The sequence below is a fragment of the Mesorhizobium sp. M7A.F.Ca.MR.245.00.0.0 genome, from assembly GCF_003997415.1.
Taxonomy (GTDB): Bacteria; Pseudomonadota; Alphaproteobacteria; order Rhizobiales; family Rhizobiaceae; genus Mesorhizobium.
Genome location: NZ_RZTE01000043.1, coordinates 1 through 51,267, shown reverse-complemented (window position 1 = coordinate 51,267; position 51,267 = coordinate 1). Strand labels below are relative to the sequence as shown.

Here is a 51,267-nt window from a genome sequence, read left to right as displayed (position 1 = left end):
GTAGAAGCCATGCAAGACGCCTCATTTGAGGTCACCTGTCGTATCTAGCTGCTTGAGGGGCGGGGCATTGTGATACAGGGAGAGCTGTGGGGTCCCTCCTTCTCGGCCTCGACGATGTGGAAGGAGCCTGTGCGGCGAAACGGGCTAGACGCCCCCCAGGCCCAGAACTTGGGCGAAACCAACACCAAAGGACAGCCGGTTTAGTAGCCGAACAATGAACCCTCGCTCGACGAGCCGCCGTCTCTACTGTCTCCGGCCTCACGCGGTTGACAGCGCAGCGGCTACTGTTCCGCACAACTCGGATGGCAATTGGGACAAGTCCGCACATGTCGTCACGTACGCTGAACGCCGCAGATACAGCCAAATTGGGGGCGGGGCGTTTCTGCCGTTTTGATAGAATTCTATCAAACTGACAATTTTCCTTGCATAAATGCAAGGAAAGCTCGGTTGACTCCCCTCCTTTCTTGTCAAGGATGAGTTTGCAGGCTGCGGTGCGGCAGAAGCCGGACAGAACAGCGACCGGTCGAGTAAAGGCCTGCGCAAACCGCATACTGCGAGCGCCCGCGCGGAGGAAGACGCTCGTCCTGGTGAAAGGCAACGATGCTCAGGCGCCATTGCCATTGCCGAGGGCGTCCGCGCGCCGGAAATTTCGAAGCAACAAAGGTGAGATCGAGAATGATGATGACGAAATACAACACAGCTCACCGTCCAGTGCAGTTCTACCGGCGGGTGGCGGAGTGGGATGGGCTGCCAAATGGAACGTAAAAAGATCAGCAAGGAGATGCTTGGCGATAGTCAGGCGCTGCGCAAGCTGCGTGAGCACCTTGTCAAGGTGGCCAAGGCGAAGACTACGGTCCTGTTGCGAGGTGAATCCGGAACCGGCAAGGAGCTGGTTGCCAAAGCCATTCACGAGCTCTCGCCTCGCGCCAAGCAGCCCTTCATCAAGGTCAATTGCGCGGCGCTCACCGAGACGCTTCTGGAATCTGACTTGTTCGGTCATGAGAAGGGTGCCTTCACCGACGCGAGCAGTTTGCGCAAGGGGCGCTTTGAGGCTGCCGACAAAGGCACATTGTTTCTGGACGAGATTGGCGAAATATCAGGTTCGTTCCAGGCTAAGCTGCTGCGTGTCCTGCAGGAGCAGGAGTTTGAGCGCGTCGGCAGCAACCACACCATTAAAGTTGATGTTCGCGTGATTGCCGCAACGAACAGGGACTTGGAAACGGCAGTTCAACGCAAGGAGTTCCGGCAAGACCTCTATTATCGCATCAACGTCGTCACTTTACGCGTGCCGGCATTGCGCGAAAGGCGAGGTGATATTCCGCTCTTGGCCGCTCAGTTTCTCAAGAATTTCAATACTGAGAATGATCACACGCTGACCTTCGCTCCCGAAGCGATTGAGGTGCTAATGAACTGCGAATTTCCAGGCAACATCCGAGAGCTCGAAAACTGCGTTCAACGGACGGCAGTTCTGGCGACGGGTCCATCAATCCTCAGAACTGACTTTGCCTGTTACGCGGATCAGTGCTTGGCCGCGGCGCTGTGGAAGAACGGACCGCCGACGTCAGAGAAGTCGACTACGATCGAGCCTTCCGCCGCCTGTGCCGCCCCGCCCGTCGGCGACGGGCAAGCGCCGATAGGCCCTGCCACGAGTCGTGGTAGGGTGCCCGATGCCGATACGGTCATTGCTGCCATGGAAAAGTGTGGCTGGGTGCAGGCAAAGGCGGCGCGCCTGCTCGGTTTGACCCCGCGCCAGATCGGCTACGTGCTGAGAAAACGCGGTATCGAGATCAAGCGTCTCTGAAAAAACCCGCCGAGCAAGAGCTGGAGCAGGCCAAGCATTGGTGCTCTGGCGCCGAGCCCATCGGCCAGGCTTACGAAGTGGGTTTGAACAGCGCTCCCAAGATTCCGGCCGTGTGCTTTCTACCACGCAGTCATACTGGGGCTCTGCGACTGACAAACTAAAGAGGAGTAATCCTATGGCTAGTAACTTCGCTCTACACCGCAAGGGCAAATCAATTCGACGTGCCTGGAATCCAGAAATAATCGATGTATCATTGGTGACACGCCAGCATGCGTAGAGGCGACGCGCAGATCTCCGCTGGCGGGACCTGGTCGATACATTAGCTGATGGCTTACCGCTCGATATCACGCAATCTGAGATGGGCATGAAAGTGAGTTCGACCGCTGGACAGTTGCCGACCTCGTCAGGTATTGGCCCTGCGACCGGTTGATCTGCGATATCCAAATTCGCGGAAGTTGGTCGAGACGAAACTGTCGCCCCGGCTCGTGACCGACCGCGCGCCCAGCAAGACCGAGTTACAAAGTTGCCGAGGCAGTTTGATGTGCGTTCCTGCATCACTGTACGGGACACGACCTGACGGGAGACTATGATGCGTAGCCAAAAAGAAAAGATGCTCGCAGGCGAGTTTTACAATGCGGCGGATCCGGAGATCCAAGCTGACCTGTTGGCCACCGGGGCTTGGCTCAAGCGGTACAATGATACGCTGGGGCAGACCACGGGGCATTGGCATGAGCTTTTGTCCGAGCGGCTGGGAGAGGTTGGGCGCGGAACGGTCATCCGTCCGCCCTTTTTTTGCGACTACGGATTCAATATCCGCATTGGAGCCAATGCCTACATCAACTTCAACTGCGTTATTCTTGACGTGGTAGAGGTCAAAATCGGGCAAGGAACGGCAATTGGGCCTGCTGTGCAGATTTATACCGCCGATCATCCACATGATGCCGAGCAGCGGCAGGCCGGCCTGCAGGTCGGGCGTCCTGTTCACATTGGCAGCCGTGTCTGGATCGGCGGTGGAGCAATCATTCTGCCTGGCGTCACGATTGGTGATAATGCAGTGGTAGGCGCTGGCTGCGTGGTCACACGAGATGTTCCCGCCGGGGCAAAGGTAGTGGGAATTCCTGCTCGCGTGGCCGACCCACATAAACAGGCATAATCACCTCGTTGACCCTGGAGGTGCATGCGAACTGTCGAAACTGTGCCGAATTTTTGTCGAAGCCATTGAGCGCTGCATATGTTGTCGCGACTCGGGCGCTTCAGTTCTTTTGCCACGGGGGTCACAAGATCATGTGCGTAATGCCGCCGCAACGTGCTCACGTACCGCAGCAGCGGACCCTTTCACATGGCCCAACGAATTCAGAGCCTACGTTGTGCTGCCACTAGCATTACTGCTCACGAATGTATTCCCAACTGAGTTTTCGCCCTTGGAGGCAAGCAGCGACTCACCAGCAATCGCTGGCCATTAATCCTGGCTAGCATCGACCCCGACGAGGCGAGCCGCGGCGTTGCGGATCGGCATGTCGATGACCGTGATTGCGCCTTCGGCAAGGAAACGACGTTCGTTTCTGGTCAGCGTAGCCGAATCGATCACCGCAAAATGTGGGCCAGTGGAGCGCTTCATCAGCTGTCTGGCATATGTGCGCAGCATCTGATCGTTGAAGCGGCAGCCCACGAAGAAAAAACCCCGGTTGACGCGCCGTTGCTTCACCGCGTCCGGGATCGGCGTCTGGATATCAATTTCGGTTAGGACTTCGACGTAATCGGAATCAGCCACGAGGAAGTTTGCCGCCGGCCTGACGCTGCCGTGCGGCGCATAGAGCACCGTCCTAGCCACTTGCTCGGCCTCGAGTTCTGTTCCTGACAAATCGTAAGTTCTCGTCCAGATGTTACCGATCCCGGTTGCGCGCGTCGTTCCTTGTATCTCGACAACGTCTGTTTGGCCGGCCTCTGCAAGGGCTGCTCGCATGGCGCCATCGTACCAGCTGTCGATGATGACAGACAGTTGAAGGGTTGCGAGCCAGGCGTGAAGAACGGTCGGCTCGGCGGGGGCTGCGAATATCTCCGCCATCCACGCTTGGAGAGTCCGACGATGTCGGCGCTGCTCGATAAACTGCGCGACCGACCACATATTGGTGCGAATCCTGGAAGGGGCAGGCGCCCGCTTGTTGAGGGCCGCGGCGACATCTTCAGGGGTGCAAGGTACAGGTGATTCCTGTGGGTTAAGCTGCAGAAGACCAGGACCGAGATAGGGGATCACTCGATCGGCCTTGAGAGCGCCGTTCAGCAGGTCAATCAGTTTTTTGGCAAAACTGCCCCGGACGACGACGAGATGGTCCCAGCTCAGCATCGTGTTCATACGCGTTTCCTCTCCGCCACTGAACCCACCGGCATCAGGCCCCGTCGGAAATCTTCATCGCCTCGACGGTGATCGGCAAACGCGTGTCGCGCGGAAGGTCGGGCAGCATGAGCCGCCAACCGTTCCTGAGCGTCACGGTCCCGCCCCATAAGTCAGCGTTCTCAATCTCGGTGATCGGCTCTTCGAGATCCTTCTTGGGGACATAAGCCGACAAACCAGTAGCGGTCCTGCGAATCATTACTTTCATCCGGCTGTTCCCCCGTTGGAAATGCCTTCAGCTCCGCAGGGAACCTCGACTTTGTCGAGGCTAATGAGTTCGCGCGCTCGCATGCCGACGACCGTGCCACGATCGATCCATTCGACCGCATAGATGAAGAATTGCTGGAGAAAGGTTCCAATGTCGCGCACGTAGCCTTCGTCGCCCTTCCGCACGAGGTTTTCGCCGATCTCCTTGCCGGGATAAGTGCCGTCGTTTTTTATGTGGCGTATCGCACGGACCCGCTCACCCTGCATGAACCGTGGCGGTCTGCCGATTTCCACCTCCTGTTCGCGTCTGGACCACATGCTGTCCATTCCTTTCTCGAGGCTTTTGTTGTGGTCGCGGGTTGCAGGCGTCGTCGTGCTGCGAACCCGACCGTTTCGGTAGGAATCAAGCGGGAACGCAGGTTTTCGGTACCGGACAGACCGACACGCATTGCTGCGTATCGAAGGCCTCCTTGCATTCGGTGCACTTGTTTGGATCGATCACATAGGCGTCACCCTTGAACTTGATCGCTTCCGAAGGACATTCGAACTCGCAGGCCCCGCATTGGGTACATTGGGATGCGATGATCTTTAAAGCCATTCTAACTCCTGGTTATCGGACACGGCTCAGGCCGTCGCCGCTAGTGGTCTGATCCCAAACTCTGCCGCGTAAAGTGCGCTTACTGCGGTCTCGATGTAGTCATGGCCATAGGCGTCGGTTACGCGCAGTCCAGCTCGCGAGAGTTGTTCCTTCGGGCGATTTCCGATCTTGGCGCATAGCACTATGTGTATGCCTTCGAGCGCTGCGATGACGCCCTCGAGGATGGCGTCTTCGCCCCCGCCTCCGAGGCAATACCGCTCGACCTTCCGATGCCCGACCAGGCTGATCCCTCTAGGCGAGACTTCATAAACCTGGAATTCCTTCGCGTGGCCGAAGTGTTCGTTGACCCGTCCACCTCCCTTAGTGGCCACCGCAACCAGAAGCGACTTTTCGGAGTCTGTTGCCTTGACCATACCGATGGCCTCGCTCCTCGCCGCCTCATGATCACGGCGCTCGTGTGCGACCACCTGCCGATAGGCCTGACGCTGGCCAGCATCGTAGGCGACATCGTCGGGAATCCCGTCCAGCGTGAATTCCTGGCCACGATCTTCACCGAGCAGGCCGACAGCATCTGCCCGGCACTGCCGGCAGTGGCGCATCAACTTGGCGCCACCTTCAAGTCGATCCTGAAGAGCCATCATCTCCTTTGCCGTTGGGCCGCGCTGCCCGATGAGTCCGTAGTGGGTACCGTGCGCCGGGTCCGAAATCAGAGGCATCACGTTGTGCAGAAACGCGCCCCGCTCCCTGACCATTTTGTTCACCTCAAACAGGTGCTGGTCGTTCACTCCAGGAATCATCACCGAGTTGATTTTGGTGAGGATGCCGCGCGCGCTCAGCATCTCCAGGCCCAGCATCTGCCGCGCGTGCAAGATTCGAGCGGCTTCGATGCCGAAGTAGCGGCGATTTTCATAAAAGATCCATGGATAGATCTTCGCGCCGACTTCCGGGTCGACCATGTTGATGGTGATCGTCACGTGATCAACATTCATTTCGGCAAGCTCGGCGACATGGTCCGGCAGCACGAGCCCATTAGTGGAGACGCACAGCTTTATGTCGGGGATTTCCCTGATGACGCGGTCGAACGTTGCCTTCGTTTTCTCCCAATCGTAACAGGCATCCCCCGGCCCAGCGATGCCAAGAACCGAAAGCTGCGGAACTTTGTTGGCAACGGCGATGACCTTGCGTAGCGCTTGGTCGGGCGTCAACTTCTCAGACACAACACCAGGCCGGCTCTCGTTGGCGCAATCGTATTTGCGATTGCAATAGTTGCACTGGACATTGCAAGCCGGCGCGACCGCCACATGCATACGCGCGAAATAATGATGCGCTTCCTCCGAAAAGCAGGGGTGATCCTTGATCCTTTCCCAAATAGCCGGATCCCCTTCGCCCGGGCTGGTCGGCGACGAGCCGTAGGAAGACGATGCGCAGCCACCGGATTTCGCGGCTGCCAGAAAACCCTCGGATGTCGTGCTAGTCGGCCCCTCAATCGAAACTGTCGGTGAGGACATCAAACGGCTCCGTTGCTGGTAACGTCGCGGTTCAAGGTGCAAGAGCCATACCAACTGAAAAAAGCGGCTTCAGTTCACTATTCGGGTCGATATCGCATTGTGTCAGGCCGGCGCGACACAATTTTGTCCTGCTTGCGACAGTGCAAGTCCAAATCCGTTCAGAAGCACGAAGCACTCCTTGTCGCGCACAGGGCGCGCAAGACCACTGGCCTGACGATTGGCTCATCAGGCTCTTAGAAGTTCCTTCACCTCGATACTATGCCGGCGTATCGCCTAGCCGACTTGTCGCAGCTTGAGGCCGAGAATTCGAGCCGCATTAGCCTGAACCCAGCCGGCCTTCTCCATTGTGTCGATCAGCCGTCACGCTCCGTCCGCCGCGGTCCCAGCCCCCGTCCGGCCGTATCGTTAGAATCGCAAGTGCCCATCTCGTGTTCAGGCGGGCGCCGATGCGCCGAACCGGCATCGTGCTGGCCCGTGAGAGCTCGTCGATGACATTGCCACGTTCCGAAAGATTGGTTCCATCCAGAGGAGAACGCCAAGCACGCAGTTCTCCGGCTCGCGGACGTTGCCGGGGAAATAGCATTGCGAGATCAGCTCAACTGCCGACGGCGCAAAGCCATGGTTCTCCATATTTCAAGGGTAAGCGCTGTGTCCTTCCAGGAGGACCCGCGATCTGTGGGCCTGCCGATTCTGAGGTGGATCGGAGATCGGCTTGTGTCTGAACTTGAACTTACGATTGACCCTGAGCGGCAGCCTCGGCGTTTTCGAGGGTGATCAACGGCGCTGTTGGTCGGCGGCATTGGTCGATGGACGACAAGGCACGGAGTCATCTCCGAGACCCTGGAGCCGACGCGGTGATCTCGGAGGTTGCCCGGCGCTACGGGCTGCGGCCGCGGCGGAACGCTCGCAAGCTTGCGACGTCGGCAGGACAGGCCACTCCCGCCTAGTGGTTTCGGTGGCGCCACCGGAACGACCCGTTGGGCCTACATCCTTGCACCAGAGCTCAAGGCCACGGCCTGAGAATCGGCCGCCGTTCCCCCTACTTGGTTCCTCAGCCGACAGCGCTAAGAAGGAGAGCAACTTCCGTCGGCGCGAGGATCATTGCGTCGTGGCCAGTGGCGAGTTCCTGCCACGCCCAGCCATCCTGCTTTGCGACCCATTCTCGCGCTCCCGCCATCGGCGGGTGGAGTGGATTAGTGCAGACGACATAGGTTCGGGGTCTGCCGTTGCCGAGCGGGTGCTCGAGCTTAAGTCCGCTTTCGTAGGTGCCTGCCGGATGCGGTGTTATCCGGCGCCGCACCCAGTCCGTGAGCGAGTGTCCCTCGGGAATGCCGAATGCTGTTGGCGGCGGAGTCGGCATGAAGATACCCCGTCCTTCCTCCGCAACCAATTTTCGACGGGCGGCGACGATGTCGGGGGGCATGGTACTGAATACACTTTGACCGCTCTCGACGATGGCGCCGTCGAGATAAACGAGATGGCTGATATGGTCGGGTATCCGGTCGGCGGCGCCGGTGATGCTGATGCCGCCTAGACTGTGACCGACAAGGATCACATCGCTCAGCTCTTCCGTTACAATGTGGTTGACGATGTCGGTCACGAATGTGTCGGGCGTGATGTCCTTGCACAGCAAATGTGCGCGTTCGCCGACACCTGTCTGGGTAGGCGTGGTCACGTGGTATCCCATCTTACGAAGATTGGCGGCCACGTCCCGCCAACACCATCCGCCATGCCAGGCACCATGCACTAGCACATACGTTTTTATCACGGATTGTGCCGTTCCATTTGCTCACCGGCCGTTGTGGCTGCCATCCGGCACGATGGCCGGACATTGTCCAAAGGGGCTCGACCACGTTACCGGTGGTAAGTCCGGCACAGGCGCCCCGTGGCCTGAGGATACCCCTACCAAGTCGAGGAAACTTGAATTGCGAAACCCAATATTCACTAGCTCTTTGCAAGTGGATGGAGAGGCTCATGGTGTGCCGCAGTTGCTCGCTGCCGGCATGCTCTTGGCACCGGCTGATCATCCGAACTTGAACAGGACACCAAAGCCGCCGCGCGGATAGTTCCACTCGATGTCGCCGCCTTTCTCGCACAATATCCGGCAGGTGCCGCATTCCATGCAGCCGTCGGCGGTGATCTCGACTTGACCCTTGTCATTCAACTCATAGCATTTCGCCGGACAGACGTAGGTCAAGGCAAGCAAGTTCGCGCTTGGCTTGTCGTGCGGTCGCACTATGATATGGGGGCGGCCGGAATCGACCAGATAGCGGTTCTGGTAAAGTTTGTCCTCGACACGAACCTTCGTCACTGCGATCGTCATCTTGTACCCTCTTCAGCGCCATGCCAATGCCAGGCGGACCGCGTCGCTGACCAACCCCCAGCGCGAGCGCGCGTTGATGAAGGCGGCCGTGGTGTTCTTTTCCTTCTCGATCTTCGGCGTGCCGTCGACACGCATGAAGTTCTGAGCGGCATGCGACATCAACCGCGGATAGCTGTCAAAAAAGTTGCTGGAATTGGTGTGGAGTAAGGCTGGCATGTCCTTGTATTTCTTAAGATCCTTGATCACAAAGGAGTCATCCAGCATCGTCTTGTAGAGCGCAAGGTTCGCTTTGGTCATAGGACCGTTGCGGCTTTTGACTTTGATGATCGCCTCAGCCGCGACGCGACCCGAGGTCATGGCAAGGTTCGAACCCTCACGGTGAATGGCATTGTTCAGTTGCGCTGCGTCGCCGACGATGACCCAACCGTCGCCGAAGAGCTGCGGAATGGCCCTGTAACCACCTTCGGGGATAAGATGGGCGGCATATTCTTTCACCTCCGAGCCAGCGATCAGCGGCCGGATCGAAGGATGGTTTTTCATCGCATCCAGGAGGGCGGACGGGCTCTCCATCGTCGCGGCGAAATCCGAGACCAGGCAGCCGATGCCGAGTGAAATCGACTCCTTATTGGTGTAAAGGAAGCCGAGCCCGGCCATGCTGCGAGAGATCGTGCCCACGGCCTCGATTACGCAGCCTTCATCGCCCTTGACACCGAACCGCTGGCCAATGACCTCTTCGGGCAAGAAATGCATTTCCTTGACGGCAAGCGCCACGGTCTCCGGCTTCGGCATCTCGCGCAGGCCTGCGCGAGTGCCAAGCAATCCCGACACCCCTTCTGCGAGAACGACCACATTCGCGAAGACCACTCCGCCAGCCCGGTCTGTGCGGACGCCGATCACCTTGCCATTGCCATCACGGACGAGTTCCGTCGCGGTCGTCTCACACAGGACCGTCGCGCCAGCCTCGCGCACCTTGCGGGAAAACCATTTGTCGAACTGGGCGCGGATGATCGTGTAGCGGTTGGGTTTCGCCTCATTGAAGTCGTCCGACCGGTAATGAATTCCGGTGTGAGACGTGTCGTCCATCACCCAAAGTCGCTGTTCGACCAGGTGCCGCTCGAGGGGCGCATCATCGCGGAAGTCCGGGATGATCTTCTCCAGCATGTTCGCGTACATTATGGCACCCTGGACGTTCTTGGAGCCCGGATATTCCCCGCGCTCCAACTGCAGTACCTTCAGCCCCTGGCTTGCCAAAGTGTAAGCAGCTGCGTTTCCAGACATGCCAGCTCCGACCACAATGGCATCGAATTGTTCAATCATGTCCTCTCCCTCAACTCGCAAGCTTGTCTCGACTGTGCGGCGACAGCCGCCGGGTGAAGGCTTCCGTCAGTGCGGGCAGGAAGCGGATTGCATCCGTGACGATCCCGAGGTGGGCGAACTCGAAAATCGGCGCGTTCGGATCGGTGTTGATCGCGACGATGAGATCGGCCCCCTCGACCCCAACTCGGTGCTGGATGGCGCCGGAAATTCCGGCCGCGATGTAAAGCTTCGGTCGAATGGTCTTGCCAGTTTGTCCAATCTGTCGATCAGCCGGCATCCAGCCCTTCTGGACCAAGGGGCGCGAACAGCCATGCTCGGCGCCGATCGCTCGGGCAAGATTCTTCACAAGCTGAAGGTTCTCCGCCGCTCCGAGACCGAGGCCTCCCGCAACCACGACATCCGCATAGGCAAGATTTGCCATTGCCGACTGGTTATCCGGTAGGAAGCCGAGGACTTTGGTGACGATATCGTCCTCAACGAGCGACAGCTTGTGCCGCATGACACGCCCGACCGGCTTATCCACCCGTTGCGGCATAGGCATGACCCTTGGTCGCACCGTCGCCATTTGCGGCCGGTAATTTAGTGTATAGATCGTACACAACAATGAGCCACCAAAAGTCGGACGGGTCGCGGCGAGTGAACCGTCGGAATCTACATCAAGTTCGGTGCAGTCGGCCGTGAGCCCCGTCTGCAGGGTCGTCGCTACCGAGCCTGCAAGATCCCTGCCCAGTGTGGTCGCGCCGAGAAGGAGGATTTCGGGTTTATGGGTATTGACCAGATCCGTGAGCGCCTTGGCGAACGGCTCGTTCCGGTAGTCGGCGAGCGGCGGCGCATCGACGATGTAGACAAGATCCGCCCCGTAAGCGAAGGCCTCGGCAACAGCGTCCTCGACCATCTCGCCCGGCGGTCCCAGCACGACGCCCGCGAGCTGGACTTCAAGCTTGTCGGCTAATTTGCGGCCTTCGCCCAGCAGTTCGAATGATACAGGATGCACATTGCCGCGTTCGAGCTCGAGGAAGACCCACACGTGCCGGTAGTCTTTGAAACGGTCGGGAAGTTCTTTCTTTACACCGGCACGGCCGGGGGCAATGCGAGGGGTAGTTTGGCTTGCGGTCGACATTTTCTGCTCCTGGCCGTCACGTGCCGCTGTTGAAGGCCAGCTCATGTTCCAGCGCCGGCCGGCGGGTTAAGATATCGGCGATGAGTTCATCGGCTATGTCCTGCAAGCCCCTTTCCGCGGTGTCGATCTGCGCCGCCCTTTCTGCCCGTGCGGTGGGGGCGAAAACACGCTTGACGACTGTAGGCGAGCCACGCAGACCGCACCGGGTGAGATCGTCAATGCCGGCGTCGGCTGCAGTCCACTTCACGACTTGGCTGCGCGCCGCGCACAGAGCCTGCTGGAGCGAGCCCCGGCGGATTTCGTTGGTGTCTTCCAGCATTGTAATGAGGCAAGGGAGTCTGCTCTTCAGCAACTGGGTGCCGCCTTCGGCGCGACGCGCGACTTCGATCTCTCGCGTATCGCGGTCGATGGAGGCAATCTTCGCGACATAGGTAAGTTGCGATAAATCTAGGCGCTTGGCTATGCCCGGTCCGACCTGGGCGGTATCGCCGTCAATCGTCTGCTTGCCGGTGAAGACGATGTCCGGCCTGCCGAAAGTCTCCCCAATTTTTGCGATTGCTTGCGAAAGAGCAAAGGAAGTCGCCAGCGTATCGGATCCGGCAAAATAGCGGTCCGTCAAGAGAACTGCTCGGTCAGCACCGTAACCGAGCGCCTTTCGCAGCGAGTCCTCCGCCATGGGCGGACCCATTGTGAGCACAGTAACCTCGCCACCATGAACGTCGCGCAGTTTGAGCGCTTCTTCGAGGGCGAACAGGTCGTAAGGATTGATGATGGTCGGAACACCCTGACGCATGATCGTGTTCGTCACCGGGTGCACGCGGATCTGTGCCGAATCCGGCACCTGCTTGATGCAGACTACGATATGCATTGGCGGTTTCTCTAAGCTCCCAGTCCGGATTCGTGCTTGGCGGTTCACCTCATTGCCTGCATCGTTCATGCCAAGTCGTCTTCCTGCCTCTATTCCAGAAGGTGGCTTCGTTTGCTTCCGAGGAGGCGTCATGAGGACTGGATTTGTCGACTTCTCGACATTGTCGCGTCGCAGCCGTGTCGGGCTCAATACTTTCCGAACCGCTTCAGTGCAGAGTCGAGCGGGACGAAGGCGCGGCCAGGTGCGGGACATATGTTTGGATCGTGGTCCCTTAGCACCTTGAACACACGTTGCGTGAGCGGCGGGGAAGTCGCGAAATCTTCGTAGGCGCGTTCCAGCTTGGCGCGCACCCGCGCGGCGATTACCTGGTTAGGCAGACCGGAGAAATCTTCTTCGGCAAGGTATTGGCCCACGCGCTTCATGATATGGAGCCGCGAGACATTCATCACTTTCGGGTCGTAGGAGACGTCAAGGCAGGCGAAGAAGTCCTCCGCGGCCGACAGGCCCTTCAGTCGCGCTAGGATATCGGTGCGATCGATCGGGCGGCTATCAGCGGAGCAGTTCATTGTATTCTCCCGGCGCGAAATTGTGGTGTCGATGCATTGGTGACATTGCTGACGGCGTGCCGACCTCTGGCACGGCGGCTGGGCAAGAGACTTGGCGATCTCAAGCTCTTCTTGAAGTGGTGAAGGCGACCCCGAGTTTGACTGCTCTCCTTGCGCAGGGTCGTCACGTTGAGGAAGACCTCACGGCTCGTCGGCTATTGTGCCGCTCGGACCCGGGCCGGAATGAAGCTGTTCTGCACCTCGCCCGCACAGTCCAGCACTGGGAACGGCCCGTAGCTTCTCGGTGATCGCAGGCAGGACCTCAAGCACGCGGTCTACGTCATCTTCGCCGTTGTCACGCGACAAGGAGAAGCGGACTGCCCCACATGCCGCGTTCATAGCGATCAGAACATGGCTCGGTTCCAGTGAGCCAGAGGCACAGGCGGACCCGGCGGAACAGGCGATTCCCAGCCGGCTCAGGACAATTGGAATTGCATCGCCTTCGATACCTTCGAATCCAATGTTTGCAGTGTTTGGCAATCGCTCTTGCGGATCGCCGTTGATGGATGTGTTTGGGATGCGCTGGATGATCCCGTTCTCAAGGCGGTCGCGCAACCATTTTATTCGTTTTGTCTCGTCCATGAATTTCAAGGCGAGTTCGGCCGCCATGCCCAGTCCGACTATGCCGGGTGTGTTTTCAGTGCCTGCACGCCGGTCGCGCTCTTGGTGCCCACCCTTGATCATGGAGGAGAAGCGCACGCCACGTCTTACATAAAGCGCGCCTATCCCCTTTGGACCATGCAGCTTGTGGGCGGAGAGCGACAGCATGTCGATCGCGGTCGATTTCAGCTCAATCGGAAGCCTTCCGACCGCCTGCACTGCATCAGTGTGGAAAAGCGCGCCGACTTCCCTGGCTAGATCGGCAAGCTTAACCACGGGAAAGATCGTACCGGTCTCATTGTTCGCCCACATTATCGAGACGATTGCCACTTGTGGGGTGAGGGCGGTTCTGTAGGCGTCCAGGTCGAGCCGGCCGTAGTGATCGACTGGGATAATGTGCACCTTGACGCCGCGCGTCTTCTCAAGGTGCGCGCACAACTTCAGAACGGCCGGATGTTCAACCGCGGAAGTCACTATTTCCGTTCGGTCGGGCATCACCTCCAGCGCCGAAAGGATGGCTGTACTGTCGCTTTCAGTCCCGCCCGAGGTGAAGATGATCTCGTCCTCGAATCCCGCGCCGATGAGGGCTTGCAACTGTTGCCTCGCCTTTCTCACGGCTTCAGCAACCGATGCGCCATAGGCGTGCATGGACGAATGATTGCCAAATTGCTCCGTAAAGAAAGGCAACATCGCTCCAACGACTGCAGGATCAACCCGCGTCGTTGCGTTGTTGTCGAGATAGACAGGGTTCATGGGAGTGATCCTTCAACTGCTGAAATGATTCAAGGGTAGGCGGGCGGCCATTGAACCTCTGGCGCATATCGTATCTGGTAAGGTGGGCGGCCGGGCGAGCGATGGCTTGGCTGACCGGTCGCTGTCGACATTGCCCTTTGGTGGCGGCATCCGCCGGGAATTCAGCTGTTTCGGGCAATTTTGTTTGCTTGCCCACGGCAACGATCGATGATCGCGATTTGGCGCATCACCGAACGCAATTGTTCCGGGCCGACAGTGCGTGTCGGCCGGTTCCAGAGCGCCGGCGGTTACCGGTTCGACGCAGTATTCCTTGGCGTCGCTATTGTCGAACATAGCCTGTTCCCTCGCAATCATTTGCAGGACTTGCCGCAGCCGCACGTCTCACGCGCATTGGGGTTATCGAAAACAAAGCCGGATGTTTCGAGCCCATTGACGAAGTCCACGGTCATGCCGGCGGCATGGGGTTGGGAGCCTCTATCCATGAACACCTTGAGCCCATCTCGCTCGATGATCGCATCGCCCTCACGTGAGACGCTCTCCAGGCCCATTGAGTATTGGAAGCCGGTGCAGCCGCCGGCATGGACCATGATGCGAAATCCTTCCGCCGGCTCGCTGGCGCGGTAAAGAGCGGCCTTGATGGCGGCAACAGCGTTGTCGGTGAGCGTAATCATGGCTCGATTTCTCCTCGGTCCGGCGTTTTCGCGGATCATCTCGCATGGACCGTGCCAAAGGGAAGACGTGTCAAAAACCGTAGGACATCCCGACGTCTCTTATGCTCGATTGCTGGGGAGACGTCCGACAACCGACACTTACTGTCGGGTTTGTCGCGTCCGCGTCACAGGAAGGGCGCCTGAGTTCGCGATGCACTCACGCGTAAAGCAATGAACAGAGCCAAAGATGTTCAGAGCTTGCCGCGGAGCAACTGGCACGATTTTTGTGAAGCCTTCGTTGCGGCGGCAAAATTGCCGGCCGATTCACCTTTGGGTTGCCCTCGCAATCGAAGAACGAAGGGAAGCAATATGATCCATCAGACCCGCCTTAAGTGGGAAAGCAGCACCGCCGGTGGTACCCGAATGCTCGATCGGCCGATTGGCGCCGACCACCCAACAATCGCTCTCTACCGGCGATTGGCCGCTGACCGCCCGGAGACAGGATTCGACTGGCATGTGCCTGACGATCGATCGCGTCCGCCGTGCACACCCCTGAGGCCCGTTTTTCGATCGATCGTCAAAAGAAGAACGGGGCAGGGGTAAAAACATGGATCAGCGCAAGAAGCGGTCGCCCAACGAAATCCGGCGTGCGTGGGAAGTCTGTCCGAACATTCCCGCGCGTGATTTCGCCGCCCAATTGGCCATTTCGGAAGCGGAACTGGTCGCGGCCCATTGCGGTTTCGGCGCGGCACGCATCGACCCGCGCATCAATCACCTTCTGACGGGCCTCGAATTCGTGGGCGAAGTGACGGCGCTGACCCGCAATCAAGGTGCCGTGCACGAAAAGATTAGCGTCTTCAACAGAGTGATAACCGGCAACAATCACGCCATGGTCCTTGGTGACGAATTCGACCTTCGCGTCTTCCCGCAGGCTTGGAGGTATGGTTTCGCTGTTGAAAGGCGCCATCGCGGCGGAATCCAGCGCAGTTTGCAATTCTTCGACGCCGCCGGCGCAGCAGTGCATAAGGTGCATCTCAGGCCGGTCTCCAACCTTCATGCCTATCGAAAGCTGGTGGCCGAGCTCGTATCCGCCAACCAGGAGCCGACCATGTCGCTTAAGGCGAGAGTAGCCGACCTGGGGGCGAGGACTGCGGACTGGGCCGGCACGGTGGACGACCTACGCGAGTCCTGGAGCCGGCTGACTGACGTCAACCTTCTAAAGACGCTCAAGCTCAGCCGCTGCCAGGCTTTGCGCATGGTCGGCCAGGATTACGCTTGGCTGCTCGACAATGCCGCAGTTGGCGCCGTGCTCCAGCGTGCGGCCGAAGACGAATTGCCGATCATGTGCTTCGTCGGCAACCGAGGTTCTATCCAGACCCATTCCGGCTTAATCAAGTCGGTCAAGCAGATCGGGCCGTGCATCCATGTGCTGGACGAAACGTTCCGGCTGCATCTCAGGACCCACCAAATCCGTGAGGTTTGGGCCGTGCGCAAGCCGACCAATGACAGTCACGTCACCTCGCTCGAAGCATATGGGTCCGACGGCAAGATCATCATCCAGTTGTTCGGTGCGCGCAAGGAAGGCGAACGCGAGCGCGACGACTGGCGGGTTCTGGCGGAAAACCTGCCTCGTTTCCCCGACAGCTACATGAGAAAAGACCGATCGTCGTCGGTGGGACGCCGGCGCCCATCTGCCTCCGCAGCCAGTAGCCGGGCATTGAAGCCGAGACCGGGGACACGATGACGCAATAAGCGCGCTGTATTATCGCAACGCGATGAGCAGGAAGCAATTTGGCGCTGCCCCATCGACCGCATGGTTACGACGAAGCCGCGGCCTTTGGGCCGAGCTCAGAGGTGACAATAGCGTGAACGCCGCCGACCGTCACTCCCCACCAGGCGGTCAGGTTTTGCGGTTCGGGCCGAGCAAAAATACTGTCAAGACAGCGAGGAACGTGGCAACCGCGCTGTAGACAAAGACACTGGCAATACCCGTGTGATCCACCAATAGGCCACCGAAAGTTGTGCCGGCTGCGATGGCCACTTGGAAGGTTATGACCATCAGTACACCAGCGCTCTCGGCCTGTTTCGGAGCGGCGCGTAGCACCATCCATGTCTGCAATCCGACCGGGACCGCGCCAAAAGCAAAGCCCCATACGGCAACTGCAATTGCCGAGGTCAAGGCCGATGCTCCCATGGTCAGGAGCGAGACAGCGGCTACGGCAATGAGCAGGGGCGGCAGGGCCGCGACCGCCTTGAGACTGTGTTTGGTGAGGAATGCGCCGGCTAAATTGCCGAAGACGCCGGCCGTGCCAAAAGCAAGGAACACGAGCGGGATTGACTTCTTTTCGAGCGCAGGAACGCTCTCGAGAAAGGCGCGGATGTAGGCGAAGCTGGCAAAATGGCCGGAAGCGACCAATAGCACGACTAGCACCGCAACCTTCATCGCCGGATTCTTCGCGACATCCAGCGGACTGCGGAATCTGCGCACTTCGATCGGAGGCAGTGGCGGAATGGTTACGAGTTGCACGAGCAGCGCAACGGCACTCACGATTGCGGCGACCTTGAACGAGGCTCGCCATCCCCAAATGTCACCGACATAAGCGCCGATTGGAGCCGCGCAGACGGAGGCGACAGAAACGCCGGTGAGGATGATCGACATGGCGCGCGGCATGAGGTGACTTGGAACCAGCCGCATCGCCAACGCTGCCGAAATTGACCAAAAACCACCAAGCGATATGCCAAGGACGACGCGTGCCGCCAGCAAAACCGGCAGCGACCCCGCAACCTCTGCCAGAACGTTCGACAGGATCAGCAGGAGCGTCATCGCCCAGATGACGACCCTGCGGTCCAGACGCTTTGTCACCATGGCGATTATCGGTGCCGAGATCGCCGCGACGATTGCGGTCGCTGTTAGCGCCTGTCCAGCCGTGCCCGTGGTGATACGGAGATCATGCGCGAGCGGTGTCAGAACGCTGGCGGGCAGAAACTCTGCCGTCACAAGCCCGAAGGTGCCGAAGGAAAGCGAAATGATGGCACCCCATGCAGGGCCAGAACGTTGATATGGACTTTCTGGGTCAAGCCGATCTCGGTCGAACAAAGCCGCGTCCACTAAATCTGTCGCCGATTCGGTCATGAATGAGTTCTCCGGCTAGGAGCTGTTGCAGCAGGGGTGGCTACATCGCCGGGGATCAAAGCCGCGAGACCTTCCGGCGGCGGCCAGTCGGCATCAGTCGAGGCCTCGGCGCCCGACGCATCCGAGGCCTCATCGGAGGGCCGACGGACCCAACCGTCGACAATGCGGGAGAGTTCTCGGCGCGGTCGCATCGATCGCATTCGTGAAGTGCGGTCTGTTCACTGCGAACCAAGCAAGCCGAACGCGGTGTCCTCGATCGAGGCCTTGATGGGGGGATGATCGACGATCTCTATATTGCTTTGAAGCAGGAAGTTCCGTCGCCATATGTGGTTATCCTGGCAGCCAGAATTGAGCGGTTGTCGCAAGCACCAAGGCGGTCGCAATGAGTGCAACGAGGCGGAAGTCTGATGGATGGCTGCGGTTCGATGGCCGCGCGATCGACAAAATTGAGGTGATGAGTTATCCCTTTTGAAGCCGTTGCTCCCAATTCTGGGATAAGGTAATTGCAGGCGGTCCCAGCAACGTCGGGCGGCCTTTTTGGTGATCGAATTCATGGGACGACACTCTCGGTCCGTGACGCATCTGCGAATGACTGCGCAAGTTCCGTGCCATCAACGACAAATCTGGCTCTGCTGAGCGGGTGGTGGAGGCACGAGCGTGGGCTATCCCAAGAGCTTGCCGCAAGGTTGTTCGAAGTTGAGGTGCCGGATAGACCGCAAATATGTCGGGCGGCCTGGGGTTGGCCAACACGAAGATGCGCAAGTTCAAAAGGACGAGCTGAACCCTTGCCGATATCCGTCCGAGGCTGATCTGGAGAAGGTCAAGAACTGCGTCTTGAAGGCTTCCGCCGCACCGGCAAATGCGAAGCCAAGGTGCTGGGCAAGATGGACAGGGCCATCCAACCCGTCGACTGGACGCTCATTAATGGCGTCGGTGTGGCTCTGTAGCTGGCGAGAAAAACGCCCTGCTGAAAGACAAAAGCTCGTGTGGCCGGCTCTGAAGGACGGCCAATGAGGCAGGCGAGGAGAGGCTATAGTCCATTCGTGTAGGCTGATCTTGTCCCACGGAGGCGGCTAACCACCCCGCCAGACATCATCGAGGGGAGCGCCACTAGGCTCACCCCAAGTGTTGGTCGTTTCCACCTGGTGACCTCGGCCAAGTCACCAAGCCGCTTAGCGCAAGCTTTCGAACTGGATGCTCCCCGGGCACATGATCGGCTAGCGATCCCACCAGTTGAGTTGCTCCAAGTCGGTGTCTAGCTTTCTACATTCTGTGTCCGACGCTGGACAAGAATGTGGCAATCCCGACCAGTAAGTCAGCACAGGCGCCACCTGTTGCCCAGCAAAACGGCAAGGATTATCGAAAGACGAATTCGGCACGGAGCTTGCACCAACGATTGCATGCAAATGCCGACAGCATCTCATGAACGGTCTCTCGATTCTGGCGCGGTTAAATCGCGGCCGGTTCCAGATCATGTCCCGCCCGAAATGGTGAGGGACTTCAACCTGTTTGCGTCGCCCGGCATGTTGCCGACGGCTAACGGGGATCCGCATGCAGCGGTTGCTTGCGTTCATGCCGGGCCTCCGATCTTTTATTCAACCAGCAACACGCGCGACGGTCGGGGTACCTGGGTCATCACTCGCGCGAGCGACCAGCGCCGGGTGCTGCAGGACACCGAAACGTTTTCCAGCCATCGCAGCATCTTCGCCTCTGTGCTCGGCGAGAGCTGGCCGATGATCCCGCTTGAGCTCGATCCGCCATTCCACGGTGTTTTTCGCTCACTGCTCAATCCGCTGCTTTCGCCAAAGCGGGTAATGGCATTGGAGCCGGCTGTCCGGGAACGAGCGATCAAGCTGATCGACAGGATCGCCGCATCAGGCACGAGCTGCGACATCATGAAGGATTTTGCAGTTCCGTTCGCGGTCAATATCTTCCTTCGCTTTATTGGGCTTTCGGACGACGGACTAGAAACATTTGTCGGCTGGGCTAGAGATCTGCTCCACGGCGATAAGGAGCAACGACCACCCGCAGCCCGGGCGATCGTGGCCTTCATCGACGAACTTGCCACCGAGCGCCGCAAGGAGCCGGTCGATGATTTCATGACCTTCATCGTGAAGGCAAAGGTCGAGGGTCGTCTGCTCAGTGACGAAGAAGTCCGTGGCATCGGCGTGCTTGTGTTCGTCGCGGGACTCGACACGGTCTCAGCAGCCATATGCTTCGACTTGGCCCATCTCGCGCGCAACCCCAAAGATCAGGAATTGCTACGAAGCGAACCTGACCGGATTGCCGTCGCTGCGGAAGAATTGCTGCGCGCCTATTCGACCATTCAGATGATCCGAGTGGCAACGAAGGATGTCGACTTCAAAGGCGCGCCGATCCGCAAGGGAGATTATGTTTCCTGTGCCACGATGATTGCCAATCGTGACCCGGCGGAATTCGAATGCCCGAATGAGATCGATCTGGCGCGCGAGGACAACCGGCACGCTGCCTTTGGCTATGGTCCCCATCGTTGTCTTGGCTCACACCTTGCCCGGCGGGAGATTGTCATTGGCCTGGAGGAGTGGCTGGCGCGCATCCCAGCCTTTCGGATCAAGACAGGGACTGAACCTATCACCTTCGGCGGCCATGTGTTCGGGATCGAGAATCTGATCCTGGACTGGTCCTGAAGTTTCAGCCCACGACATTGGAGTTCGCTATGCGTGTCGTCGTACATAAAGCCAGATGCCAGGGTCATGCGCGCTGCTGGGCGCGGGCGCCGAGAGTCTTCAAGCTTGATGACGCCGGCTACATCTTGCCCGGTGATATTGATGTTGCCGATGGGGAGCAACTGCTTGCCTCAAAAGGGGTACGAGCCTGCCCCGAACAAGCTCTGGAAGTTGACGAGCCCCCCGCTAACTCAGTTGTAGAGAGAGACACACGCAAAGTGCAGACTGGCATCGGGAAGGACAAAACAATCATACAATTCGCGACAGACCCTGTCGACCACGCGAAAATTACCGAACTGCGTGACCGAGAGGCGATCCGCAACTGCCTGTATCGGTACTGCCGCGGGATAGACCGCGCCGATGAGGCGGCGCTGCGTAGCGCATACTGGCCCGAAGCGTATGACAGGCACGGTCCCTATTGCGGACCGGCAGAGGACTTCATCCAATTTGCTCTCGGTCTGCCGGGGCACCGTAACATCCATCAAATCACGAACAGCCTGATCGACTTCATCAGTTCAGCAGAGGCCGCGGTCGAGAGCTATTTCACCGCGCTGCAACGCGGACCGGATACAGACCAAGAAATACGTCAGACGCTGCTTTGCGGCCGTTACTGCGATCTGTTTCAGAAGAGGCAGGACGAGTGGCGAATTGCGGAACGGACAGTCGTCTACGATTGGGTTGAGGAGCAAATCCCGCCAGCGATTCTTGAGGCAGATAGGTTCGGCCAGCGACAGCCGATTGGAGCACCACATCCAGACGATCCCATCTACCAGTTGCTCAAGGGTCACATCCCCACCGACCAAGATGGCGTCGAGGGTCCCCAACTGGGAGCTGCATAAGTGGGTAGAAATGGAGGATGAGCGCCCTACGGGAACGACATCTGTGTGGGGCCGCAACTGGCGGTCACTGCAACGATTTGGCTCGGCCCTTCATTCCGCCCAAGGTTGATGGGCTGAGATCACAAGCGGTCATCGTGGAGAAGCTCTCGTGAAACTGGCAGCACGCACCGTAATCATCACAGGCGCTGCGGGCGGGATCGGCCGTGCCCTGGTCGATATCCTTGCCGCGGACGGAGACACTGTAGTTGCGGTGGACCTTCCGGGCAGTGGTGTGGTTGAACTGGCTCGGGATCTCGGGTCGCCGCACGTCGGTCTGGAGTGCGATGTGTCGCGAGAGAAAGACATGCTCTCACTTTTCGGCCAGGTCGAAGCACGCTTCGCGCAAATCGATGTCCTCATCAACAATGCGGCGGTTGGACCCACGATGGATAGGATCATCGACACCGCTGTCGATACCTTCCGACGCGGCGTGACAGTGAACCTTATTGGGCCATTCGTTATGGCCAGGGAAGCGGCGCGGCGCATGAAGCCGGGCGGTGCGATCGTCAATGTGGCTTCGATGGCGGGCGTGGTCGGCAATCCCAGGCGCAACGCCTACGCAGCCTCGAAAGCTGGCGTGATCTCGTTGACAAAGTCCCTTGCATGCGAGTGGGCTATGCGAGGAATCCGCGTCACGGCGGTGGCGCCGGGCTCCGTCCGCACCCCAATGGTCACAGAACTGGCACGCGCTGGCAAAATGGACCTCGCGGCGATACGCCGCCGCGTGCCGATGGGGCGCTTGGCTCGCCCCGACGAGATCGCCAGGGTCGTGCGTTTTCTGAGCAGCACGCAGGCGCGCTACATCACCGGCTCGGTGCTGGCAGTCGACGGAGGCTGGATGTCATTCAACCAGCCGGGGGATGCTCACCCGCCGGTGGATGGTGCGCTCCAAGCCGAGCTCTCCTGTCCGGCCGAATGCACAGATGCGCGAATCGTGCTCGTCACCGGTGGCGCAAAAAGCATTGGCGCGGCCGTCGCTCGCCGCTTTGCCGCGAACGGCGACACCGTCGTGATTGCTGATAAAGATGGCACTGCAGCGGCAGAGCTGGCTACATCGCTCCCCGGCAAGCATCTGGCGAAATCGCTGGACGTGGCCGTCGAGAGCGATGTGGTGTCGATGTTCGAAGAACTGAGGGGACGCTTCGGGTATATCGATGTTCTGGTCAATAGTGCTGATACCGCCGACAGGATTGTGCCTGCGATCGAGCAACTGTCGAAACAGCTCGAACACGTCCTGGATGTCAACCTTACCGGCGCCTTCACCTGCGCGCGCGAAGCGATCAAGGCTATGCGCCCGGGCGGCGTGATCCTCAATCTCGGGTCGATCGACAGCTTTCTGCCGTTCGCGCCGCGCCATGCCTACGGCGCCTCCAAGGCGGGGATGGATATGCTGACCCGTTGCATGGCGGCCGAACTCGGGCCGGTCGGAATTCGGACAGCCACCGTCGCTCCTGGCCACATCCGCACGCCCGCACTTGCTCAGTTGGCCAAAGCCGGCCGCATCGACCTGACAGCAATCGGACGACGCATCCCCATGGGCAGGATGGGACGGCCAGAAGACGTCGCAGATGCATCGTTCTTCCTTGCTTCGTCTGACGCCTCATACATCAACGGCTCGATCCTCTACGTGGACGGCGGCTGGACCTCGTTCGGTGATGCGGGAAACGCCAGCGAGCTCTATGACGAATGTTTTGCGGAGGCGGCAGGTTAATTGCCAGGCCTTCGCAGGGCGACCGGCCGAGCATTATGAAGCCTCGGCTCCACGACGCACCTGAGGTGCTTGAGATCCAAGCATGCGCATGCCGAGCACATTCCCGGTCGGCTGACGTGTCTATAACGAGGAGAAATCATGGAATTTGCCACTTTCATTCTGGCCGCCCAGCGTGGCTATCACCAATCCTCAGAAAGCGTCATCCGCAACTCCATCGAACAGGCCGTCGCTTCGGAGCAGGCTGGGTTCAACACCGCGTGGTTTGCTGAGCACCACTTCAACAATTACAGCCTCATACCATCCCCGCTGATGATGGTGGCGCACTGCGCCGGCTTGACAAGCACGATTCGCCTGGGCACTGCCGTCTGCGTGCTGCCGCTTTACCAACCGCAGCGCCTGCTGTCCGAGATCGGCTTCGCCGACATCGTTGCGAACGGCCGTCTCGAGCTCGGCGTAGGCTTGGGATACCAGCAGTTCGAGTTCGAACGGTTCGGCGTGGACATCGATGAGGCGCCGGCCGTCTTTTCGGAATACCTGGACATCATTCTCAAGGGCCTCAACCAAAACGTCTTCGAACACGACGGCCAATATGAGAAGATCCCCCCAACAGCGATTTCGGTCCGCACAGTCCAGCAGCCGACGCCGCCTATCTGGATCGCTGGCGGAGCCGCACGGATGGCTCGGGCCTACCGCGAGGGGCACAATTTTTTTGTCACAGCCTTCCACGACGGCTTAGAGACTTTGACCACACTGCGTGAATCAGTCGAGAGGGCGGCGGCATCCGAGGAAAAGAACGTCACCGACGTCAAGATATCGCTGCTGCGCTGCTGCTATGCCAGCCACGACGAGTTGGAGATCAACAGCTATCTCGACAATGCCCGCTTCCAGCGCCGGCTTTCTGAAGCCCTGCATCAGCGCCGCCAACAGAGCCACGATGGCTACCTGCTGCAGGAGACACCGACCCAGCAGGATCTGTCCTTCGAGACCATGCGCAAAAATTTGCCGATTGGCAGCGTAAATCGCGTGATTGATCGCCTGCTGGAAGAGATCGATATCTTGAAACCGGACCAGATCGCAGTTCAGACTCAATTGGGCGACTTCGACCAAAAGACGATGCTGCGCCAGATCGAGCTCTGGGGCGACAAGATCATCCCTGCGGTCAACAAGGCGCTTTGTCATGCCGGAAGCTGAAGCCGGCCGTTACGATGATGGCTGCCTATCCAGCGCGCAATGGCGTGGGTCCGAGCTAGGGAGGAGCTTCGATCAGCATGTGCTGCCCTGCGTACATTCACGTTCGCTTGAGGAGGTCCAGGCGGGCGAGGTGTTGGCGACGGAGGGGACAGGCCTTTCGTCTGTCGAATTGCGTGATGTCTTGGCCGCAACTTTCCCGTCTACCTCCAGCAGCGTATTCGCTTTGGAGGAGTTGAGCGAGCCCGAGCCGGAACTGGAAGAGGAACTGCTACGCCGGCTGCTGCTAGCGCATGCTGCGCCGGCCGACCCGGCGAGCGCCCGCTTGGCCAAGATCATCGCCCGGCGTGCGATGCGCATGGACCATCTTTGGCGGGATCTTGGCCTCTCAAATCGCGCTGAGCTCAGCCGCCTGCTTGCCAGACATTTTCCCGCGCTGGCGGCAGGCAACACAGAAAACATGAAATGGAAAAAGTACTTTTACCGCAAGCTGTGTGAGGCCGAAGGCTTTTCGTCATGCACAGCACCCAGTTGCGGGGAATGCCATGACTTCGAAAGCTGCTTCGGCCCGGAGGAAGTTGAGAGTTGCCTCTCGCCGACCACGAATGTCGGTTAGTCACTTCGCTTGATCGCAGCTGCGGACAAACGCTTATCGCGGCGCCGTCGTATGGAGGAAGGGATGTTCATCGCCTCGCGATATTTGGTGACGGTACGGCGAGCGACATCGATGCCGGTCTCCTTGAGTTGAGCAACGATGTCTTCGTCGGAATGTACCTTGTCGAGCGATTCTTCGGCTATGATTGCCTTGATCCGATGGCGGACAGCTTTGGCGGAGTGCGCATCGCCGCCCTCGCAGGATGCGATTGGCGCAGCGAAAAAATACTTCAGCTCGAACACCCCGCGCGGAGTTAACATGTACCTGTTCGAAGCCACCCGGCTTACCGTCGACTGGTGCATGCCGATCTCGTCAGCGACATTTTTGAGACAGAGAGGCCGCAGATGGGCGGCGCCGTGTGTAAAAAAGGCATCCTGCTGGCGCACGATTTCGGTCGCAACCTTAAGGATCGTCTTAGCGCGCTGCTTGAGACTGCTGATCAGCCAGTTCCCTTTTTCCTGGCAATGGTCGAGAAACGCTTTGCCTTCCGGATTTTGCTTGGTCAGCTGCGAGATTTCGGCGACATAGGTTTGGTTAATCAACACTTTGGGCAGCGTGGCCGGATCAAGCTCCACCCGCCATCCACCTTCGGACGAGGGCATTACCCAGACGTCCGGTACGATGGTTTCCGGCGTCCCGGACTGGAACCGGTCTCCAGGCTTGGGATCGAGCGCGCGGATTTCGTTCCTCATGTCGAGGAGATCCTCCTCGTCGACTCCGCAACGCTGCTTCAATCCCTGAAAATCCCCCCGTGCAAGCATCTCGAGATTGGCGACCAAAGCTGCCATAGCCGGGTCGAACCGGTCTTGCTGGCGCAGCTGAATCTCCAGGCATTCGCTGAGAGTTCGCGCAAAAATGCCCGGCGGATCAAATTGCTGCAAGATTCCGATGACCCGTTCCACATCAGCTTGCCGAACGTTTAACCTCCTGGCCAGATCGAAAAGGTTTACCTGAAGATAGCCAGTGTCCTCCAGATGAGCGGCGAGCTGTCCGGCAATCAGCCGCTCCTGGGGGGTGAACGGGGTGAGGGCGACCTGGCGGGCGACATGGTCGTGCAATGTTTCGGTGTGGGCGGTAAACTCCTCGACGGCAGGTCGATCGTTGCCGCTACTGCGTTGCGACTTCCATTGCCCGCGCCCGCCAGACGGCCCGCCAATGGGCGATTCGCCGATTTCGCTTCTGCTTTGACTGCTCCGCTGATCCACCCCTGGCAGCGGCGAATCGTCGTCAAACGGGTCAGGCTTCAAAACGGGGTTCTTCTCGAGTGCCTGCTGCACGAGCTGATGGAGTTCAGTATGCGTCAATCGCAGCAAGCGAATAGCTTCAATGGCTTGAGGCGATAAGACCATACGTTGCTTCTGGCGTTGAAGCAGGCTTGCTGAGAGATGCATGTTGAACCGTGATCTGCCGAGGAGGCTCTAGTGTGTGCTTGGGTTGTGTGAGACTTTCCACTTCTGGGTCATGCCGCCGCCTTCAATTTGTCGAGAACGTTTTGCGGGGATGAAACGCCATAGGGGTCCGTCTCGCAGTTGTCACAGAAGCCTTCCTCCTCGAACCACTGCTCCACCACGCCATCGTCGATCAGAGCGGCGTATCGCCAGGAGCGCATGCCAAAGCCCAGATTGTCCTTCGCGACCAGCATGCCCATTTTGCGCGTGAACTCGCCCGACCCGTCTGGGATCAGCTCGATCTTCTGCAGCCCCAAGGACTTTCCCCACGCATTCATGACGAAAGCATCGTTGACCGAGACGCAGTAGATCGCGTCAATTCGCAGTTCCAGAAATTGATCATAGAGTTTTTCGAAATCGGGCAGTTGGAAGGTCGAGCAGGTCGGGGTGAAGGCGCCAGGCAGCGAGAACAGGATGATGCGCTTGCCCCCGAAATAATCGTCGGAGGTCTTGTTCTCCCACCGATAAGGATTTGGCCCCCCGATCGACTCATCGCGAACACGCGTGCGAAAGGTCACGAGAGGAACGTTCTTTCTATAGGTCATTGATTTGCTTCCAGGCCAAAGTGGTACGGTGCATTTTTCGGTTAAACTGAAGCGGCATCGACTTCGGTCGACAGTTCCGGCAGCCTCGCGCCTTGGCGTGGTTGCCTCGGACCGGTCTTGTGCAAGACCGCCCCCGAGCAGGCACGTTTAACGGCGACGAGCTTCCGCGGAGACGGGGAATTTTGCTCGCGTGCTTTATCGAGCTTTGAGAGGTAGGCATGGTCTGCAACCGTGATTTTGACTGCGTTCTATCGACCGAGTCGCAAGCGCCATGCCAATTGACCCGATGCCTTGGGTTCACTTCGGTTTTTGCAGCAACTTTCGTGTTGTGCAGTAATGCCGGTCGATATTATTGCTCAAGCAGCACTGGAAATTGGGTGCGACTCCGTTCGGCAAACCCGGCCTTTGTCCGAAGCCGGACACGAATGTCGGAAATAGCCAAACGCCAGGATCTGGGGCGGGTTAAGAAACGTTGCCGTGGGCACCGGCTTCAGCACAATTGCGCCACGCGAGCATGGCTCCCAGCGTCAATGCCGTGCAGCAGCGAGACGAAGTCACTGCAGAATATCAACCTCTGCGAAGTCGTTGAAACCCAGCATGTGCGAGCCGTTCGAGGCGCAGATCAAGGCATGCTCGAGGAAGAGCTCGTGCTCTCGGCAGCAAGTGTTGCGACGTCTGACAAGGATCGTCGCGCTTCAAGGAAAAGAACCTGAATGGTGCACGGCTTGTGAAGGCCGGCGCATGGAAATGGCTGGGCTGATCATCCTCCATGAGGGTTGAATGAAGAGCTGGCCCCTATCTCCCTCAGCTGCAACGGGGGGAGATAGGGCATGTCCGTCTATCGCGCTGGGTAACATTCCTCGGTGATGCAATAAGGGGGAGCAATTTCTCATTTCGGCAGACACGACCCAGCTCTCCTTTCATGCGCTGATTCCCCCAGGGGAAATCGCGACTCCAGGCTTCCTATGCAGCGAATCGCGGTGCTGTCCGATGTCCGACAATGTCGGATGCGGATCGTAGCTGGGCTAGATCCGTCACTTTGCCTCGATGGTTTCCCACTGGCCTTATATCTGCTTCGCCCAAATGCGGCGACATAACCTGTGCGGCATCTGTGAATGGATCGACTTCAATCCAGACCTCGGAGGTCCCGATGCGCGAAGGGAGCTTGCCGATATGACGGCCACCATAGCGAACCACGGTCCGGACGACGAGGGGACTTGGATCGGCGGGCCTGCGGCGCTGGGACACCACCGCCTGGCAATCATCGATATCAGGGCGGCCGCCAGCCGAGGATGCTCCAGGAGGATGGCCGACCTGACTTGGTGCTCGTCTACTCGGGTGAGACTTACAACTACCGCGAGCTGCGTCAACAGCTGGCCGGCCTAATCCATCGCATGAACACGAGCAGTGACACCGAGGTGGTGCTGCACCGCCCCCGCGAGTAGGGCTCTTCGGCGGGTACACTTTTTTCACGAAATCCGTGAATGTTTCTCGCGACATCATCCCGCAATCGGTGGTGCAGCGGGTGAAGAGCCCGTATCCGGCTATCCAGAATGCCGCCTACGACAAAATACTACGTACGCGGTTCACTGTGATGCTGGACGACCTAGTGCCGGCAGTGGCACCGCTGTTGTCCGTCGACAGGTCCCGCGCTTGCTCGGTGCGACCAACAACCTTAAGCGCTAGGGCGTAACCTGACCCTGCAAGATCTCCTCACCGACTATAAGGTGCGCCTCACGATCTGAGACGATGGGACAGGATGGCTAAGGAGGTGCGCCGTCTTGCATGCCCCGCCAGCGAGGCGAACCCTCTTGGCTACGCGCGCCACCAGCGACGCTCCATATCGTCAGGCCTGCGTCTCATGCTCAGATGAGCCGGTATTTGGCTCTCTCATCAGCAAACCGAGAGAGCCCATGCCAAGACGGAAGCAAGCAAGACGAACGAGCGTCAGAGATATCCTGCGCCTGACCCATAAACAGGGCAGTCCGGTGGGCCAAGGTGGCAGAGCAACTGAGGTTCGGCAAGACTTCGGCTTCCACCTATCTGCGGGCGCTGGAGACGGGCTGTCGTGCAGGCCCTGCATGCGGCTTTGAGGACGATGCGATGTTGAAACACCGTCTGTTGCGCCGAATCGGCCGTCGGCCAAACGTTGGGTCGTCATCAGGTTCTCGACAGCTTCCCGGTGTCAAATCCAAACCGTGGTCGGCGATCCCCACCAGGGTGGGAAGGCAGCGCTGATATAGCCGAACGTCGATCAAGTCACGATCAACGATTGCCTCATGTCACATGCCCTGCGGGACTGAAAAACGGAGAAGAACATGTGCGATGCAAAACTGAAGACCGTGCTTTCGCTTTTTTCGCCGGTGGCCAGCAAATTAGATGCTCTCTCGTCCAACGGACCAGCGACGGATGCAAACTGCGTTAAGCTAAATACGAACGAGAACCCGTTTCCGTTGCCGAAGAGCGTAATGCAAAGTGCAATTGCTGCGATCGAACACCAGTATCTTTATCCGGAAGACGACAATCTCAGCTTAAGGGCAGCTGCCTCCGATGCTTACGGATTTTCCAAAGATCAGGTGATTGCCGGCAACGGTTCGTCGGAGCTGCTCGGACTCATCTACAGAGCTTTCCTCGCCCCAGGAGATAGAGTGGCAATGCTGTCGCCCGGATTTTCGTTCAACCGTAAACTTGCCATGTTGCAGGGTGCCGAGTTTCTCGAAATCGCATCGAGCGAAGCTCATCCCCTGCCGATAGAAAAACTGCTGTCCGGCCCCGCAAAAGACGCGAAGTTCATTCTGTTGGCTAATCCGAACAATCCGACCGGAACATTCGTGCCGGTGGCCGAAATCGAACGCCTTGTGGAGCAAGCAGATCGCTTGGTCGTCTTGGATGAGGCCTACGTTGACTTCGCACCCGACAATGCCCTGCGCCTCGTCAATAGACATCCGAATCTTTTGATCTTGAGGACTTTTTCAAAGAGCTATGCTGCCGCTGGCGTGCGAGTCGGCTTCGGTTTCGGTCACCCAGAAATCATTGGCAGGCTGCGCAACATCCAGAATGTCTTCAACATGAACGTGATCGGGCAGGCGGTCGGGAAAAGCATTCTTGCGCATCGCCACGCCTACGAAGAGAACCACAGGCACATCAAGCATGAACGACAGCGAGTGACCCTGGCGCTGTTGCAACTTGGCTTTTCCGTAACACCCTCCCACGCAAACTTTTTGCTGGCCCGTGTGCCGGCGGGACAGGAGGGCTCATGCTGGCAAGCCGCGTTGAAAGAGCAGGCGATCCTCATCGCCAGCTTTCCTGACGTAGATTTGAAGAACTGTATTCGCGTCAGCATTGGCACCACAGAGCAGATGGACAAATTCCTTGCTGCCGCCGAACGCGTCTGTATGAACTTTAAGAAGAATCGCGGTGCTCACAAGCATGAAGTCGATTCACATCAAGCACCAAGTAATGATATGTCGTGAGCTATGATGATTAGCGAATAAATATAGGTAATTTGGAGAACAATTAATTGAAGAAAATTTCCGCTTCGGGCCTGACCTTCGGCATCTTCGATCATCTGGACGAAAACGGCGATGACATCGCACAACAATATGCAGATCGGCTGAGCCTAGCAGAAGCGTGCGATGGCTATGGCTTTTATGCGTATCATCTCGCCGAGCACCACTGTACGCCGCATGGCAGAGGTCCATCACCGAATTTGTTCTTAGCGAGCGTCGCCCAGCGAACCCGCAGTCTTCGTGTTGGTCCCATGGTAATGCTACTTGCGCTCTATCATCCGCTGCGTGCCTTCGAGGAGATCTGCATGCTTGATCAGTTGAGCGGCGGCAGGCTTGAACTCGGCATAGGGCGCGGCTCTGCTCCCACTGAATTGGGATACTTCGGGGTTGCTGTAGAAGCAGCACCAGAACAGTATGCGGAGGCCAGTGAGATTCTCATCAATGCGATGAAAGGCGGGACGCTTTCTTATCAGGGCCGCCACTTTGAGTTGAAAGATGTTCCGCTGACGTTGAGACCTCACCAATATCCCCATCCGCCGACATGGATCGCCACCAATCGACCCGAGCCGGCTAGCTGGGCCGCTGCGAATGGGGCAAACATCGCCTGCGTCGGACCTTCCACTTCTGTTCGCAGCGTTACCGACGCGTTCCGCGCCGCCCGAATTCACGATGCTGACATTGGCCAGCAAGCGCCATTTCTTGGATTGCTCCGAATGGTGGTGATAGGGCGTTCTGAAACAGATGCGTATTTGCTCGCAGCACCTGCCTATGAACGATGGCTCAATAGCTTCAAATTTCTATACGAACTAAATGCCATTTCCACTCCACCAAACTTGCCTTTGAACTTCGATGCAGCAATTGAAAGTGAATTGTGCGTCGTGGGAACGGCAGATTCTGTCCGAAAAGCTCTCCTTGATCAGCTGGAAGAGGCAGGTGCTAATTATCTTCTGTGTCAACTGGCATTTGGGGATTTGCCGCTGGATGCCTCACTATACACCGCATCGGCCATTCGATCCGAAATCATGGCTCGAGTTGCCGCATCGTGAATCCGTCGTGTGATTGGAGGAGCAGCGGCAGCGCTGCTCCTCATTGCGAAACGGTTGTGGGGGCCGGACTCCTGTGTCAGGTGTAAACCATTGGAGCACGTCCTATCTGATCCAGGTCATATCCTGCGGCTTTGAAGTAGTTGGCACATTCGGCTGGGGTGAAGAGGTCGACGACCGCGCCGAGGCGTCCTGACCTTGCCCCTCTGATCTAATCCGGTTTGAAGTTCGTTCTGGCCCATCCAGAGGACCAGGACATGAAACGCAGCCGCTTCTCTGAAGAGCAGATCATCGGAATTTTGAAGAAACACGAGGCTGGGGTATCGGTTGGCGATCTGTGCCGCAAGCACGGGGTCAGCGACGCCTCGATCTACAATTGGAAGGCCCGCTTCGGCGGGATGGATGTCACCGAGGCTCGGCGACCTGAAGGCGCTGGAGGACGAGAACACGCGCCTGAAGCGGCTTTTGGCCGACGCCATGCTCGACAATGCCGCGTTGAAGGACCTTGTGGGAAAGAAATGGTGACGCCCGCCGCCAAGCGGAAAGCTGTCGCTCGCCTGAAGGAAGGCTTCGGGATGAGCAAACGGCGGGCGTGTAAAGCCATCGGCTGTTGCCGCATGACGGTTCGCTACCAGACCAGCAGGCCGGACGACCGGGAGGTTCGCGAGCGGATGAAGGCGATCGCGCAGGAGCGTCGCCGGTTCGGCTACCGGCGTCTTCTCGTGATGCTGAGGCGGGAGGGCCTGGTCGTGAACCACAAGAAGCTGTTCCGGCTCTATCGGGAGGAGAAGCTCGCCGTTCGCCGCCGTGGCGGCCGCAAGCGGGCGATCGGGACCAGGGCGCCAATGCTGGTGCCGCTGAGGCCCGACGAGTGCTGGTCGCTCGACTTCGTATCGGACCAGCTCACCGACGGGCGCCGCTTCCGCATCCTGGCCGTCGTCGACGACTGCACGAGACAGTGCCTGGCACTCATCGTTGATACGTCTCTCTCGGGCATGCGGGTTGCCCGCGAATTGGACCGGCTCATCACCAGCGCGGCCGGCCCAGGATGATCGTCAGCGACAATGGCAGCGAGTTCACCTCGAACGCCATCCTCTCCTGGGCGGATCAGAACCGCGTCGAATGGCATTACATTGCGCCCGGCAAGCCGATGCAGAATGGCTTCATCGAGAGCTTCAACGGCCGACTGCGCGATGAACTGCTCAACGAGACGCTGTTCACCTCGCTGGCTCAGGCGCGCGTAGCCATCGCCCTGTGGCACGCCGACTACAACACCGCGCGGCCGCACTCCCAAATCGCCTGGCAGACCCCGGCCAAGTTCGCCAGCACCTTCAATCCGCGACGGTCGCTCGCGCTGCGCTATGCCAAAGGCTCCGCGCCAGCGCCCGTCGCTTCACCCGCCCAGCAGGGCACAACCCACGCCGGAAACGAACTCAAAACTGCTGGGGCAACGTCAGTCCCATAGAGCCTTGATGGTCGGCCTTTGCTCGCAGCAGCGCCTTAGGTTGGGCGAAGGCGTTCTCAATCGGATTGAAGTCGGGACTGTAGGGCGGCAGGTAGAGCAGGCTCGCCTGCGGCCTCAATCGCGCCGCGCAGGGTTCTCCAGGCGGATGTCGCCAATGTCAAATTTGCTGGCATCCATGTCGCCCTCGCTTTCTGGTTCGAGATCGGAAAATCGCCGAATAATCAGCACATCAACCTGCGCCTGAAGGAGCTCACTGCCACTTTCGGCTGGCGGGGTGTGCCGCCCCACAATTAGAATGTCAATTGTCGTGCCAACCGCACAAGCGAAGGCCAGAAAGCCAACATGTGTTCTGCGGCTTAATTAAGAGTCAGCCGATGTCGGCCGAACATCACCTTGTCTCGAAGTCGACGATCCGACAGCAGATTGCGAAAGTTGGCGCGATGCGAAACAAACTGCTGAAGCGCTCAACTTTTATTGATCACGCGTGTTGGACGCGACGCACTCCCGTTCCAATCGGGCTGAGCGCAAATTCTCCCGGTTCACAAAACTGAGTCGCTGGAGTAGTGGGGGCGCAGAGAAATCTCCGGTCGCAGCCTTACCCGGTCAAAACAAGGATACCAATGATGAAGACTCTCGCCGTCTGCTCTGGCGGATTGGACTCCGTTTCCCTTGCTCACATGGTGGCAGCGGAGCACGAACTCACCGGCCTTCTATCTTTCGACTATGGCCAACGGCACAGGAAGGAATTGGGCTTCGCCGCTCTTTGCGCGCAGCGACTGAAGGTCCCGCACCAGATCATCGACATCGGCGAAATTGGCCGTGGCCTTTCCGGCTCAGCGCTGACTAGCAGTATCGACGTGCCGGACGGCCACTACGCCGAAGACACGATGAAGATTACGGTGGTGCCGAACCGCAATGCCATCATGTTGGCAATCGCCTTCGGTCTCGCCGCCGCCCACAGCGCCGAAGCGGTGGCGGCGGCCGTGCATGGTGGGGACCATTTCATCTATCCCGATTGCCGTCCGGCCTTCATTGAAGCTTTCCAGACAATGCAAGACCGCGCGCTCGACGGCTATGCGCAGATACGCCTCTATGCACCGTATGTGAATCTCGGAAAAGCTGACATTGTTGCGGATGGCGCAAGATACGGCACCCCGTTTGCTGAGACCTGGTCCTGTTACAAGGGCGGCGTGCGTCACTGCGGACGATGCGGGACCTGCGTCGAGCGGCGCGAAGCGTTCCATCTCGCCGGGCACGCTGATCCCACCGACTACGAGGACGCCGATTTCTGGCTTGAGGCGCTGCGCAGGAGGCGCGCGTAATGTTCCACATCACCAAGGAATTCCACTTCTCGGCCTCGCATCAGCTCACCTCCTTGCCTCCCAACCATCAATGCGCGCGCCTGCACGGGCATAACTATGTCGTCGTAGTGGAGCTGTCGGCCAAGGAACTGGACGCCCACGGCTTCGTGCGCGACTATCACGATCTGGCGCCGCTCAAACGCTACATTGACGAGAGCTTCGACCATCGGCACCTCAACGACGTGCTGGGACATGAGAAGGTCACGGCGGAATGCCTGGCCAGACATTTCTATGAATGGTGCAAGGCACGTCTGCCGCAGACCGCGGCCGTGCGCGTTAGCGAAACACCGAAAACTTGGGCGGAATACCGTCCGTGACCGACATGCATCCCGCAATCCGTGTGAGCGAGATATTCGGGCCGACTATCCAGGGCGAGGGCGTGCTCATCGGCTTGCCGACGGTGTTCATCAGAACCGGCGGATGTGATTATCGCTGTTCATGGTGCGACAGCCTTCACGCGGTGGACAATCAGTATCGCCATGAATGGCTACCGATGCCGATCGATGCCGTGTGGCAAACCGTCCATGCGCTTTCCGGCGGCAGGCCGGTTATGGTCTCCTTGTCAGGCGGCAACCCGGCCATTCAGCCGTTCGGTCCCCTCATAGAACGCGGCCATCGCGAGGGCTATCGTTTTGCACTGGAAACGCAGGGTTCCGTGGTGAGGGAGTGGTTTGCGGATCTTGACGTGCTGACCCTTAGCCCAAAGCCGCCGTCCAGCGAGATGACCACCCGTTGGGCTGCGTTTGATGCATGCCTCGAAGCGGCGCAAGAGAAGCCGCAAATCGTGCTCAAGCTCGTCGTTTTCGACGAGAGTGACTATGCCTACGCCAAAGAAGTCGCGGCGAGATATCCGCACCTTCCGATCTATCTGCAACCCGGCAATCACACGCCGCCGCGCCCTGGCAGTGAAGACGCCTCTGTCGACTTGGACGGAATAATGATGCGAATGGAATGGCTTGTCGAAAGGGTGACTAGCGACAGGTGGTTCGAAGCCCGCGTGTTGCCGCAGCTGCACGTTCTGCTTTGGGGTAACAAGAGGGCGGTCTAGTCTGCGGCTTGCGTCGCACCGGAAGGCCGGGCTCCAACGGCTTGGCAGGCTCTCTTCGCGTGCCGAGTACAGCCGAGCTTTGTTCGCGTCAGCGGTCTCGCGATTGTGCGGCTGGAAACCGCCCGGACACCCCGCTGCCGGCGTGTGTCACCTTGACTCCGATGAGCTGTCGTCACGCAAAGTTGAAATCCGCAAGAACTGGCCTTCTCGCCCCACCTGCTCCGTCGCAAGCACGTCATCCCCTCATCCTTGTCCAGCTCTTATCGATGTATCTCATTGTCCGGCCTGACGCACGACTGTCAGCATGGGAATGCATCCATTGCGCAAATGCCTTCCATAAAGAAGATCGATTTCCTCACTGGCCCAACGTGAAATATAGCAACGTTTTCGTGGCGTGGGTCGGCTGCGTCGGGAGTAGCGATGAAAACGTATTAGGGTCGCCTGCGTCTCCTTGGGCAGCGAGTGTAAAGTATAGCGATGCGGCCTCCGGCGCGAACGGCAGCCGCGCAGTGATCACCTTCGCCTGTGCCTTTGCGGCGGGGGTCAAGCGCTGGTCTGCTCAAATTTTTTATCGTTTAGCTGGTTGAAACTGCTCCCGTTGCGGGCTGCAGAAGCCGGCCAGCCGAGAAACGGCAGCCGCACTTATGAAAGCACGCCAAGGCATGCGGGCATCTATCAGTTGCAAAGGACAATACTGGCCGCGCCGATTGGCCATCACGCGTCCATTAGGGCAGCCACCAACATCAGTTCGCAAGAGGAGCAAAAGTAATATGTATCGTCGTCACCTGATCAAAGGGTTGGTTGCGCTCGGCGCATGCCGGATTTGCGTTCAAGCCGCCCAAGCGACCAGTGCCCATTGGGGGTACACCGGTCCGGTCGGACCGGAGCACTGGGCTGATCTGGATAAGGAAAATTTCGTATGCTCTGCCGGCACGCAGCAATCGCCGATCAATATCAACAGCGCGGTCAAGGCGGATATCCCGCATATCGCCATCGGCTGGCACAAGGGCGGCGGCAATATGGTGAACAACGGCCACACCATTCAAATCAATATGCCACAAGGCAGCACGCTGACCCGCAGCGATCGTGTCTACGAACTGGTACAGTTCCATTTCCATGCGCCAAGCGAACATCACGTGGCGGGCAAGAGCTTCCCGATGGAGGTGCATTTCGTTCACAAGGACACGCAAAGTGGTACTCTGGGCGTGCTGGGCGTCTTTTTAACGCCCGGCGCGACAAATGCCAGCTTTGCTGCCCTTGCTGCGGCCTTTCCCGAACTGCCGAATGGGGAGGTGACGATCGACGAGGTGAATCCCAACTGGCTTCTGCCAGCCTCGCTTGGCTATTGGACTTATGAGGGCTCACTGACGACGCCGCCGTGCACCGAAAACGTCGAGTGGATGGTGGCGATGGAACCGGTTGACGTTGATCCGGCAGACATCCAGCGATTTGCCTCCCTCTACCCGTCGAACGCGCGCCCTATTCATTCACCCAATCGACGCTTCATCCTGCGCCAGAGTTGAGCGCCGCCCCAGCGGTTCCGCACGGTCCAACATTCTTGGCACAAGTTGGCGCGAAGCCTCCTCTTCCGGTCTGGCGGTCTGACGGCGCTCCCCAAGCTGGCTAGTCTAAATGATAGGGATTCGGTGCCGACACCACTCGTCCCAAAGACGTCGCGGCGAGGTTTGTCTGCAACCCGGCAATCACACGCCGCCCCGCCGTGGTAATGAAGACGTCTCTGTCGAGTCCGACGGAATATGATGCGCATGGAATCGCTGGTAGAAAAGGTGACCAGCGACAGGTGGTTCGAAGCCCGCGTCTTGCCGCAGCTGCACGTTCTACTCTGGGGTAACAAGAGGGTGGTGTATACCTTCTCCTAGCTTCGCCGCCAACTACTCGGTTTTCCGAATTGCTCTCTATATTCTTGAAGACGATGCGTTCGTTAAAGACATGTGCTGCGCACCTGGTGTAAAAGCTGCTCTCATCATGCAGAGGTCAAGCCAGTCGGGCTCATCCGAGGCTATGGCCGTGAGCACTGTTCAGTTCGGCAGAGAGGGCGCTTTTGTACACACTTTGCGATCGTGGCGGCCCCGTGGGCAGATCTGCAAGCTGCCGCGACACTAACCTCTCGAAGCCCGCCCGCCCGCCTGTTGATGCGTGTCTCCCAGTAAGATTCCTGTCCAAGAACGTGATAATCTTCTTGCCAGTGTTGTAGCTGATGTTGCCCTTGATGCCGCAGCCTACCGCGGCGGGACCAAACTCAATGGCAAGCAGGCCGGCTAGGATCGTGCAGCCAGTCGCGAGCCTCGCCCACAACGGGGTCTCACGCGCATGAGGGCGCCGACCATGGGTTCGGCGGTTCGTACGCGTATAACACGTATCTTTCTGAAAAAATCAATGCTCTCGGCTAAGCTACTGAATTATTTGGCTTCCATATAGCGCGTCGGCGGAACCAACTTGTAGACGGGCTATGAAAGGTTAAGCGCGGATGTCTATCGGCCGCCGGCGTTCCCGCTCTGTAAGCCTGCCTGAACTACCCGCGCCGCGGTCAAGCCCCAGGCTCCTGCTCATCCAGCGACCGCCCGATCAATGGCAGGCTGGAAAGACAAGAGCCGATGTCTTCCGATGGTCTCGCCATCAGCTTTGGGCTAACTCCCCCATTCTCCCGCTTCGAGCTCGACACACGGCGGTTTGGATGGCGCACGACAATCTGTGTCGGCTTTGTCGTGTCCGTGACAGACGCCTGAAAGGCCCGCTCGCGCGTTTTGCCGCCGTCTAAGCGGCTGGAATTTAATGACAAAGTTTCTTCTGGGATCGGCCGATCACGCTGGTACGCTTTTTGCGATGCTTGGTGTGAGGCGGCACGAGCTGCCTATCGGCACTTGTGTCGCGGGCAGTCGCGATGATTAGAACGAAGGAAGGAAAGCTATTATGTCAGGTCTGCGTCAGATCGCCTTTTACGGAAAAGGCGGCATCGGCAAGTCCACCACGTCCCAAAATACGCTCGCTGCCCTTGTCGACCTCGGGCAGAGAATCCTCATCGTAGGATGCGACCCCAAAGCCGATTCCACACGCTTGATCCTGAATTCGAAAGCTCAGGATACCGTCCTGGATCTCGCCGCACAGGAAGGTTCGGTGGAAGACCTCGAACTCCAGGACGTGCTCAAGGTGGGCTACAGAGGCATCAAGTGCGTGGAGTCCGGCGGCCCCGAGCCGGGTGTCGGTTGCGCCGGCCGCGGCGTCATCACCTCGATCAATTTCCTCGAGGAGAATGGCGCTTATGACGATGTCGATTATGTCTCCTATGACGTCCTCGGCGACGTGGTATGCGGCGGCTTCGCCATGCCGATCCGCGAAGGCAAGGCCCAGGAGATCTATATCGTCATGTCCGGCGAGATGATGGCGCTCTATGCCGCCAACAACATCGCCAAGGGCATCCTCAAATATGCCCATTCGGGCGGTGTGCGGCTGGGCGGGCTGATCTGCAATGAACGTCAAACCGACCGCGAACTCGATCTGGCCGAAGCACTGGCTGGCCGATTGAATTCCAAGCTCATCCACTTCGTGCCCCGCGACAACATCGTCCAACATGCCGAACTCAGGAAGATGTCGGTGATCCAGTACGCGCCGGACTCAAAGCAGGCAGGGGAATACCGCGCTCTGGCCGAGAAGATCCACGCCAATTCGGGCCAGGGTACGATCCCGACGCCGATCACCATGGAGGAGCTGGAGGAGATGCTGCTCGACTTCGGCATCATGAAGACCGACGAGCAGATGCTTGCCGAGCTTCACTCCAAGGAAGCGGCGAAGGCGGCGGCCCAGTAGTGACATTAGCGCTGCCATGAATCGGCGCGCCTTGCAGAGAACGGCGCCTATTCGTTGAGGCGTCACCCAACCTTGAAAGGGGGACTCATGAGCCGGGAATACGAGAATGACGGTGCTCTTCATGCGAAGCTTATCGAAGAGGTGCTGTCGCATTATCCCGACAAGGCGGCGAAGCGCCGCAAGAAGCACCTCAACGTCGCAAAGAGCGGCAACGAGGCTGGCGGGGAAAGCGAGGTCCTTTCCGAATGCGACGTCAAATCGAACATCAAGTCCATTCCCGGGGTGATGACGATTCGCGGCTGTGCATATGCTGGTTCGAAAGGCGTGGTGTGGGGGCCAGTCAAGGATATGGTCCATATCTCGCACGGCCCGGTCGGCTGCGGCCAATATTCTTGGTCGCAGCGCCGCAACTACTACGTCGGTACAACGGGCGTCGACACGTTCGGGACAATGCAGTTCACCTCCGATTTCCAGGAGAAGGACATCGTCTTCGGCGGCGACAAGAAGCTGGAACAGATCATTGACGAGATTGAAGTCTTGTTTCCGCTCAACAACGGCATCACCGTGCAGTCCGAATGCCCTATCGGCCTGATTGGCGATGACACCGAGGCCGTTTCTCGCAAAAAGACCAAGGAGTATGACAAGACGATCGTGCCGGTACGCTGCGAGGGCTTCCGCGGCGTCTCGCAGTCGCTTGGCCACCACATCGCCAATGATGCAATCCGGGATTGGGTCTTCGACAAAAAGGATGTCAAGTTCGAGGCCGGCCCCTATGACGTCAACGTCATCGGCGACTACAATATCGGCGGCGATGCCTGGGCCTCGCGCATACTGCTTGAGGAGATAGGGCTGCGCGTGGTTGGCAACTGGTCGGGTGACGCCACACTCGCAGAGATCGAGCGCGCCCCGAAGGCTAAGCTCAATCTTATCCACTGCTACCGGTCGATGAATTACATCTGTCGGCATATGGAGGAAAAGTATGGCGTCGCCTGGATGGAGTACAATTTCTTCGGTCCCTCCCAGATCGAAGCCTCTCTGCGCAACATAGCCAAGCATTTTGGGCCGGAAATCGAGGAGAAGACCGAAAAGGTCATTGCCAAGTACAGGCCGCTTGTTGATGCGGTCATCGCCAAGTACCTGTCGCGGCTGGAAGGAAATACCGTGATGCTCTATGTCGGCGGCCTGCGCCCCCGCCACGTCGTCACGGCCTACGAGGACCTCGGCATGGTCATCGTGGGCACCGGCTATGAATTCGCCCACAGCGACGACTATCAGCGCACCGGCCACTACGTGAAGAACGGCACGCTGATCTACGATGACGTGACCGGCTATGAGTTGGAGAAATTCATCGAAGGGATTCGCCCAAATCTGGTCGGCTCGGGAATCAAAGAAAAATACCCGGTGCAGAAGATGGGCATACCGTTCCGCCAGATGCATTCCTGGGATTATTCAGGCCCGTATCACGGCTACGATGGCTTTGCCATTTTCGCACGTGATGTGGATCTCGCCATTAACAACCCGGTCTGGGACCTATTCCACGCGCCTTGGAAAAGAAGCCGGGGCGATGAGCGGGCGATGGCTGCCGAATAAACATTTGCTTCAGCCCCAGTCTCCCACTGAGACGGTGAACTCCCGCGGCCTCTGATCCGCCGGAGCCTGGAACGTCTTGACGTCCTGAGCTGCCGTCCCGCGCAGCCAGATGCAAAAGAGGTAATCATCATGCCGCAGTCGGCTGAAAAAATTCTCGATCACGCTCCCCTGTTCCGCGAGCCGGAATACAGAAAGATGCTCGCTGAGAAGAAGCTAAACTTCGAATGTCCGCACCCCGATGAAATCATTTCCGATCAGCGCGATTTCACCCAGACGTGGGAATACCGCGAAAAGAACCTCGCCCGCAAAGCGCTTGTCGTGAACCCGGCCAAGGCCTGCCAGCCGCTGGGTGCGGTATTCGCTGCCGCCGGCTTCGAGCGAACCATGTCCTTCGTCCACGGCAGCCAAGGTTGCGTCGCCTATTACCGCTCGCACCTGTCGCGCCATTTCAAGGAGCCTGCCGCGGCGGTCTCCTCCTCAATGACCGAGGATGCGGCGGTGTTTGGCGGCCTGAAGAACATGGTCGACGGGCTCGCCAACACCTACCAGCTCTACGACCCCAAGATGATTGCCGTGTCGACGACCTGTATGGCAGAGGTCATTGGCGACGACCTGCACAGCTTCATCCAGAACGCCAAGGACGAAGATTCAGTCCCGCGCGACTTCGACGTGCCCTTTGCCCACACCCCGGCCTTCGTTGGCAGTCATGTCGACGGCTATGACAACATGGTCAAAGGCATTTTGGAGCACTTCTGGAAAGGTCAGGAGCGTACGCAAATCGAAGGAACCATCAACATCATTCCGGGCTTCGACGGCTTCTGCGTCGGCAACAACCGGGAGCTCAAGCGCCTGCTCGATGTAATGGGCGTGTCCTATACATTGATCCAGGATGCCTCTGACCAGTTCGATACGCCTTCGGACGGTGAATACCGCATGTATGACGGGGGCACGAAGATCAACGAGGTGAAGAAGGCCCTCAACGCCGAGGCAACGCTTTCGCTGCAGCATCACAACACCCGAAAGACACTGGGCTATTGCGAGGAGGTCGGGCAGGCGACGGCCTCGTTCCACTATCCGCTCGGCGTTCAGGCGACGGACGAATTCCTGATGGAGGTCGCGGCGATTTCCGGCAAGGAGATTCCCGAGGCAATTCGCCTCGAGCGCGGCCGACTGGTAGACGCCATGGCGGACAGCCAATCCTGGTTGCATGGTAAGAAATACGCCATCTACGGTGATCCCGACTTCGTTCACGCAATGGCCCGCTTTGTCATGGAGACCGGCGGCGAGCCAACCCATTGCCTCGCCACCAATGGCACCTCGGCATGGGAAGCCGATTTGAAGAAGCTGCTAGCATCCTCGCCTTTCGGCAAGGCTGCCCAGGTTTGGGCGGGCAAGGACCTGTGGGCGCTGCGCTCACTGCTCTTTACCGAGCCGGTGGACCTTTTGATCGGCAATTCCTACGGCAAGTACCTGGAGCGCGACACCGGAACACCGCTGATCCGGCTGATGTTTCCGATCTTCGATCGGCACCATCATCACCGCTTTGCGCTCTTTGGCTACCAGGGAGCGTTGCGCGTGCTGACGACGATCCTCGACAAGATCTTCGACAAACTCGATCGCGAGACGAGCGAGACGGGTGTGACGGATTATTCCTATGACCTCACGCGCTAAGAGCCGTGGCCGGCTTTTCGCCGAGGCCATTCCTTGCCCAATGGACTGGGGAGGCTGAGCAATGTCCTCCCTCAGCGCCAAAATCAAGGACGCCTTCGATGAGCCCGCCTGCGATAAGAACCGTGGCAAAGATGCCAAGGCGCGCAAGGAGGGCTGCTCGAAGTCGCTGACACCAGGGGCGGCAGCCGGCGGCTGCGCCTTTGACGGAGCCAAGATCGTCCTGCAGCCGATCACCGACGTTGCGCATCTGGTCCATGCGCCGCTCGCCTGCGAGGGCAATTCTTGGGACAACCGTGGTGCGGTTTCGTCAGGGCCGACCTTGTGGCGGACAAGCTTCACGACCGACCTCACCGAACTCGACCTTGTGATGGGGCAGGGCGAGCGGAAACTCTTCAAGGCGATCCGCGAGATCAAGCACACATACGCGCCGCCGGCGATCTTCGTCTACTCGACTTGCGTAACGGCGCTGATCGGTGACGACATCGAGGCCGTGTGCAAACGCGCCACGGAAAAGTTCGGTTTGGCCGTGGTGCCGATCAATGCGCCTGGCCTGGCAGGCTCCAAGAACCTCGGCAATAAGCTCGCCGCCGAGGCGTTGCTCGATCATGTCATCGGCACGGTCGAACCCGACGACCCCGGACCCTACGACATCAACATCCTTGGCGAATTCAACCTCTCGGGCGAATTCTGGCTTGTAAAGCCGCTCCTCGATCGGCTCGGGATCCGGGTGCGCGCCTGCATTCCCGGCGATGCGCGTTACCGCGACATTGCTTCCGCGCACCGCGCCCGGGCGGCAATGATGGTGTGCTCGACCGCGCTGATCAGTCTTGCCCGCAAGATGGAGGAGCGCTGGGACATCCCGTTCTTCGAGGGCTCCTTCTATGGCATCTCCGACACATCGCAAGCTCTTCGAAACCTTGTCAGGCTGCTGGTGAGGAAGGGCGCCGATCCGGAGATCCTCGAGCGCACAGAGACGCTGATCGCGCAGCAGGAGGCGATCGCGTGGAAGAAACTCGAATCCTACCGGCAAAGGCTCCAAGGCAAGCGCGTGCTGCTCAACACAGGCGGTGTGAAGTCCTGGTCGGTTGTCCATGCGCTGATGGAGATCGGAATCGAGATCGTCGGCACCTCGATCAAGAAATCTACGGTGCAGGACAAGGAGCGCATCAAACAAGTTCTCAAGCACGACAAGCACATGTTCGAATCCATGGCTGCGAGCGAGCTGTACGCCATGCTCTCTGAACACAGGGCCGATATCATGCTGTCGGGCGGTCGCACGCAATTCATTGCGCTCAAGGCCAAGACGCCCTGGCTCGATATCAACCAGGAGCGCCAGCATCCTTATGCCGGCTATGACGGCATGGTGGAACTCGTACGCCAGATCGACCTCGCCATTCACAATCCGATCTGGTCTCAGGTGCGCCAGCCGGCCCCGTGGGATTGCCAGCCTGAGCTGATAGGCGAATTGCCGTGCACGAGGAACGAGACCGCGTACCTGTTTGATGAATTCGCCTGCGCGACGGCACACGAGTGTTGAGGCGACCGATGGCCCGCATCCTTCCCCAGAGCAAATCGGCGGCAGTCAACCCGCTGAAGTCGTCGCAGCCGCTGGGTGCCGCCTTTGCCTTTCTTGGCGTCGACGGTGCGATGCCGCTGTTCCACGGCAGCCAAGGCTGCACAAGCTTTGCGCTCGTTCTCTTCGTGCGGCACTTCAAAGAAGCGATTCCCTTGCAGACTACGGCGATGGATGAGGTGGCGACCATCCTCGGCGCAGCCGACCATCTGGAAGAGGCGATCCTCAACCTCAAGAACCGCACGAAGCCAACGCTGATCGGGGTGTGCACGACCGCGCTGGTGGAGACGCGTGGCGAAGATTGCGCGGGTGATATTGCCAACATCATGCGGAAGCACACGCAACAGCTTGCGGGTACGGAGGTCGTGCTGGCCAACACGCCGGATTTTGACGGCGCGATCGAAGAGGGCTGGGCCAAGGCAGTCACCGCAATGATCGAAGGGATTACGCGCTCGGGCGAACGGGCGCGGCACCCGAAGAAGATCGCAATCCTGCCCGGATGCAACCTCTCTATCGCCGACATCGAGCATATGCGGGACATGGTTGAAAGCTTTGGGCTCAAGCCGGTTATTCTGCCCGACATTTCAGGCTCGCTCGACGGTACGGTTCCTGACCGCTGGGTAGCGACCACATACGGCGGCACCAGCGTCGAAGACATTCGCGAGTTGGGCACGGCCATGCAATGCATCGCCATCGGTGAGCACATGCGCCGCCCGGCGAAAGCGCTGCACGGGTTGACCGGCGTGCCTTACGTGTTGTTCCAGTCACTGACTGGGCTGCAGGACACGGACCGCTTCGTGTCGCTGCTGTCTGCGATTTCGGGCGCGGCGGTACCGGCCCGCGTGCGCCGGCGCCGGGCGCAATTGCAGGACGCGATGCTCGACGGACATTTCCATTTCGGCGGCAAGAAAATTGCCATCGCTGCCGAACCAGACCAGCTGTTCCAACTTGCGACCTTCTTTGCTGGCCTCGGCTCCGAGATAGCCGCGGCCGTCACAACGACCGACAGGTCTAAAATTCTCGAGAAAGTCCCGGCGGTTTCGGTTCAGATCGGCGATCTCGGCGATCTGGAAAGTCTTGCCGTCGGTGCTGACCTGCTTGTCACGCATTCGCACGGGCGCCAAGCATCGGAGCGGCTCCGAATTCCGCTCATGCGCATCGGGTTCCCGGTCTTCGATCGACTAGGCAGCCAGCACAAGCTCGCAATTCTCTATCAGGGCACCCGCGACATGATCTTCGAGGTCGCCAGCATCTTCCAGGCCAACCAACACGCGCCCACTCCTGAGGCGCTTGATCCACTCCGTAATCGAGAAATATCACGATGAACGCTGTTCGCCGCCTCTCGCTGGTCAGTAGTGAGGTTTTCGCCCCGATGCCTGAACGACGTAAGGGCGCATTGCGCGTTGCGATCGCCACTCAGGACATGCAGGACCTCAACGCCCATTTCGGGTCGGCCAGGCGCTTTGCTGTCTACGACGTGACGCGCGAGGAATGGAATCTCGTAGAAGCCGTGGCCTTCGATGACGTGTCCGATGAAAGCGGGGAGCATCGGGCCGAGCGCGATGATCGCATCACGCCAAAGGTGGATGCGCTCAAGGGCTGTCAGATCCTGTTTTGTCTGGCAATTGGCGGCCCTTCGGCAGCCAAGCTTGTCGCGGCAAAAATCCACCCGATCAAAGTGGCGGAGCCCCAATCGATCCCACAGGTGCTCTTGCGCACGCAGATGATGCTCAGGACGTGTCCTCCGCCTTGGCTGCGCAAGGTGCTGGCGCGAGCGGGCATTGCCGAAAAGAAACCGTCCTTCGAGGACGAGGACTGAAAAGAGGAGGACGCCAATGCCTGACCCCGCAATCCCCCCAGCTGTCGCCGAAGACGAGGCGGCTCTTTGCACCCCGTTCGTCAAATGCCTCGTGCGGCTGATCCGTTCTCAGGATTCCTATGGCTCGTGGGAACGCAAAGCGGACGCTGAGCTGCTGGGCGACTTCATCATTACCAAGGAACAGCGCCGAGGGATCCCAATCATCGGAGATCCCGATCCCGACGTGCTGTGGAGGCTCGACAAGTACTACGCCGCCATCGGGCTTGCGATCGAGGAGCGCTGCGGCCTTATGGCATCGCCGATGATCCAGGTGAGCCATGAGGGTTTTGGTCGGGTGCTTTTCACGACCGGACGGCTGGTCGTTTTGTCCAAAACGCTGCGCGATGTCCACCGGTTTGGCTTCGAGACGCTCCTGAAGCTCGCCACGGCCGGTACGAAGCTGGTCGACGATGCGATTTCAGTCATCGAAACCTTTCCCCACGTGGCGCTGGCATGATGGGCGCGATTTTCGAGAAAGGCCATCATGACGGACCCGAGAAACTATGTTGGCCAGTCCCCTCGATCCAGGGACTCGAGGCCGACCAGGTTGTTGGGGTATCGCCGATGAAGAAGCCGCTGGTCCTGATCTGCTCGCAAGATGCCGAGTTCTATCTGCTCTACAGCCACATACTGGAGGTTGACGGTTTCAGCAGTGAGACGGCAGACGGCGCGAAGGCTGCGCTGGCCTTGGCCGAACAACGGGAGCTTCAGGCCGTAGTGCTGGATTGCGACCCAGCCAGCATAAACGGGTCCGCAATTTGCGCCCACCTCAAGCGGGAACCGCGCACCACCGACCTGCCTATCATCGCCCTGATCGCGCCTGGCGCCGAGCACCAGCACCTCGATCTCTTGAAGGCAGGCGTTGAGAGCTTTGTGCGGCCGGTGGCTCCGGCCAAGCTGCTCGACTGCCTGCGGGCGAGGCTCGGGCTGACCAAGCGTGGTCCGAACGGGGTTGAAAACGACAGTTGGATTTGTTGTGGAGGCCTGGAGATGAAGCTCGATGCCCATCGGGTTCGCGGTAATGGCCACGACATCCATCTCGGACGGATCGATTTCAACGTGCTGCGGCTTATGATTGAGGCCCCCGGCAAGGTCTTCAGCCGGGACGAGCTTATCGGGGCGGCCTGGCTGCCCAACATTCATGTCGGTGCACGCACCGTCGATGTCCATATCAGCCGAATCAGGAGGGCGCTGAAAACGGCCTTGCCCGGCAGCGTCATTCGCACCGTCAGGTCGGCCGGCTACTCGCTCGAGAAGCCGGACGACTGAAATCGGTGATCGAACGTGGTGCCGCTCTCTCTTCCTCCTGAGAGCGGTGTTGCCGCTTTGAGGCGCTCCTAACGAAGACCAGGAGAAGCAGGCAAATGGAATTTAAAAGCATATTCAGTGTGACGGGTGCTGATCATTCTGATGAGGACCTCACAACAGCTGCCGGACTGTGTGCCGAGGTCGGCGCGCACCTATCGGTACTCATTATACCGCCTCCATTGCTCTTGATGTTGTCTCCGCCCCCCGAATGGAATACAGGACGTGCACAGGCAATTGCAGTACCGAACTATCGATTTCAGCAAATCGAGAAATTTTCACAGGACGTGACCAGAATGGAAAGACGGTCCGCGGATATCCTCAAAAGGCTGAAAGCTATGTCGCTTTCCTGTGACGTTGACACCGACTATTGCGATCCGGCTAGCCTCGGTGAAGTGGCACGACAGCGGGCGCTCTGCGCTGACCTGACGATCGTTGGAGGAGACCTCCTCAACGATGAGACTCTCGGACCTCCTGTTGTCAACGGCTGCTTGTTCGATAGCGGAAAGCCGGTGCTCATCGTGCCGAAGGGCGTTAAGGCGACGCTGTCGCCTCGACGCGTGCTGGTCGGCTGGGATTCGCGTGTAGAGGCCTCGCGTGCGGTTCGGGAAGCTCTTAGTATCCTATCCGCTGCCAAGGAAGTCTGTGTCGCTATGGTCGATCCAAAGGCGCAAAACAACGGGAAAGGCGCGCAGTCTGGAGCTGACATCGCTGCCTATCTTACTCGGCACGGTGCTCGGGTCTCCGTTGACCTGCTTAAGAGCGCCGGCAAATCGGCGGGCACAGTGCTGACCCAGCACGCGAACGACATCTGTGCTGACATGATGGTCATGGGTGCTTATGGCAGCCGTGGGCTGCGTGAGCGGATTTTCGGCGGTCCGCCGAGCTGGAGCTTTGGGAAGACCACATTGCCGCTGTTTTTGGCTCGCTGATCAGCTCCGTAGGAACACCGATCAGGTCGTAGGACCGCCAACCAGTCCGAAGTCGTCGTCGGTTACCGGTCGGATTGCGGAGACATGGCTGGATCCGCGAACATCTTGCGACGCTTGTCAGAGCCAAACCGGACGCCTCGACTGCTTCACGACGCTCTCGTGAACCAACTCGTGCGAGATCGTCCGCAACGGGCAGTAAAGACGAACGGCTGCAGCAGACCGCAGCCAAGCCACAGGGCGGGTGTACCAGGAGACCCCGCCTCGTGCGCGAACCCTGTTGGAAGGCCCCTTATCAGTACCCGGACGCGCGTCAAATCGGCGGCTGTCCCTGTCAGCCTGCGGTGTGCAAGGGCCGCTGCCGCGGAGCTTCCCCTGCCCGATCGTCGGGCGTGCGACAATGTCGGATTCCAGACGAGCTGGAACTGCGCGAACTCGTTGGTTTGACAGGTCTTTATCCGGCACGCCGCATGCATGGGAGTCTCCGAAAGCATTAAGAGCCGTTATCCATGGTTACGCCCCTCGAAAGAAAGAGCCGCTTCCGTCGTGGCAGGGAAACAGCCACTCCTGGGGTGGAGGCCGGCGCTAGAAGCCGCCGTAAGATCCGGAAGAGCCGCGCGACAGCATCACACACTTTCCTTCTGCTCTTGGGTTCGGATCACGCCGCGCCGCTGTCGATGCCGCCGACATTGAGCCCAAGACCTGGAAGGCGGCACACGCTTTTGCTGTCCTCTCAGTCGGGACCGCGGCTCAAGCATGCCTGTGAGGTTCGCATTGCTCAATGCCCGGCAATCGACGTCAACATGCCGCTGAGTTGGAAAACACTCCTAGAGGAGTAAGGATAAGTGGACCTCTTTTGTATTGGTGTGGGTGCTGGACCATCTAATTTGAGCCTTGCGTGTCAGATACAGGAAGAGATTGCGCAAGGGGCACTGTTCCTGGACCGGGAGGTCGATTTCCGAGGACATCCAGGCAGCGCTTTCGATTGCGCGGAGCTCCAGGTCGGCCACTTCCAGGATCTGGTTACTCTGGTCAATCCGCGATCAGCCTACACATTCGTAAACTACCTCCACGAGAACGGGCGTCTTTACAATTTCCTCAATGCGCAATTTCACGGGGTGCTTAGAGCCGAGTTCGCCCAATATCTCAACTGGGCGTTCCAGAAGAATCCGCTTGTCCGTGGCGGCGAGGCCGTTCGCGAAATCCGCTTTGACGGCGAGTTTCGCGTGCGGACGGACAACGCGGTCCTTGATGCAAGAAACCTCGTCATCGACATAGGCAAGCAGGCGCAAATTCCGCCTCAGTTTCATGGCTGGACTGGACCCAACCTGTTCCACTCATCTGAGTTGGCCCACATCAATCCTGAGGTGCAAAAAAAGCATGTCTGCGTTGTTGGCGGCGGACAGTCGGGAGCCGAGCTGCTACTGCACCTTGTCGGCCGGCCGAAAGAACGGCGGCCCGCGGCGATCACATGGGTCTTGACGCGCGAGATGCCTTTCGACGACCACGCGTTCACAAACGGGCTGTTCACGCCATGCTTCTCGGATCGTTTTGCTGCGATGAGCGAGGTGCATCGACAGCTGTTCCTGCGGCGTTTCGCGCTTGCCTCCGAGGGCATTTCAGAAAGCAAGTTGCGCGCGGTCTATCAGGCGCTCTACCACCACGCCTTTCTCGAGCCACACCAATGCGAGATCACATTGCGGCCAAGTTGCAACGTGTCGCGCTGCATCAATGCCGGAGCAGGGCACAGGCTCACGCTGCAACGCGGCTTGGACAACATCGGAGAAGTAACCGCCGATATCGTCATCCTGGCCACCGGGTACGAGAAACCGCTGCCGGGTTTCCTAGAACCGATCGCAGATCGCCTCGAACAGATCGGCAATGAGCTCGCCATCGGCGAGGATTTTTCGGTGTACTGGGACGGACCGCGAGACCGACGCCTTTTCGTTCAGAACGCCTGCCTTGGACAGCGCGGGCTGGCTGATCCGAACTTTGGGCTGCTGGCCTGGCGAGCGCGCCGCATCCTTGACAGCCTTCTGCGGCGCGCGCCATGCGCCAATCCCGAGCATCTAGGGTTCATCAACCGTCCCTTGACGGAGTGCTGGCCCGACCTCGGAGTCGAACAAATGGGCAGCGGGATATGATTCGTCGATATTGATGATCGGCGGTGGCATTCAGGAAAGATTTCCGCCTCTGGCGGCAAAAGCGGGACGAGCAATATTCCTACGGCGTCAGATCGCTCTGCTCGCGCTTGAGCAAGGTAGCGTCGCGCGACTCCTGCTTGGCGTGAAACAGCAAAGGGCATTCAATCACGATGCAGCTTTACGTGCTGTCGGGCTCAACGCCACGTGGATCGAGCCCAACGCCGCCGTTGGCAACCGCGACGCGAATTATGACGCCGGGCCACATGCGGCGGTGGCTGCAAGGGTACCGAGCCTCTCCCGCACTTTCGACCCCATCGCCGAAGTGCGACTACTCCAGGACGCCGAAGCCGGTCTTATCGCCAGCGGGCCAGCCAAACTCTCACCTTCCTAAACGGCAGCCGCTAAGGTGAGCCGTCGAAAGCCGACATTCAGGTTAACGTCAGCTGGCCGTGTTAGGGCTCGCTTATTCAAGGCGGTACCGGCGCTTGCCGAAGCTAAGAAGGGTTGGCATGCCCTTTGCCGTGCTTGATGTGCGGCAACACGGTGAGAGCTCCGCTGAAGCAAGCGAGAGGGAGCAATGCCCTCGAGACCGTGTCCGATTTTGACTGGAAAATATTCCGCGACAAAAGAGACGAAAGGTGTGGAATGACTTTGGACACCAAGATGGAACTGCGTATGGGGTCCCCGGCTCCTGCGATCAAAGTGGAGAACTGGCTGCGTGGCGAGCCCCTCACGAACTTTCGGCCCGGCAAGGTCTACCTCGTTGAGTTTTGGGCGACTTGGTGCGGACCATGTGTCGACGCCATGCCCCATTTGATCGAACTGCAGGAGAAATATGAAGGCAGCGGATTTGAGGCGGTCGGAGTTGCCGCCTGCGAACAGGGTCCTACCGCAGACGAGGCGCGGACCAACGTGGATGCCTGGCTGACCGAGAAGTTCCC

Annotated in this window: 42 protein-coding genes and 7 pseudogenes; 29 read left to right on the top strand and 20 right to left on the bottom strand. The window is 58.9% G+C overall.

Annotated features, from left to right (window positions below; translation table 11 throughout):
- Nucleotides 1-467: 467 nt before the first annotated feature.
- A complete protein-coding gene (locus tag EOB80_RS28760; RefSeq protein ID WP_127331210.1) occupies nucleotides 468-695 on the bottom strand; it encodes a hypothetical protein in 228 nt (75 codons plus the stop codon).
- Nucleotides 696-757: 62 nt separating this feature from the next.
- On the opposite strand from EOB80_RS28760, the pseudogene nifA reads away from it, so the two are divergent.
- Nucleotides 758-1,801: pseudogene (gene nifA / locus EOB80_RS28755) on the top strand (nif-specific transcriptional activator NifA); the annotation flags it as partial.
- Nucleotides 1,802-2,387: 586 nt separating this feature from the next.
- Nucleotides 2,388-2,954, top strand: a complete 567-nt coding sequence (locus tag EOB80_RS28750; RefSeq protein ID WP_024505228.1) for a sugar O-acetyltransferase — start codon at nucleotides 2,388-2,390, stop codon at nucleotides 2,952-2,954.
- 306 nt (nucleotides 2,955-3,260) lie between these two features.
- On the opposite strand, the gene EOB80_RS28745 is transcribed toward EOB80_RS28750, so the two are convergent.
- The 15 genes and pseudogenes from EOB80_RS28745 to EOB80_RS28670 form a co-directional block, all read right to left on the bottom strand.
- Nucleotides 3,261-4,154 (bottom strand): SIR2 family protein, encoded by an 894-nt coding sequence (locus tag EOB80_RS28745; RefSeq protein ID WP_127331208.1) that lies wholly within the window; start codon nucleotides 4,152-4,154, stop codon nucleotides 3,261-3,263.
- 34 nt (nucleotides 4,155-4,188) lie between these two features.
- Nucleotides 4,189-4,401 (bottom strand): putative nitrogen fixation protein NifT, encoded by a 213-nt coding sequence (nifT, locus tag EOB80_RS28740; RefSeq protein WP_024505230.1) that lies wholly within the window; start codon nucleotides 4,399-4,401, stop codon nucleotides 4,189-4,191.
- Nucleotides 4,398-4,718: a nitrogen fixation protein NifZ gene (locus tag EOB80_RS28735; RefSeq protein ID WP_024505231.1), complete on the bottom strand. Its 321-nt coding sequence runs from the start codon at nucleotides 4,716-4,718 to the stop codon at nucleotides 4,398-4,400. Before EOB80_RS28735 ends, nifT begins: the two co-directional genes overlap by 4 nt.
- A gap of 85 nt (nucleotides 4,719-4,803) precedes the next feature.
- Entirely contained in the window at nucleotides 4,804-4,998 is a 195-nt protein-coding gene (locus EOB80_RS28730; RefSeq protein ID WP_024505232.1) for a 4Fe-4S binding protein, read from the bottom strand.
- Between the two features lie 26 nt (nucleotides 4,999-5,024).
- Nucleotides 5,025-6,506 carry a nitrogenase cofactor biosynthesis protein NifB gene (nifB, locus tag EOB80_RS28725; protein WP_127331206.1) on the bottom strand — a complete coding sequence of 494 codons (1,482 nt, stop codon included), beginning with the start codon at nucleotides 6,504-6,506 and terminating at the stop codon, nucleotides 5,025-5,027.
- A 273-nt stretch (nucleotides 6,507-6,779) separates the two neighbouring features.
- A pseudogene (locus EOB80_RS28720) lies at nucleotides 6,780-6,883 on the bottom strand (helix-turn-helix domain-containing protein); the annotation flags it as partial.
- 674 nt (nucleotides 6,884-7,557) lie between these two features.
- Nucleotides 7,558-8,259: an alpha/beta fold hydrolase gene (locus EOB80_RS28710; RefSeq protein ID WP_281058118.1), complete on the bottom strand. Its 702-nt coding sequence runs from the start codon at nucleotides 8,257-8,259 to the stop codon at nucleotides 7,558-7,560.
- A 270-nt stretch (nucleotides 8,260-8,529) separates the two neighbouring features.
- Entirely contained in the window at nucleotides 8,530-8,829 is a 300-nt protein-coding gene (locus EOB80_RS28705) for a ferredoxin family protein (RefSeq protein WP_024505235.1), read from the bottom strand.
- 12 nt (nucleotides 8,830-8,841) lie between these two features.
- Complete coding sequence (locus EOB80_RS28700; RefSeq protein WP_024505236.1) at nucleotides 8,842-10,146, bottom strand: FAD-binding protein; 1,305 nt, start codon at nucleotides 10,144-10,146, stop codon at nucleotides 8,842-8,844.
- A gap of 10 nt (nucleotides 10,147-10,156) precedes the next feature.
- Nucleotides 10,157-11,266, bottom strand: coding sequence for an electron transfer flavoprotein subunit alpha/FixB family protein (locus tag EOB80_RS28695; RefSeq protein WP_024505237.1), 1,110 nt, complete (start codon nucleotides 11,264-11,266; stop codon nucleotides 10,157-10,159).
- Between the two features lie 16 nt (nucleotides 11,267-11,282).
- Nucleotides 11,283-12,134, bottom strand: coding sequence for an electron transfer flavoprotein subunit beta/FixA family protein (locus EOB80_RS28690; RefSeq protein ID WP_024505238.1), 852 nt, complete (start codon nucleotides 12,132-12,134; stop codon nucleotides 11,283-11,285).
- A 185-nt stretch (nucleotides 12,135-12,319) separates the two neighbouring features.
- Nucleotides 12,320-12,700, bottom strand: a complete 381-nt coding sequence (nifW, locus tag EOB80_RS28685; protein ID WP_127331200.1) for a nitrogenase stabilizing/protective protein NifW — start codon at nucleotides 12,698-12,700, stop codon at nucleotides 12,320-12,322.
- Nucleotides 12,701-12,880: 180 nt separating this feature from the next.
- Nucleotides 12,881-14,092 carry a cysteine desulfurase NifS gene (nifS, locus tag EOB80_RS28680; RefSeq protein WP_063169388.1) on the bottom strand — a complete coding sequence of 404 codons (1,212 nt, stop codon included), beginning with the start codon at nucleotides 14,090-14,092 and terminating at the stop codon, nucleotides 12,881-12,883.
- A gap of 12 nt (nucleotides 14,093-14,104) precedes the next feature.
- Nucleotides 14,105-14,425, bottom strand: a complete 321-nt coding sequence (locus EOB80_RS28675) for a hypothetical protein (protein WP_127331198.1) — start codon at nucleotides 14,423-14,425, stop codon at nucleotides 14,105-14,107.
- A 17-nt stretch (nucleotides 14,426-14,442) separates the two neighbouring features.
- Nucleotides 14,443-14,763 carry an iron-sulfur cluster assembly accessory protein gene (locus tag EOB80_RS28670; protein WP_127331214.1) on the bottom strand — a complete coding sequence of 107 codons (321 nt, stop codon included), beginning with the start codon at nucleotides 14,761-14,763 and terminating at the stop codon, nucleotides 14,443-14,445.
- Nucleotides 14,764-15,349: 586 nt separating this feature from the next.
- On the opposite strand from EOB80_RS28670, the pseudogene EOB80_RS28665 reads away from it, so the two are divergent.
- Nucleotides 15,350-16,381 (top strand): annotated as a pseudogene (locus tag EOB80_RS28665) (ChuX/HutX family heme-like substrate-binding protein); the annotation flags it as partial.
- Nucleotides 16,382-16,642: 261 nt separating this feature from the next.
- Here the strand turns inward: EOB80_RS28665 and EOB80_RS28660 are convergent.
- Nucleotides 16,643-17,875, bottom strand: a complete 1,233-nt coding sequence (locus tag EOB80_RS28660) for an MFS transporter (RefSeq protein WP_127318061.1) — start codon at nucleotides 17,873-17,875, stop codon at nucleotides 16,643-16,645.
- 1,487 nt (nucleotides 17,876-19,362) lie between these two features.
- Between EOB80_RS28660 and EOB80_RS28655 the strand changes: the two genes are divergently transcribed.
- The 6 genes and pseudogenes from EOB80_RS28655 to EOB80_RS28635 all read left to right on the top strand — a co-directional run bounded on the left by EOB80_RS28655 (nucleotide 19,363) and on the right by EOB80_RS28635 (nucleotide 24,973).
- Nucleotides 19,363-20,541, top strand: a complete 1,179-nt coding sequence (locus EOB80_RS28655) for a cytochrome P450 (protein WP_164762757.1) — start codon at nucleotides 19,363-19,365, stop codon at nucleotides 20,539-20,541.
- A 29-nt stretch (nucleotides 20,542-20,570) separates the two neighbouring features.
- Nucleotides 20,571-20,693, top strand: a pseudogene (locus tag EOB80_RS35625) (ferredoxin); the annotation flags it as partial.
- Between the two features lie 138 nt (nucleotides 20,694-20,831).
- On the top strand, nucleotides 20,832-21,419 hold the full coding sequence (locus EOB80_RS28650; protein WP_245463580.1) for a nuclear transport factor 2 family protein: 588 nt from the start codon (nucleotides 20,832-20,834) through the stop codon (nucleotides 21,417-21,419).
- Between the two features lie 148 nt (nucleotides 21,420-21,567).
- Complete coding sequence (locus tag EOB80_RS28645; protein WP_063169384.1) at nucleotides 21,568-23,169, top strand: SDR family oxidoreductase; 1,602 nt, start codon at nucleotides 21,568-21,570, stop codon at nucleotides 23,167-23,169.
- Nucleotides 23,170-23,307: 138 nt separating this feature from the next.
- On the top strand, nucleotides 23,308-24,360 hold the full coding sequence (locus EOB80_RS28640) for an LLM class flavin-dependent oxidoreductase (protein WP_024505249.1): 1,053 nt from the start codon (nucleotides 23,308-23,310) through the stop codon (nucleotides 24,358-24,360).
- Nucleotides 24,347-24,973: a nitrogen fixation protein NifQ gene (locus tag EOB80_RS28635; protein WP_024505250.1), complete on the top strand. Its 627-nt coding sequence runs from the start codon at nucleotides 24,347-24,349 to the stop codon at nucleotides 24,971-24,973. Before EOB80_RS28640 ends, EOB80_RS28635 begins: the two co-directional genes overlap by 14 nt.
- Here the strand turns inward: EOB80_RS28635 and rpoN are convergent.
- Together rpoN and EOB80_RS28625 are read right to left on the bottom strand one after the other, a co-directional pair.
- The gene (gene rpoN / locus EOB80_RS28630; protein ID WP_127331194.1) at nucleotides 24,970-26,403 is read right to left on the bottom strand and encodes an RNA polymerase factor sigma-54; all 1,434 of its coding nucleotides are present in this window, start codon (nucleotides 26,401-26,403) and stop codon (nucleotides 24,970-24,972) included. The genes EOB80_RS28635 and rpoN overlap by 4 nt on opposite strands.
- A 68-nt stretch (nucleotides 26,404-26,471) precedes the next feature.
- Complete coding sequence (locus EOB80_RS28625) at nucleotides 26,472-27,005, bottom strand: peroxiredoxin (protein WP_024505252.1); 534 nt, start codon at nucleotides 27,003-27,005, stop codon at nucleotides 26,472-26,474.
- A gap of 2,318 nt (nucleotides 27,006-29,323) precedes the next feature.
- Here EOB80_RS28625 and hisC point away from each other — a divergent pair.
- The 3 genes and pseudogenes from hisC (at nucleotide 29,324) to EOB80_RS28605 (ending at nucleotide 33,022) form a co-directional block, all read left to right on the top strand.
- Entirely contained in the window at nucleotides 29,324-30,478 is a 1,155-nt protein-coding gene (gene hisC / locus EOB80_RS28615; protein WP_127331192.1) for a histidinol-phosphate transaminase, read from the top strand.
- A gap of 47 nt (nucleotides 30,479-30,525) precedes the next feature.
- Nucleotides 30,526-31,560 carry an LLM class flavin-dependent oxidoreductase gene (locus tag EOB80_RS28610; protein WP_095484287.1) on the top strand — a complete coding sequence of 345 codons (1,035 nt, stop codon included), beginning with the start codon at nucleotides 30,526-30,528 and terminating at the stop codon, nucleotides 31,558-31,560.
- Nucleotides 31,561-31,814: 254 nt separating this feature from the next.
- A pseudogene (locus EOB80_RS28605) lies at nucleotides 31,815-33,022 on the top strand (IS3 family transposase).
- 13 nt (nucleotides 33,023-33,035) lie between these two features.
- Here the strand turns inward: EOB80_RS28605 and EOB80_RS28600 are convergent.
- Nucleotides 33,036-33,153 (bottom strand): annotated as a pseudogene (locus EOB80_RS28600) (transposase); the annotation flags it as partial.
- 492 nt (nucleotides 33,154-33,645) lie between these two features.
- Between EOB80_RS28600 and queC the strand changes: the two are divergent.
- The 17 genes and pseudogenes from queC to EOB80_RS28515 form a co-directional block, all read left to right on the top strand.
- Nucleotides 33,646-34,344, top strand: a complete 699-nt coding sequence (gene queC / locus EOB80_RS28595) for a 7-cyano-7-deazaguanine synthase QueC (protein WP_063170389.1) — start codon at nucleotides 33,646-33,648, stop codon at nucleotides 34,342-34,344.
- Nucleotides 34,344-34,700, top strand: a complete 357-nt coding sequence (queD, locus tag EOB80_RS28590) for a 6-carboxytetrahydropterin synthase QueD (RefSeq protein WP_126063824.1) — start codon at nucleotides 34,344-34,346, stop codon at nucleotides 34,698-34,700. The genes queC and queD overlap by 1 nt, the downstream gene beginning before the upstream one ends.
- Before the next feature lie 5 nt (nucleotides 34,701-34,705).
- Nucleotides 34,706-35,431, top strand: coding sequence for a 7-carboxy-7-deazaguanine synthase QueE (gene queE / locus EOB80_RS28585; RefSeq protein ID WP_164752747.1), 726 nt, complete (start codon nucleotides 34,706-34,708; stop codon nucleotides 35,429-35,431).
- A 770-nt stretch (nucleotides 35,432-36,201) separates the two neighbouring features.
- Nucleotides 36,202-36,954, top strand: a complete 753-nt coding sequence (locus tag EOB80_RS28580; RefSeq protein ID WP_126063825.1) for a carbonic anhydrase — start codon at nucleotides 36,202-36,204, stop codon at nucleotides 36,952-36,954.
- Between the two features lie 160 nt (nucleotides 36,955-37,114).
- A pseudogene (locus tag EOB80_RS35620) lies at nucleotides 37,115-37,311 on the top strand (7-carboxy-7-deazaguanine synthase QueE); the annotation flags it as partial.
- Between the two features lie 1,051 nt (nucleotides 37,312-38,362).
- Nucleotides 38,363-39,256 (top strand): nitrogenase iron protein, encoded by an 894-nt coding sequence (nifH, locus tag EOB80_RS28570; RefSeq protein ID WP_024505261.1) that lies wholly within the window; start codon nucleotides 38,363-38,365, stop codon nucleotides 39,254-39,256.
- Nucleotides 39,257-39,343: 87 nt separating this feature from the next.
- Complete coding sequence (gene nifD, locus EOB80_RS28565; RefSeq protein WP_024505262.1) at nucleotides 39,344-40,846, top strand: nitrogenase molybdenum-iron protein alpha chain; 1,503 nt, start codon at nucleotides 39,344-39,346, stop codon at nucleotides 40,844-40,846.
- Nucleotides 40,847-40,975: 129 nt separating this feature from the next.
- Nucleotides 40,976-42,517, top strand: coding sequence for a nitrogenase molybdenum-iron protein subunit beta (nifK, locus tag EOB80_RS28560; protein ID WP_126063826.1), 1,542 nt, complete (start codon nucleotides 40,976-40,978; stop codon nucleotides 42,515-42,517).
- 61 nt (nucleotides 42,518-42,578) lie between these two features.
- The gene (gene nifE, locus EOB80_RS28555) at nucleotides 42,579-44,054 is read left to right on the top strand and encodes a nitrogenase iron-molybdenum cofactor biosynthesis protein NifE (RefSeq protein WP_095489376.1); all 1,476 of its coding nucleotides are present in this window, start codon (nucleotides 42,579-42,581) and stop codon (nucleotides 44,052-44,054) included.
- 8 nt (nucleotides 44,055-44,062) lie between these two features.
- The gene (gene nifN, locus EOB80_RS28550; RefSeq protein ID WP_126063827.1) at nucleotides 44,063-45,415 is read left to right on the top strand and encodes a nitrogenase iron-molybdenum cofactor biosynthesis protein NifN; all 1,353 of its coding nucleotides are present in this window, start codon (nucleotides 44,063-44,065) and stop codon (nucleotides 45,413-45,415) included.
- Nucleotides 45,412-45,909 carry a nitrogen fixation protein NifX gene (nifX, locus tag EOB80_RS28545; RefSeq protein WP_063169371.1) on the top strand — a complete coding sequence of 166 codons (498 nt, stop codon included), beginning with the start codon at nucleotides 45,412-45,414 and terminating at the stop codon, nucleotides 45,907-45,909. Before nifN ends, nifX begins: the two co-directional genes overlap by 4 nt.
- A gap of 16 nt (nucleotides 45,910-45,925) precedes the next feature.
- On the top strand, nucleotides 45,926-46,405 hold the full coding sequence (locus EOB80_RS28540) for a NifX-associated nitrogen fixation protein (protein WP_024505267.1): 480 nt from the start codon (nucleotides 45,926-45,928) through the stop codon (nucleotides 46,403-46,405).
- On the top strand, nucleotides 46,402-47,217 hold the full coding sequence (locus EOB80_RS28535) for a response regulator transcription factor (RefSeq protein ID WP_063169370.1): 816 nt from the start codon (nucleotides 46,402-46,404) through the stop codon (nucleotides 47,215-47,217). The genes EOB80_RS28540 and EOB80_RS28535 overlap by 4 nt, the downstream gene beginning before the upstream one ends.
- A 95-nt stretch (nucleotides 47,218-47,312) precedes the next feature.
- Nucleotides 47,313-48,185 (top strand): universal stress protein, encoded by an 873-nt coding sequence (locus EOB80_RS28530; protein ID WP_126087041.1) that lies wholly within the window; start codon nucleotides 47,313-47,315, stop codon nucleotides 48,183-48,185.
- Between the two features lie 842 nt (nucleotides 48,186-49,027).
- Nucleotides 49,028-50,326, top strand: coding sequence for a SidA/IucD/PvdA family monooxygenase (locus EOB80_RS28525; RefSeq protein WP_063169368.1), 1,299 nt, complete (start codon nucleotides 49,028-49,030; stop codon nucleotides 50,324-50,326).
- Between the two features lie 10 nt (nucleotides 50,327-50,336).
- Entirely contained in the window at nucleotides 50,337-50,717 is a 381-nt protein-coding gene (locus EOB80_RS28520; protein ID WP_126080606.1) for a hypothetical protein, read from the top strand.
- 272 nt (nucleotides 50,718-50,989) lie between these two features.
- Nucleotides 50,990-51,267, top strand: a 278-nt coding sequence (locus EOB80_RS28515) for a TlpA disulfide reductase family protein (RefSeq protein ID WP_164762756.1), incomplete at its 3' end; no start/stop codon positions are given.

Excerpts from the sequence above, each read along its gene's own strand:
- EOB80_RS28750 (WP_024505228.1), top strand. The coding sequence starts at position 2,388 with ATGATGCGTAGCCAAAAAGAAAAGATGCTCGCAGGCGAGTTTTACAAT.
- EOB80_RS28745 (WP_127331208.1), bottom strand. The coding sequence starts at position 4,154 with ATGAACACGATGCTGAGCTGGGACCATCTCGTCGTCGTCCGGGGCAGT.
- nifT (WP_024505230.1), bottom strand. The coding sequence starts at position 4,401 with ATGAAAGTAATGATTCGCAGGACCGCTACTGGTTTGTCGGCTTATGTC.
- EOB80_RS28735 (WP_024505231.1), bottom strand. The coding sequence starts at position 4,718 with ATGTGGTCCAGACGCGAACAGGAGGTGGAAATCGGCAGACCGCCACGG.
- EOB80_RS28730 (WP_024505232.1), bottom strand. The coding sequence starts at position 4,998 with ATGGCTTTAAAGATCATCGCATCCCAATGTACCCAATGCGGGGCCTGC.
- nifB (WP_127331206.1), bottom strand. The coding sequence starts at position 6,506 with ATGTCCTCACCGACAGTTTCGATTGAGGGGCCGACTAGCACGACATCC.
- EOB80_RS28705 (WP_024505235.1), bottom strand. The coding sequence starts at position 8,829 with ATGACGATCGCAGTGACGAAGGTTCGTGTCGAGGACAAACTTTACCAG.
- EOB80_RS28700 (WP_024505236.1), bottom strand. The coding sequence starts at position 10,146 with ATGATTGAACAATTCGATGCCATTGTGGTCGGAGCTGGCATGTCTGGA.
- EOB80_RS28695 (WP_024505237.1), bottom strand. The coding sequence starts at position 11,266 with ATGTCGACCGCAAGCCAAACTACCCCTCGCATTGCCCCCGGCCGTGCC.
- EOB80_RS28690 (WP_024505238.1), bottom strand. The coding sequence starts at position 12,134 with ATGCATATCGTAGTCTGCATCAAGCAGGTGCCGGATTCGGCACAGATC.
- nifW (WP_127331200.1), bottom strand. The coding sequence starts at position 12,700 with ATGAACTGCTCCGCTGATAGCCGCCCGATCGATCGCACCGATATCCTA.
- nifS (WP_063169388.1), bottom strand. The coding sequence starts at position 14,092 with ATGAACCCTGTCTATCTCGACAACAACGCAACGACGCGGGTTGATCCT.
- EOB80_RS28675 (WP_127331198.1), bottom strand. The coding sequence starts at position 14,425 with ATGTTCGACAATAGCGACGCCAAGGAATACTGCGTCGAACCGGTAACC.
- EOB80_RS28670 (WP_127331214.1), bottom strand. The coding sequence starts at position 14,763 with ATGATTACGCTCACCGACAACGCTGTTGCCGCCATCAAGGCCGCTCTT.
- EOB80_RS28660 (WP_127318061.1), bottom strand. The coding sequence starts at position 17,875 with ATGACCGAATCGGCGACAGATTTAGTGGACGCGGCTTTGTTCGACCGA.
- EOB80_RS28655 (WP_164762757.1), top strand. The coding sequence starts at position 19,363 with ATGGTGAGGGACTTCAACCTGTTTGCGTCGCCCGGCATGTTGCCGACG.
- EOB80_RS28640 (WP_024505249.1), top strand. The coding sequence starts at position 23,308 with ATGGAATTTGCCACTTTCATTCTGGCCGCCCAGCGTGGCTATCACCAA.
- EOB80_RS28635 (WP_024505250.1), top strand. The coding sequence starts at position 24,347 with ATGCCGGAAGCTGAAGCCGGCCGTTACGATGATGGCTGCCTATCCAGC.
- rpoN (WP_127331194.1), bottom strand. The coding sequence starts at position 26,403 with ATGCATCTCTCAGCAAGCCTGCTTCAACGCCAGAAGCAACGTATGGTC.
- EOB80_RS28625 (WP_024505252.1), bottom strand. The coding sequence starts at position 27,005 with ATGACCTATAGAAAGAACGTTCCTCTCGTGACCTTTCGCACGCGTGTT.
- hisC (WP_127331192.1), top strand. The coding sequence starts at position 29,324 with ATGTGCGATGCAAAACTGAAGACCGTGCTTTCGCTTTTTTCGCCGGTG.
- queC (WP_063170389.1), top strand. The coding sequence starts at position 33,646 with ATGAAGACTCTCGCCGTCTGCTCTGGCGGATTGGACTCCGTTTCCCTT.
- queD (WP_126063824.1), top strand. The coding sequence starts at position 34,344 with ATGTTCCACATCACCAAGGAATTCCACTTCTCGGCCTCGCATCAGCTC.
- queE (WP_164752747.1), top strand. The coding sequence starts at position 34,706 with ATGCATCCCGCAATCCGTGTGAGCGAGATATTCGGGCCGACTATCCAG.
- EOB80_RS28580 (WP_126063825.1), top strand. The coding sequence starts at position 36,202 with ATGTATCGTCGTCACCTGATCAAAGGGTTGGTTGCGCTCGGCGCATGC.
- nifH (WP_024505261.1), top strand. The coding sequence starts at position 38,363 with ATGTCAGGTCTGCGTCAGATCGCCTTTTACGGAAAAGGCGGCATCGGC.
- nifD (WP_024505262.1), top strand. The coding sequence starts at position 39,344 with ATGAGCCGGGAATACGAGAATGACGGTGCTCTTCATGCGAAGCTTATC.
- nifK (WP_126063826.1), top strand. The coding sequence starts at position 40,976 with ATGCCGCAGTCGGCTGAAAAAATTCTCGATCACGCTCCCCTGTTCCGC.
- nifE (WP_095489376.1), top strand. The coding sequence starts at position 42,579 with ATGTCCTCCCTCAGCGCCAAAATCAAGGACGCCTTCGATGAGCCCGCC.
- nifN (WP_126063827.1), top strand. The coding sequence starts at position 44,063 with ATGGCCCGCATCCTTCCCCAGAGCAAATCGGCGGCAGTCAACCCGCTG.
- nifX (WP_063169371.1), top strand. The coding sequence starts at position 45,412 with ATGAACGCTGTTCGCCGCCTCTCGCTGGTCAGTAGTGAGGTTTTCGCC.
- EOB80_RS28540 (WP_024505267.1), top strand. The coding sequence starts at position 45,926 with ATGCCTGACCCCGCAATCCCCCCAGCTGTCGCCGAAGACGAGGCGGCT.
- EOB80_RS28535 (WP_063169370.1), top strand. The coding sequence starts at position 46,402 with ATGATGGGCGCGATTTTCGAGAAAGGCCATCATGACGGACCCGAGAAA.
- EOB80_RS28530 (WP_126087041.1), top strand. The coding sequence starts at position 47,313 with ATGGAATTTAAAAGCATATTCAGTGTGACGGGTGCTGATCATTCTGAT.